The organism is Nocardiopsis sp. TSRI0078 (genome assembly GCF_001905145.1).
GTDB lineage: Bacteria > Actinomycetota > Actinomycetes > Streptosporangiales > Streptosporangiaceae > Nocardiopsis.
In genome coordinates, this window is the sequence record NZ_LWLB01000001.1 from 740,860 (window position 1) to 795,212 (window position 54,353).

Genomic DNA, 54,353 nt, shown 5'->3' on the forward strand with positions numbered 1-54,353 from the left:
TACTACAAGGACTCCTACCCCCGGCTGCGGCGGGTGAAGGAACGGTGGGACCCGCTCGACGTGTTCCGGCACCGGCAGTCCGTCGAACCGACCGCGGGCACGTCCGGGTTCGGGTCGGACCCCGGATCCTCCTGAACCGGTCCGGAGGGCGGCCGCCCGCTCCGGCGCGCGGCCGGGCACGCGGAAGGGGCCCGCCGCGCGCGGCGGGCCCCGTACCCGCGGTGCCGCCCCGTGCGCGCCACGGGGCGGCACCTGTCACGGATCAGCGCATCAGCTGATCAGCCGGTGTAGTTCGGGTCCGCCGGCATGGGCTCGGGGGCCCCGGCCTCCTCGCGTTCCCTCTGCCGCTCCTCCTCAGCGAGCGCCTCCTCCAGCGCGAGCGCTTCCTCCTCCGCGAGTGCCTCCTCCTCCGCGAGCGCCTCCTCGGACGGCACCTCGCACGGGTCGGTACCCGCACCGCTCTCCTCGGGCGCGGGGGCGGCGTCCGCCGAGCACTCGCTCGGGGCGGGGGCCGCGGAGGGGTCGTCCGACTGGCCGGCCCAGGCGGGAGAGCCGCCGAACAGGGCGGCGGCCGCGAAACCGGCGACGATCAGGTAGTTCTTCAGACGCATGTCAGTCCTCGTGTGTGGTTCGTGTGCGCGGGATACCGTCCCGCGCGGCGGTCCGGAGCCGGTCGCCTCACCCCGAGATCTCGACCGGGGTGCCGAGCGGCAGGTTCTGGGCCATCCAGGTGATGTCCTCGTTGGAGACCCGGACGCACCCGTGGCTGACCTGGCGGCCCAGGGCGTCCTCGTCGTTGGTGCCGTGCACGGCGAGCTGGCCGGGCCCGCCCGCGAACGTCTCCAACGTCTCGGAGAACCCGCTCAGACCGAAGGCGTAGACCCCGTAGGGACCCTCCGGGTCCGGCGGCTGGAGCAGCTCGGTGAAGTAGTAACGGCCCTCGGGGGTGGGGGTCTCCCCCTCCCCGGTGCCGATCACCCCGGTACGCACCTCCTCGTCCCCGTCGAGGACGGTGAACTCGAAGTCGCCGGTGTCGATCTCCACGCGGTACTCCGTGGAGGTCAGCGACACCTCGTCGCTCCTGACCCAGCCCGTGGTGCCGTTCGGCCGGACCGGCAGCAGCACCTGGAGCCACTCGCCCTCGTTCCGCTCGACCAGGAAGGTGCGGTCCACCCCGAAGTCGTTCGGACTCCCGAGGGTGTGCAGCACCTCCCCGCCACCGGGCTCGGCGCGGACGTCGATCCCGTCGCCGAGGACCGTGGCGATCTCCACGCCCTCGGCTCCACCGCCGTTGCCCGCGGTGTCGGCGGCCGCTTCCTCCGTTGCCGGTTCGTCGGCCGGAGCGGACGAGCAGGCCGTGAGCGCGGCCAGGGCCGCGGCGGCCGTGAGGGACGTCAGGGCCCGCGTGGAGCGTGCGGACATCGTTGGGCGCATGGGATTCCATCCGGCTTCGTTCGGGGAGGCGTCCGGTGTGCTCGCGATCCGGACAACAACGAAGACTGGCCCACGAATGTGAAGAACCCGTGTGCCCGTCGTGTGTGTCCCGTGTGGTGACCTGCGACGGCTCGGAGGGCGCGACCCGGCGCCCTCGCGCGCACGCGTACGATCGAGCCGCACCGAGGCCCGACCGGGCCGGAAGCCGATCGGAGGTCACCGTGTGCGCGCATGTGCTGGTCGCCGAGGACGACGTCAACCAGGCCGACCTGATCCGGCGCTACCTGGAGCACGAGGGGCACTTCGTCCGCGTCGTGCACGACGGGCGCGCGGCGGTCGCGGCGCACCACCGGGACCGGCCCGACCTGGTCGTGCTGGACGTGATGATGCCGGTCATGAGCGGCCTCGACGCGTGCCGGGCCCTGCGCGCGGAGTCCGACGTGGCGGTGCTGATGCTCACCGCACGCTCCACCGAGGAGGACCTGCTGACCGGACTCGACCTGGGCGCGGACGACTACGTCACCAAGCCCTACAGCCCGCGTGAGCTCATGGCGCGGGTGCGCACGCTGCTGCGGCGGTCGCGCAGGGACCCCGACGACGCGGGCCGGGTGCTGCACGCGGGTCCGGTCGCGGTGGACCCGTCGCGCCACGCCGTGCGGGTGGACGGAGCCCCGGTCAGGTGCACGCCCGCCGAGTTCCAGCTGCTCGCAGCGCTCGCCGCGCAGCCCGGCCGGGTCCTGACGCGCGCCCAGCTGCTGGAGCACATCCACGGCATGAGCCGGTTCATCACCGAGCGCACCATCGACGTGCACGTGAAGAACCTGCGCCGGAAGCTGGAGCCGGACCCGCGCAGGCCGGTGCGGCTGGTGACCGTGTACGGCGTCGGCTACAAGCTCGTCGGGAAGACCGATGGCCGACCGGCGTAGGGGCGCGCTGCGGCACAGCCTGCTGGCGCGCCTGCTGGCGAGTTCGGTGCTGGTGGCGGTCTGCTCGATCTTCGCGACGGCGTGGCTGGCGGTGCAGGGGACGTCGGAGTCGCTCACCGTGCAGCAGGGGGAGACCCTGGCCGTGGACACCCGCATCCACGACACGCTCGTCGCCTACGCCGCCGCCCACCCCGGGTGGGAGGGCGTGGGCGAGACGGTGCGGCACCTGTCCGAGGACACCGGGCGGCGGGTCGTCCTGACCACCGAGAACCGCGGGCTGATCGCGGACTCGGCCGAGCAGGCCGGGCCGCTCCCGCCTCGGACGACCTCGGTGGTCGACCCGCTGGCGGTGGACGTCACCCTCGCCCCCGGCCTCACCGGACGCATCGACCCCCGAGCCGTGGGACCGTTCGCGCTGTCGGGGGAGGACCGGTCCCGGCTGGCCGGCCTGGCGGAGAACAGCGCCGTCTGCCTGGGCGAGCTGTACGGGACGGCGGTGGAGGTGGAGGCCGGACCGAGCGGGCGTCCCGCCGTCACCGGGGCCCAGGTGGACCGGTACGCGCGGCTGGAGTGCGGGCTGGAGGCGCTGGGCGAGCCGACCGAAAGAGAACTGGAGGCGCTGGATGAGCTGAACGGCCTGGTCAGGGCCTGTCTGGGCGCGGAGGGGCCCGAGGAGGTGGCGGCGGAGTTCCGGATCGATGGGACCCTCGGGGTTCCCGTGGCGCTGGCCCCCGATCCGGCGCCGGCCCCTTGGGAGATCATGGACGAGGCCCGCGCTCCGCGCGACTCCCAGGTGCCCGGGGAGGAGGCGCCCTCCTTCGAGGAGGGACCGGACGATCCCGGCAGCGGTGCGGGCCCAGGGTTCGTGGAACCGTCCGTGGGCGGCCAGGATCCGGCCGGAGGCGTGGACGCGCCCTTCCCGGAGGCGGTGCCCGAGGAATCGGTCGCGATGGAACCCGGGGCGGCTCCCGAGCCGCCGCGGTTCGACGCGCGCACCTCCGCGTGCCTGGACTCCGCCCGACGCGAGCAACTGGACCCCTACGTGGCCCCGGCCGCGCTGCTGTTCATCGACGACCCCGAGGCGGAGGCTTCGGGCGTCGTGCCGCTGACCGGCGAGGGTCTGGTGCGGGTGTTCGGTGTGGTGCTGCTGGTGCTGGTGCTGACGGTGGTCGTGAGCGTGGTGCTGTCGGCGCGGCTCGTGCGCCCCGTACGCGCGCTCACTGACGCGGTGCGCCGGATGCGCGAGGGCCGTGCGGGTTCCCGGGTCAGGGTGCGCGACTCCGGTGAGATCGGCCAGTTGGCCGACGCGTTCAACGAGATGGCGGAGCACCTGGAGCGACTGGAGGAGCAGCGCAGGGCGATGGTCAGCGACGTCTCACACGAGCTGCGGACACCGCTGAGCAACCTGCGCGGCTGGCTGGAGGCGGCCCAGGACGGGATCGCCGACCTGGACCGGGACCGGATGAGGATGCTGGTCGGCGAGACGCTGCTGCTCCAGGACATCGTCGACGACCTCCAGGACCTGGCGCTGGCGGACGCGGGCAAGCTGCGGCTGTCACCGGAGCCGGTGGAGGCGGGCCTCCTCGTCGAGCAGGTGGTGGACAGTCAGAGGTTGAGGGCCGGTTCGGCCGGACTGCGGCTGGTCGCGGAGACGGAGGACGTCGTGCTCGTGGCCGACCGGACACGGCTGGTCCAGGCGGTCGGGAACCTGCTGGGCAACGCGCTGCGGCACACTCCGGCGCCCGGGACGGTCACCGTCGGGGTGCGGAGCTCGGGTGGGGAGGCGGTCATCGAGGTGGCGGACACCGGTGTGGGCATCCCGGCGGAGGACCTGCCACACGTGTTCGACCGGTTCTGGCGGGCGGAGAAGTCGCGCAACCGGCGCACCGGCGGCAGCGGGCTGGGGCTGGCCATCGTGCGCAACCTGGTGGAACTGCACGGCGGGTCGGTGACGGTGGCCAGCACGCCGGGCGAGGGGACCACGTTCACGGTCCGGATGCCGTTGGCGGGACCCGGGGAGCCGACGCGGGACTGACGGGCCCCGGGAGGGCGCCTCGCGTGGCGGAGGACGTCCCTGAGACGTGCGGGCCCTTGCGTCCGATGGCGGTCACACCGCGCCCGCCGTGTCCTGCCTCGCCTAGGATGCGGGTAGGCGCGGCACCGGCCCGATCGCGCCCTCCCCCGACACGGGCCCCGCGGAGGACCCGTGCACCAGCCCCCGTCCGTCCGCCTTCCGAGCTACCGGGAGCTGTACGGTCTCAGGCCCGCTGTGGTGCTCTCCTGCTGGTCCGCGTCCGGCACGCTGCTGTGCCTCACCACGGGGGCCAGGGCCGTCACCGCCGTGGTGGACACCTTCTGGGTCGGTACCGATCCGTCCTGGTCAGGGGCGGCCGCGACTCTCTCCGACGCTCTGGGGATCGTCTCGCTGGGTGCTCTTCCCGTCCTCACCGTCCTGGCTCTGACTCTCACCGCCCTCGTGGAGACCACGCCCCCGAAGGACCTGCCTCCGTGGACGACGCGGGAGCGGCTGCGTACCGCCAAGGTGCTCGCCGGCAACGCCGTCATGGGCAACGACCCCTGGACCAACCTGCTCGCCCGTGTCCACGCCGGAGTACACCTCAGATGGTCCGGTTGGCTGCTGTCCCGGTCTCTGGTGACGGGCTGTCTCATCCTCAGCGGATTGTGGAGCGGCAGCGGTGTGTACCTGCTCGTGCGGGGGCTCCGGAACGAGGACCCCGCCCTGATGGCGATCGGCCTGAACACGGTTCTCCTCTTCGCCGGCGCGTCCGCTCTCCTCCTGGCCGGCCTCCCGCGGCACCGCCGGATGCGTGAGTTCTGCGCCCTCTACGACGCGGCCCACCGGCAGGCGGTCCGGTGAACCGGCGGCGCCCTTCCCCGCTCCTTCGCCTCCAGACCTACGCCCAGCAGAACCCGAGACGGTACGGGATCGTCAACGGGCTCCTCACCGGTGTCCTCTCCGCAGGCCTCATCACGGTGTTCCGCCTGTTCGTGTACCCTTCCTCATCCGTCCTGACGACCCTGTGGACGGGAGTCCTCCACGGCGTGTTCCTCGGAGGTGTCATGGGAGTGTTCTCCGCGCGGTCGGCCCCCGGGGGGACCCCGGTCCCCGAACACCGACCGCTCCCGGATGCGTGAGGCCCGGCGGCTGGTACGCGCGGGTGCGCCCGGCCCGGACCCCGTGGTCAACCGGATCGCCCGCCACCGGGCCCGGACGCTGCTGGCGGCCCCGTACCGGCCGAAGGCCCAGGGCGCCCTCTACCTCCTGTTCCTCGTCCTGAACGCGGCGGTGCTGGTCCACGCCCACACCGGTCCGGGCATCAGCGGCCTGCGCTGGCTCAACCTGGCCGGGGTCGCTCTGTTCGTCTTCCTGCTGTTCGTGCTGCTCCCACTGACGGTCCACCGGCGCAGGAGGGCCCGGGCCCTCCTCGCCGCGGAGGAGGACCCAGCCCCGTAGCGCTCAGCCGCCCAGCGCGCGGAACCGCCGGACGCAGAGCGGGAAGAAGACCGCCGTGATCGCCAGCGGCCAGACCACGGCCATGAGCACGGCGTTCTGCGCGATCCAGCTCTCGCCTCCCCAGCCCGGGTTGCCGAACAGCTCCCGGGCCGCGGCGACGGTGGAGGAGAGCGGGTTCCAGTCCGCGACCGCGCCCAGCCAGAACGGCATGGAGGCCGTGGCCACGAACGCGTTGGACAGGAAGCCCAGCGGGAACTCCAGGGTGTGCACGGCCGTGACCGCCCCCTCGCCCCGGACGGCCAGGCCGACGTAGACGCCCACCCACACCAGGGAGAAGCGCAGCAGCAGGAGCAGCCCGAACCCGGCCGCGGCCCCGCCCGGGGCACCGTCGCACTGCCACCCCGCCAGCAGGCCGCAGACGGCCAGCAGGGCCAGGGTGATCACCGACCTGAGCATGTCCGCCGCGCACCGGCCCACCACGACCGCCGAGGGCGCCATGGGCATGGAGCGGAACCGGTCGGTGACCCCGCGCGCGGCGTCGTCGGAGACGGCGGTGACCGTCTCCCCCACCCCGAAGACCATCGCCATGGCGAACATGCCGGGCATCAGGAACTCCCTGTAGTCCCCGCCGCCGGGCACGGTCATCGCCCCGCCGAACAGGAACCCGAACATCAGCACCATGACGACGGGGAACAGCAGCCCGGCGACGAGCCGGCCGGGCCTGCGCAGCCAGTGGGCGATGTCGCGCCGGGTGATGGTCCACCCGTCCGCGAGCGCCCACAGGAGGCGGTCGGCGACCGCGGATCCTCCGGCCCGGCGCACGGTGTCGTTCATCGGTTCTCCTCCGTCCGGTCGCCGGTCAGGTGCAGGAACACCTCGTCCAGGGTGGGACGGCGCAGCGCGATGTCCTCCACCGCGATCCGCTCCGCCTCCAGGGCCCGTGCCACCTCGGTGAGAGCCGCGACCCGGTCCCTCACGCCCACGCTGATCCGTCGCGTGTCGGCCTCGGTCCCGGGCCGCTCGCCGACCACCCGCTCGACGAGGGCGGCCGCTCCGTCGAGGCCGGCGGCGTCGCGCAGCACCACGTCGAGCCGGTCCCCGCCCAGGCGGGACTTGAGCTCCTCCGGTGCGCCCTCGGCGACGACGCGGCCGGAGTCGACCACCGAGACCCGGTCGGCGAGCTGATCGGCCTCCTCCAGGTACTGGGTGGTGAGCAGTACCGTCGTGCCGTCCGCCACGAGTTCGCGGACCGCGCCCCACACCTCGCCCCGTCCCCGCGGATCGAGCCCGACGGTGGGCTCGTCCAGGAACAGCACGGGCGGGGACAGGATCATGCTCGCGGCCAGGTCCAGGCGGCGACGCATACCCCCGGAGTAGGCGCTGACCGGCTTGCCGCCGGTGTCGTCCAGGCCGAAGCGCTCCAGCAGCTCGTCCGCGCGCGCGGCGGCCCGCCGGGCGCCCAGGTGGTACAGGCGCCCGAACATCTCCAGGTTCTGCCGACCGCTGAGCACCTCGTCGACGGCCGCGTTCTGGCCCACCAGCCCGATACCGCGGCGCACCCCGTCCCCGTTCGCGGCCACGTCGTGCCCGGCCACGGTGGCCGTGCCCTCGTCCGCGTGCAGCAGTGTGGTCAGGATCCTCACCGCGGTGGTCTTGCCCGCGCCGTTGGGCCCGAGCAGCCCGCACACGCTGCCGACGGGCACGTCGAGGTCGAACCCCCTCAGTGCCCAGTCCCTCCCGTACCGCTTTCCCAGACCGCGAGCGGCGACCGCGCATCCGGTCGTGTCCACAGCGCCCCCTTCCCTGCCCTCGCCTGCTTCCGTACGGCGTACGGTAAAGCTTACGATCCAGGAACGCACGAGCCCCGGGAAAGATTCCGTACGGCGTACAGAATCTTTCCCGGGGCGTGGGGACGGGGGTGGCCCGGCGTCGTCTCCGCAAGGGCCGGGCCTGGTCACAGGCCGTCGGCGCCACCGATGACGTGCGGCCGCGGCCTGGGGAGGTCTCCGTCCAGGGGCAGCTCGACGACGGGCACGTACCGGCCGACCGCCTCCCCGCCGTACTCGTCGCTGTAGCTGAGGAAGCCGCCGCCCGCACGGACCCTGTAGGCGCTGTTGAGCAGCATCAGCTGGGCGCTCACCTCCGCTGAGGTGGGCGGGGCGCCCTCCAGGTCCATCTCGTTGGTCATCCGTACGGCGCTGGCCGCCACGGCGAACGCGTCGTGGTTGATCAGGGCGTACCCGTTGTTGAGGGCGTCGGCCTCGTCGTCTCCGACGTACTCGTGGAAGGCGTTCACGAACGGCAGGTAGTGGGGCGGCCTGTCGGCCGAGGGGTCGCCCGTGGTCCAGCGCGGATCGGTGGCCGAGGCGTAGACCAGGGTGATGTCCCCCTCGGCGAGGTACCCCATCACCTCCTCGTCGTCCATGGCGGTCAGGCCGATGGCGGCGAACAGCACCCGGAAGGGCTGGTCCGTGCAGGGCCGGTGGGCGAGGGAGGCGAGGAACTCCCCGAGGTCCGGCGCGCGCCCCGCGAAGAGCACCGTGTCGGTCTCCGACACGCACACGTTGCGGACCACCGTGTCGAACAGGCCGGCCTTGGGGGGATCGCCGACGGTCGTGCCCATGTACTCCTGGGGAGGCCCGGAGATGTAGACGCCGAGCTGGTCCTCGTAGGCCTCGCGCAGGGTCTCGACGAACAGGTCGGGCTCGTTGTCGTCGTAGACCAGGGACGCCCGCGCCGGTTCCTCCAGGCCGTCGAGGTAGGCACGCAGCGCCCGCACGTACTCGGTGTTGCTGGGGGCGGCGCGCATCAGGCCCGGCGTCTCCGGCTGGGCCAGGCCGTCGGCGGTGACCGCGGAGGACACCATGGGGATGCCGTGTGCGTCGAGGCGGGCGGCCACGTCCCGGGTGGAGTCGATGCTCACCCCCATGCCGATGACCGCCACGAGGGGGTTCGTCCCGTCCTCCGCCATGGCGACGAGGTCGGACACGACCGGCTCCCACTGCTCCTGCTGGCCGCCCATGTTGGCGAGGTACAGCTGGATTCCGGGGCTCTGGTCACCGAAGTGGGGGGAGTGGTTGGCACGCATCTGCGCGGTGTAGGCGCCTTCCAGGGACCGGACCATACGGACGGGATCCATGGGGCTGACATCGCCGAAGGTGAGCGTGCCCAGGAGGGCGATCCGGACGACGTGCCCGTCGGCCTCCTCCGCCACCCGGGCGTTCTCCCGGGCGATGTCGGCCTGCACGTCGGTGTACTCCTCGTGGTAGACGTACGAGCCGTCGGTGACGCCCACGCACTGTCCGTCGGCCAGGCGCACACCGCTGTTGGGGCCGCCGCAGGTGAACACGTCCCAGTAGAGGACGACCGGGATCACGAGCAGGAGCACCAGGACGGGCACGAGCAGTTTCCACCACCGCCTCAGCCACCTCAGGAAGAGGGAGCTCGGTCCTCCGTTCCCGGGGGCGAACGGGGACGCGTCGTTGGGGCCGTTCATGGCCGTCCCTTCTCTGATGGATGACCGCTCATGCCTTGGCACCGAACTTGGCGACCAGCCGCAGGTGCCAGGCCGCCTCCTCGAAGATGTGGGCCGCTCCGCGCGGGGCCCGTCCGGCGAGGTCGTTCAGCGCCATGTGGCAGACCGAGTGCAGGGCGCCGGAGTGGAAGAGGTCGGGGTCGTTGAGGATCTGCAGGGCCGCGACGAGCTTGAGGACGGTCTCGGTCTCCTCCGTGCTCTCCGTCCCCTCCGAGGCCGCGTGCCGCTGCCACGTGTTCGTCCACGCGTCCAGGAGGGGGAACGGCGGACGGGCCCGCAGGGGAGCCGCGGTGACCTCGCGCAGCAGCCTGACCCACTCCTCGCCGCCGATGTCGGGGGCCTGGAGCCAGCCCTGGAGGTGCCAGGCCACGCGGGTGAGCTGCCCGGCGCAGAGGCGGTGGTAGATCTCGCACTCGGCGGAGCGCTCGCTGTCGGCCTGTCCGCTCTGGTAGTAGTCGGCGAGCCTGCAGTGGACGGCGTCCCAGTTCCCGGGGGCACCCGTCGGGCGCCTGGCCAGGCCCCGGGACAGGAGGCGGCGCAGCACCGTGGTCTCCTCCGGGCGCGTCCGGTCCCACAGCGGGTAGGCGAGGAGGCGGTCCTCCTCGACGCGCTCGGTGAGCCCGCCCGAGCGGTTCAGCCACAGGCCCGCGTCGGGGTCCCGTGCCGCGGAGCAGGTGACGAGCGCCTCCCGGAGGCGGTGGTCGAGCTGGTCGGGGTCGGCGCCGATCGCCGTCCTGAGCATGTGCTCCTCGACGGTCACGGTGGACTCCAGCTTGGTGGACGGGTCCACGGGACGGTGGGAGAGCGCCTCGTGCAGGCTGTTGCCCCGGACCGCGACCCAGGCCTCGGCGAGCTGGGCGGTGGTCCCGGGGTGCCCTCCGGTGAAGTCCGCCAGGAGGTCGACGATCTCGTTCGAGACGTGGCCGCTGCCCTTGCTCCGGGAGCGGGCGCGGGAGAACAGCTCCCCGATGTCCCGTCGGCCCAGAGGGGTCAGGGAGAAGAAGCGCATGTACTGCCGGGTGTCCTCGTAGAACCGTTCGAGGGGCACCCCGTCGACCGTCTCGGCCGTGGTGGCGACGACGGTGAGCGGCTCGGGGAAGCCGACGCCGCCGAAGAGCGACGTCCTGCTGAACGGTGCCGGGACCTCGGCCAGGGACCTGAGGAGCACGGGACCCACGCCCTGGTCCGCGTTGTCCAGCAGGAGGACGGGGGTGGGCTGGTAGCCCACGCGCCTGGCCACGTGCTGGAGGTCGGTGAACAGGGCCTCGCTCAGGAAGCGGCTCACCTTCTCCCGGTTGGAGATGCGGGACACGGCGTCCACGGCGTCGGGGTCCCGCGCCTGCAGCCACAGGTGGTAGAGGGAGTCGGCCACCTGTTCCCTGGCCTGCCCGCCCTGCCCCTGGGTGCGCATCCAGTCGAAGACGCGCTCCAGGACGCGGGCACCCACCCCCGAGACCGCGGCGACCCACCTGGCGAGGTCGACGGGGAGGGGGTCGACGCCGATCAGCTCGGCGGGCGGGATGAGGTTGCCCGCCTCTCCCAGGAACCTGCTCAGCCGCCCCATGCCGTCGGGCCACACCTGGTCCACCAGCTTGGTGATCTCGGCGTGTGCCCGGTCGTTCCTGCCCTGGATGTCGCTCTCGTCCTCCGGTTCTCCTTCGAGGTCGATTTCCAGGCGAATGGTGATCAGGCCGATCCAGAGCCGGGGGAACTGGAGGCGCCCGTAGTACTTCAGGGCGCGGGCGAGTCCCTTTTCCTGGTGGGAGGAGATGGCGGCGAAGGCGTCGGGGACGCTGGAGTGGTACCTGACGGCGGAAAGATCCAGGTGGGCGTAGGGGATTCCGAGCCTTTCCAGTTCCTGCGCCTTGTGCCGCACGAAGTGGGACTTGCCGTAGCCCTGCGGACCGCGGACGACCATGATGGGGCGCCGGCGGCCCGGCGGGCCGGACCAGCCGGGGTCCACGAGGTCCTTGTAGTAGGCGGCCTGCGCCTCCTGTCCGACCAGTGTCTCATGACCGTCCGGCACCTCCGCGCCACTCGCCACGACCCGGTCGCCTCCCGTTCTCCGCACTCGTTCGGACCCGCTCCACCGACATATGATGCGCACTCTGCCCGGTTTTATGGCCGGAACCGTTTTTCGTGACGTACGTGTTATGAGGATTGTCCGTTTATCGGCACTCTGATTCCTCTTGGTGAAACTGTTACAGAGGGTGCCGACGGGGCCGACGATCCGTCATACGGCCCGGTGGGACGGGAAATTCCGGAACCGTCCACAGAAGTAATGGGGCGCCTTCCGCCGACGGAACGAACCTGGTTTCATGGGATGAATTCCGTGACCCGAACGGAGATCCCATGGCCGGAACCAGTGCGGACGGTCGTCCGGGACCGCCGGTCGGACGGGGTGGCACGCCTGCCCGGCCGACCCCCGAAGCGCCCCCTCGGGGACCGGCGCCCGTGTCAGTCCAGGGCTCCGCCTCCCGTGCGGGCACGGGCGAACACCAGCCGGAAGGAGAAGAAGGCGGCCGTGAACCAGCCCAGGCCCACCAGCGCCGTCAGCCCCAGGGAGGCGAGGACCTGGACCGCGCTGCCGCCGCCCTCCACCAGACGCACGGCCTCCAGGCCGTGGGTGGCGGGCAGCGCCTGGGCGACCCGGCGGATCGGCACGGGCCAGTACTCCAGCGGCACCATGGCCCCGGAGAACGCCGTGACGTAGAGGGTCGCGATGGTGCTGATGACGTTGCGCGCCTGCGAGAAGACCAGCGCGACCGAGCCCAGCAGCAGCGTCATGCAGTAACTGCTCAGGGCGGTCAGCGCCACGACGCCCACCAGGACCGGCACCTGCCACGGCGACCAGGTCACACCGAAGAAGGGCGGAACGGCCAGCAGGGCGACCGACGTGGTGACGGTGGTCGAGGCCGGCCATCCGAGGCTGCGGCCGAAGAAGAACAGGCCGGGCTCGACCGGGGAGGCGGCCAGCAGGCCGAGCGTGCCCTGGTGCTTGTCCCAGCAGGTGGATGCGGTGGCCAGCATCGTCTCGGCCACGCAGACGAGCACGGCGGCGCCGAGGACGACGTACACCGTGTACTCCGGGTCACCGACCAGGACCCCCACCATGCTGTAGAAGACCACCTGGGTCAGCAGGCGGACCAGCCACCCGAAGAGCCAGGTCCTCCACGTGTAGACGACGGACAGGTCGGTCCGGGCCAGGACGGCGGCCTGGCGGACCGTGGCGGCGGTACGTGCGGGTGAGATCACGGCTTCCCTCTCAGACCCGGGTCAGGGTGCCCTTGGCGCGGGCACGTCGGAGGAAGCGGACGAGGGTGGCCGACCCGAAGGCCAGGGCCAGGGCGCCCAGCAGCACCACCGCGGCCAGCCGGAGCGCGGCCGACTCCACCGGCTCCGGTGCCAGCGCGTCGCGCAGCAGGTCCGCGCCCCAGGACAGGTACAGCACGCGGCTCAGGCCCTCCAGCCAGCCGGGGAAGAGTGCCACCGGGACCATCACGCCGCTGAGCAGGAACACCGGCATGGACAGGGTGTTCTGCACGATCCGCGCCCCGGGCGCGGCGATGAACACCGCCGAGAGCGCCGTCGCCGTGGCCGCGGTGGACAGGGCGGTCGCCGCGATCGCGAGCACGAACACCACGGGGTGGTGGATGGTGACCCAGAAGCCGAAGAACAGACCGGCGACCCCGATGGCCAGGCCGAACGCGGGGACCGAGACCAGCATCGCGCCGCACAGGCGGCCGAATACCAGCATGGGAAAGGACACCGGTGAGGCCACGAGGGGCTCCAGGCGTCCGTTCTCCCGGTCCTCGCTGATCATCTCGCCGGAGAACATCAGCGCCGCGGTCCACAGCGTCATCAGGGTCGGGGCCACCACCGTGTAGGAGGCCAGGTCGGCGCGGTCGGAGTGGAGCACCATCGACAGGAAGACGATCGTGAAGAAGGGGGCGCCGACCAGGGCGAAGTAGCTGTCCACGCTCCTGGCCAGCCGACGGGTCTGGAAGGCGAAGCCCAGACCGAAGCCGGGTGCGGGGGGCCTCACGTGTCCACCGCCATCCCGCGCCCGCCGACCAGGTGCAGGTAGACCTCCTCCAGACTGGGGCGGCTCCGGGACACGTCACTGATCCCGGCGTCCACCAGGGCCCGCAGCACGGCGAGGGCGGCGTCGGGGTCGTCGGTCTCCACGCGGGTCCCCGCACCCTCCACCTCCTTGACCGACACCACCCCGGGCAGCGCGGCCAGCCGCTCCCGCAGGGGACCGGGCACGCCCCGGGCGTCCACCCGCTCGTAGGAGGAGACCAGGCGGCCCACGGTGTCGGGGCTCTCGGTGAGCACCAGCCGCCCCTGGTCGATGAGGGACACCCGGTCACTGAGCGCCGCCGCCTCGGCCATGTCGTGGGTGGTCATGAGAATGGTGCGCCCGCTGCTGCGCAGCTCGCCGACCAGGGCGCGGAAGTCGCGGGCGGCCACCGGGTCCATGCCGACGGTGGGCTCGTCCAGGATGAGCACGCCCGGGTCGGAGACCAGTCCGCGCGCCAGGTGGAGGCGCTGCTTCATGCCCCGGGAGAAGGAGCCGACGCGCTCCTTGGCCCGGTCGGCCAGGCCCACCCTCTCCAGGAGCTCGTCCACCCGTCTGCGCCGCCGGGCGCCCGTGAGCCCGTACACCCCGGCCCAGAAGGTGAGGTTCTGCCGGGCGGTGAGCCGGTCGTAGGCCCCCTTGTCGCCGCCGAACACGATGCCGAGGGAGTTCTTCACCCCCGCGGTGTCGGTGACCACGTCGCGCCCGAGCACCCGGACGGTGCCGGAGGTGGGCAGCAGCACGGTGGAGACGATCTTGCACAGCGTGGTCTTGCCCGCGCCGTTGGGTCCGAGCAGGCCGTGCACCTCGCCCTCAGGGACCTCCAGGCTGACGCCGCGCAGCGCCTCCAGCTCCTCACCTCCCCCGCGCTGGTAGACGCGTCCGAGGTTCTCGATCTGCAGGGCGCTCACGTGTGCCGACCTTTCTCGGGGAGGGGAGCGGATCGCGGGAACGCGCGGGGGCGGGGCGCCGCACGAAGGTATCTCGACATCGAGATACCTTCGTCATCCTATGTCACGGACCGATCCTCGCGCGTGTCCGGTTCCGGCCACAACGGCTTTTCGTCCCCTCCCCCGCCGGCGGCCGCGCCTCGGACTGTCACCGGTTCACGGCAGCATGGACGGGACCGCCGCCGTCACCCCGAGGAGCCGCCATGTCCGACCAGATCTGCGCCTGGGCACGGGGGTCGTCCGACCTGATGCGGGCCTACCACGACAAGGAGTGGGGCAGGCCCTCGCGCGACGACGCCCACCTGTTCGAGATGCTCGTCCTGGAGGGCGCGCAGGCGGGCCTGTCCTGGGCCACCGTGCTCAACAAGCGGGAGAACTACCGGCGGGTCCTGGACGGCTTCGACCACGACCGGATCGCGGAGTACGGACAACAGGACGCCGACCGGCTCCTCCAGGACGCCGGGATCATCCGCAACCGCCTCAAGGTGGCCTCGCTCCCCCGCAACGCGCGGGCCTTCCAGCGGGTGCGCGCGGAGTACGGCACCTTCGCCGACTACCTGTGGGGCTGGGTGGACGGCACACCCGTGGTCAACCGCTTCACGGAGCAGTCCGAGGTGCCGGTGAGCACCCCGCTGTCGGACCGGGTCGGCAGGGACCTCAGGAAACGCGGCTTCACCTTCGTCGGCACGACCATCGTCTACTCCTACCTCCAAGCCGTCGGCGTGGTCGACGACCACCTGGTCGGCTGCCCCGCCAAACCCGCCTGAGCACCACCGGAAGACGCCCGCGCGCTACGGCCGGCCGGCCCCCGCCACCTCCACCGGAGCGCGCCCGCGCGCGGTCTCCCACCAACGGGTCACCCCCGCCTCCCGCAGGAACGCGTGGTCGTGGCAGGCCGCGATCAGCGCGCCGCGGTAGTCCGCGAGGGCCTCGGCCAGCTGACGCTGGCTGTCCAGGTCGAGGTTGTTGGTGGGCTCGTCCAGCACCAGCAGGCGGGGCGGTGCGTCCGCCAGCAGCAGCCGGGCCAGTGCGACCCGGAACCGCTCTCCCCCGGACAGGTCGCCCGCCCGCTGCTCCACCCGTTCCCCCCGGATGAGGAAGCGGGCCAGACCGGCCCGCACCTGGTGCGGTGTGGCGGACGTCGCCGCCGCGCGCACGTTGTCGAGCACGCTCAGGTCGTCGTCCAGCACGTCCAACCGCTGCGGCAGGTAACCGATCGGGCCGGCCGCGTGCACGACCTCGGCCTGTGGATGCTCTCCCCGGCCGACCACCGCCCTGAGCAGGGTGGTCTTGCCCGACCCGTTGGGTCCGACCAGTGCCACCCGTTCGGGGCCGCGCACGTACAGCCGCGCGTCGTCGGGGGCCCGCAGCTCCAGCACGTCGTGTCCGGAGGGGACCTCGGTGCCGGGCAGGGCGATCCGGATGGTGTCGTCGTCGCGGACGGCCTCCCGCGCCCGGTCCAGCCCCTCCCTGGCCTCGGCCAGCTTGTCCTCCTGCATGATCCGGTGCTTGCCCGCCGCCACCTGGGCGTCGCGCTTGCGCTGCTTCATGACCACGCGCGGCTCGCGCTTGGTGTCGTACATCTTCCTGCCGTAGCGCACCCGCCGGGCCAGCTTGACCTGGGCGTCGGCGAGCTGGCGCTTCTCCCGGCGCACGTCGGCCCCGGCCACGCGCACCATGCGCCGGGCCGCCTCCTGCTCGGCGGCCAACTGCTCGGTGTAGGCGGAGTAGTTGCCGCCCCACACGCGTACGCGTCCGTCCCGGAGCTCGGCGATCTGATCGACCCGGTCCAGGAGTTCGCGGTCGTGGCTGACCACGATGAGCACCCCGCGCCAGGAGCCGACCGCCTCGTACAGCCGCTCCCTGGCGTGGTGGTCCAGGTTGTTGGTGGGCTCGTCCAGCAGGGTGACGGCGGGACGGCGCAGGGCCAGACCGGCGAGCGCGGCCAGCACGGCCTCCCCTCCGGAGAGGGTTCCGACGGGCCGGTCCAGCGGGGTGTCCCCCGCCAGGGTGAGGCCGAACCGTTCGAGCTGGGCGAGGGCGCGCTCCTCCACGTCCCAGTCCTCGCCGACGGCGGCGAAGGCGGCCTCGGTGGTCTCCCCCGCCTCGATGGCGTGCAGCGCGGCGCGGGCCCGGTCGATCCCCAGCAGTTCGGCGACGGTGCGTCCGGTGTCCAGGGTGAGCCCCTGGGTCAGGTAGCCGACGTCGCCGTCCACCGACACCGTGCCCGAGTCCGGGGTCAACCGCCCCGCGACCAGGCCGAGCAGGGTGGACTTGCCGCTGCCGTTGCGGCCGATGAGTCCGGTACGCCCGGTGCCGAACGCGGCGTCCAGACCGGTCAGGACGGGTGTGCCGTCGGGCCAGGCGAAGGCCAGCCGGGTGCAGACGACGGAGAGGGACATGCGGACCTCCGAAGGGTGGTGGAGAGCTTCCGGGAACGTGGGGTCACGCGGCCTCGGCCCATCGTGGTCTCCTCCTTCGGAGTACTTGATGCGACTACTGTCGCGATAGTGAGCATGGCAGACGAGGACGTTAAATGCAACTACAGTTGCGTTATGACCTCCGACACGGAAACACCCGGAACCGCCAGACCCGGCGGCCGCACCGCGCGCAACACCGCGGCCGTACTCCAGGCCACCCTCGACGAGCTAGGCGAACACGGCTACGCGGGACTCACCGTGGAACGCGTCGCCACGCGCTCCGGGGTGCACAAGGCCACCGTCTACCGGCGTTGGGGAGGGGTGGACGGGCTCCTGGCCGCCTCGCTGGAGTGGTCCGCCACCCGCGCGTGGGAGCCCGAGCGCACCGGCTCCCTGCGCACCGACCTGTTCGCCCTGGCCGAGACCGTGGTGCACGGCTTCACCGAGGCACCCGAGGGAGCCGTGTCCTCGGCCTCCGTCGCCGCCGCCTTCGACTCCCCCCGCGTGGCCGGGGCGCTGCGCGTGTTCATGACCGACCGGCACGAACGCGCCTCCGTGGTCGTGACCGAGGCCGTCACCCGGGGCGAGGTTCCCGAGGGCACCGACCCGGCACAGGTGGTGCGCTCGGCGGTCGCACCCGTCTACTACCGGCTCTTCGTCAGCCGCGAGCCCGTCGCCCGGGCCGACCTGTGTCTGGCCGCCCGGATCACCGCCGACGCCGCCGCCCGGGGCGCCTTCGTCCCCGACCCCTGAACGCCGGGCCCGACGCGGGCCGCCCTGCCCTAAACTGGCCCACACCGGACCGAGAGCAGGACGGCCGATGCCCACGCAGTACCCCAGAAGCGGCGACCCCGCGCGCAGTCTCGCCCTGCTGTGGCGGACCCGGGAGCCCGTCAGCCGCCGGAGCAAGCCGGACCTGAGCGTGGACCGGATCGTGGCCGTGGCCTCGGAGATGGCCGACGCCGACGGGCTCGCCGCGCTGTCCATGCGCAAGGTGGCCGAACGCCTGGGTGTGGGGACCATGTCGCTGTACACCTACGTCCCCGGCAAGGGCGAACTGGTCGACCTGATGCTCGACGCCGCGTACGCGGGCCTGTACGGGGACGGCGAGCGGTCCGGCCACTGGCGGGACCGGCTGGGCGAGGTCGCGTACGCCAACTGGCGGCTGTTCCTGCGCCATCCGTGGATGCTGCAGACCCCCCGGAGCCGTCTGCTCGGCCCCCACCTCATCGCCAAGTACGAGTACGAGCTGTCCGCCGTGGACGCACTGGGCCTGACCGACGTCGAGATGGACTCCACGGTCAGCCTGGTCAACAGCTACGCCGAGGGTGCCGCGAGCCAGGCCGTGGCGGCGGGTGAGACCGAGAGGTCCTCGGGGATGACCGACGGGCAGTGGTGGCGCACCCACGGCCCGCTGCTGGCGACGTTCGTGCGGGACGAGGACTACCCGCTCGCCTCGCGCGTGGGCAGCGCGGTGGGCGGCGCGCACCAGGCGGTGTACCCACCCGAGCACGAGTTCGCCTTCGGCCTGGAGCGCGTCCTGGACGGCGTCCAGGCCCTGGTGGACTCCCGGACCCCCCGGGGCGATGGTTCCTGACCCGCGGGGCGGCGTCCCCGCCGTCCACCGGCGCTCCCCTTCCTTGGGATGGTACGAGCGGAACTCCCTTTCCTCCCGCATGAACGCCGGAGGGAGGTCCGTCCTTCTCCGGCGGTCCTCACCCCGAGGAGCGAGCGGGTCGGCGGAAAGGCCTGACCACGTGGTCCCTGCCGGGGAGAGGGCACGGGCGAAGGAGATCGGCCCGCAGGTGGGAACTGTGTGATCCGACCCGCCGGGGGTACGGTAAAGCCCGCATTGACGTCGCGCATGACGACACCGGAGGGGAACAGTATGGGGGACATCGACCTGTCGTTGATCGGGGATCTGTACCGCAGGTATCGAGACCCGCTGGCCAAGGTCCGGGACGCACAACGCGACTTCCTCCGGCGGACGCGCGGGCGGATGACTCCGCAGCTCGACGACCTGGAGGCGGAGATCACCTACATGCTGCTGCGTGAAACGCGGCCGGACACGGTGATGGAGCTGGGCACCTTCCACGGCTGGTCCACCACATGGATCCTGCAGGCGCTGCGCGACAACGGCACGGGGACGCTGCACTCCTTCGACATCGTGGACAACGTGGTGGCGAACGTGCCCTCCGACCTGGCCCTGGGCCGGTGGGAGTTCCACAAGGGCGACATCCGCGAGAACATGTCGCAGGTCCCGGAGGGGATCGACTACCTGTTCGTGGACGCCGCGCACAACGGCCGGTTCGCGAAGTGGTATCTGTCCGAGCTGTTCCCCCGGATCGCGCCGGGGACCCCGGTCAGTGTCCACGACGTCTTCCACGGCAGGCGGGCCCTGCCCCTGACCGAGGGCGCCGTGGTGCTGTCGTGGCTGCGCCGCACCGGCACGGACTTCTTCACCCCGTCCCGCAAGCGTGCGCCCGCGCCCCACATCGCCCTCCTGGAGCTGCGGGAGGAGCTGGGGCTGGGTGAGCCGGTGCGTACCAGCACCGACAACCCGATGATCTATTTCCGGATGCCCGAACACCGGGTGGCCCGGAACGCGGGCTGAACCCTGGTCGGCCAGCGGAGGCGGGGCCCTTCCGGGGCGGCTCCCACCGGAAGGACCGCCCCGGCGGGCCCGGGTCGGATCCCCCCTGGGACGGCCGACCCCGTGGTCGGTCCGCGGGCACTGCCGGGACGCGGCCCCCGGGCCGGATGAGCGACACACGGGGACCGCGGCCGAGGGCCGAGAAGCAGCCCCCGGCGCGTGGCCGGGGAACCTGGGAAAGGCGGGTCAGAGGGCTGCGGCCTGCCGGGCCAGGTCGGTGATCCGGTCCCAGCCGCCCGCTGACACCAGGTCGGCCGGGGTCAGCCAGCTGCCGCCCACACACCCCACGTTCGGCAGGGCCAGGTAGTCGGGGGCGGAGGCGGCGGTGATCCCGCCGGTCGGGCAGAACCGCACCTGGGGCAGGGGAGACGCCAGCGACTTCAGGAACGCGACGCCCCCCGAGGCCTCGGCCGGGAAGAACTTCACCTCCGACACCCCGCGCTCCAGCAGCGCCATCGCCTCGGACACGGTGCCCACACCGGGCAGGAAGGGCAGACCGGTGTCGGCCATCGCCGAGGCCAGGCCGTCCGTGCAGCCGGGGCTGACCAGGAAGCGCGCACCGGCCGCGGCGGCGGCCGACGCCTGCTCGGGAGTGACCACGGTGCCCGCGCCCACCACGGCCTCGGGCACCTCGGCGGCGATCCTCTCGATGGCTCCCAGCGCGGCCGGGGTCCGCAGGGTCACCTCGATGCCGGGCAGCCCGCCCGCCACCAGCGCGCGTGCCAGCGGCACGGCGGTCTCGGCCTCGGAGACGACCACCACCGGCATCACCGGGGCCAGGTCGAGGATGTCCGCGCCCGAACGGGGGTTCGTCGTCATGTCGTGCTCTCTCCAGGGTGGGTCGAATCGGGGACGGGCGCGCCGCGGCCGTCGGAACCGGTCCGCGGCGCGCCCTGGGGCGTGCCCGGTGGGGCTCAGAACGCGAAGATCCCGGCGCCCGTCTCGGCGGGGCCGACCGCGCCGCGCAGGGCGGCGAAGAGTTCGCGGCCGGTACCGCTGGAGGAGTCCGTGCCGGGACGCGCGGGCTCGCGGCCGGACAGGTCCGCCAGCACCTCCAGCGTGCCCGTGGTGGCGTCCAGGCGGATGGGGTCGCCGTCGCGCACGTAGGCCAGCGCGCCGCCCGCCTCCGCCTCGGGGGACACGTGGATGGCGGCGGGCACCTTGCCCGAGGCCCCGGACATGCGCCCGTCGGTCACCAGGGCCACCCGCTGGCCGCGGTCCTGGAGCACCGCCAGCGGCGGGGTGAGCTTGTGCAGTTCGGGCATGCCGTTGGCGCGCGGCCCCTGGAAGCGGACCACCGCGACGAAGTCGCCGGTCAGCTCACCGGCGGTGAAGGCGTCCTGGAGTTCGGACTGGTCACCGAAGACGCGCGCGGGGGCCTCCACGACGTGGCGCTCGGGCGCGACCGCCGACACCTTGATGACGGCGCGGCCCAGGTTGCCCGAGAGCATGCGCAGGCCGCCGTCCTCGGCGAAGGGGTCCTCCACCCCGCGCAGCACCGTGGTGTCGCCGCTCTCCTTGGGGCCCTCGCCCCAGGTCAGCTCACCCCCGTCCAGGCGCGGGCTCTGCCGGTAGCGGCCCAGTCCCCCGCCCATCAGGGTGCTCACGTCCTCGTGCAGGAGCCCGGCGTCCAGCAGGGAGCCGATGAGGTAGGCCATGCCGCCCGCCTCGTGGAACTGGTTCACGTCGGCGGCGCCGTTGGGGTACATGCGGGTGAGCAGCGGCACCACCTCGGACAGGGCGGCGAAGTCGTCCCAGGTCAGCTCGATTCCGGCGGCGCGCGCGATGGCCACCAGGTGCAGCGTGTGGTTGCTGGACCCGCCGGTGGCCAGCAGGGCGACCACGGCGTTGACGACGGCGCGCTCGTCGATCTGGCGGCCGACGGGGTTGTAGTGCTCCCCCAGGGCGGTCCGGGCGAGCACGCTGCGTCCGGCCTCGGCGGTCAGGGCCTCGCGTAGCGGGGTGCCCGGCTGCTCGAAGCTCGCCCCGGCCAGGTGCAGGCCCATGACCTCCATGAGCATCTGGTTGGAGTTGGCCGTGCCGTAGAAGGTGCAGGTGCCGGGCGAGTGGTAGGCGGCCGACTCGGCCTGGAGCAGCTCGCGGCGGCCCACCTTGCCCTCGGCGAACTGCTGCCGCACACGGGCCTTGTCCTTGTTGGGCAGACCCGAGGGCATGGGTCCGGCGGGCACGAACGCCACCGGCAGGTGGCCGAAGGACAGGGCGCCGATGAGCAGGCCGGGCACGATCTTGTCGCACACGCCGAGCATCAGGGCGCCGTCGAACATGTCGTGGGACAGGGCCACGGCGGTGGCCATCGCGATGACGTCCCGGCTGAACAGGGACAGCTCCATGCCCGCGCGCCCCTGGGTGATGCCGTCGCACATGGCGGGCACGCCGCCCGCGAACTGGGCGACGCCGCCCGCCTCGGCCACGGCGGCCTTGAGCAGGGCCGGGTAGGACTCCAGCGGCTGGTGCGCGGAGAGCATGTCGTTGTAGGCGGAGACGATCGCCACGTTGGGCGTGACGTCACCGGACAGCTTGAGCTTGTCGGAGACACCGCAGGCCGCGAACCCGTGGGCGAGGTTGGCGCAGCCCAGGGAGGTGCGCGCGGGTCCCTGTGCCGCCGCCTCGTCGATCCGCGCCAGGTAGGCGGACCTGGTCTGGGCGCTGCGCTCGGCGATGCGCCTGGTGACGTCGGCGACGACGGGGTGGACGGCGGGTCCGTACCCGGTGTTGTCGGCGTTGTCGGGAGTGTGCGCGGTCATCGGGATCGCTCCTCTTCGTGCCACGTCCGGCCGGTACGGCCGATGAGCCGGTGCGCGCCCGCGGGGCCGGCGCTTCCGGCTGGATAGGTCTCGGGGGTCGTGCCCAGGTCGCTCCACGCCTCGATGACGGGGTCCACCCAGCGCCAGGCCGCCTCGACCTCGTCGCGGCGCATGAAGAGGGTGGAGTCCCCCGCCAGGACGTCCGTCAACAGCCGCTCGTAGGCTTCGGGCGAGCGGTCGGCGAAGGTGTCGGCGAAGCTGAGCTCCAGGGGTACCGGCCGTAGCCGCAGCGCTCCGGCGCCGGGCGTCTTGGCCAGCATGGTCAGGTGTATGCCCTCGTCCGGCTGGAGCCTGATGACGAGGCTGCCCGGCCCGGGCATGTCGGTGCCGGGGAAGATCGTGTGCGGCACCTCCCGGAAGCGGATCACGATCTCCGAGCGGGAGTGCGACATGCGCTTGCCGGTGCGCAGGTAGAAGGGCACACCCGCCCAGCGCCAGTTGGCGACCTCCGCGCGCAGGGCCACGAAGGTCTCGGTGTCGCTGGCGGCGGGTCCGCCGGGCTCGTCGAGGTAGCCGAGCACCTCGGTGCCCTGGACGGCGCCGCGCCCGTACTGGCCGCGCACGGTGTCCTCGGCGACGCGGTCGCCGGTCAGGGGGCTCAGGGACTGCAGGACCTTGAGCTTCTCGTCGCGGACGGCGTCGCGGTCGTAGCTGGCCGGGGGCTCCATGGCGGTCAGGCAGAGCAGTTGGAGCAGGTGGTTCTGGACCATGTCGCGCATGGCGCCGGAGGTGTCGTAGTAGCCGCGCCGCCCGCCCACCCCGACGGTCTCGGCCGCGGTGATCTGGACGTGGTCGATCCAGCGGGAGTTCCACAGGGGTTCGAGGAAGACGTTGGCGAACCGCAGTACGAGCAGGTTCTGCACGGTCTCCTTGCCCAGGTAGTGGTCGATCCGGTAGATCCGCGACTCGTCGAAGACCGCGCCCACCGCGTCGTTGACGGCCTGGGACGAGGCCAGGTCGCGGCCCAGGGGCTTTTCCATGACCACGCGGGAGCCGGAGGTGACCAGGCCGGCCCCGGCCAGGCCGCGGCAGATGGGGCCGGAGATCATCGGCGGGACGGCGAGGTAGAAGACGCGGTCGCGGACGGTCCCCAGGAGGGAGGCGAGGGCGTCCCAGCCGGAGGGGTCGCCGCCGACGTCCACGGTGACGTGGTGGAGGCGTCCCAGGAAGCGGTGGAGCACGTCGGGCTCGGCGATCTGGACGGCGTGGTGGCCGCGGACCGCGGCGGAGGCCTTGTCCCTGAAGTCGGCGTCGGTGAGGCCGTCGCGCGAGACGGCGACGACGCGGGTCCCCCCGTCCAGGTGCCCGTCGCGGTCCAGCAGGTACAGGGAGGGGAGGAGTTTGCGCATGGACAGGTCGCCGGTGCCCCCGAAGACCACCAGGTCGGTGGGGTGGGGCGCGGACTGCTGCGACATCTTCGGTCTGCTCCAGCGGAGAGGGAAGGGGATGGGGGCCGGGGGGCGGAGTGTGACGCGACGGGGGGTGCGGGAGAGCGGTGCGGACCGGCCGGTTCCGTTCTCCGCTTCTGACCCTAAGCCTGACTATGGTAAAAAACCAAGCACACTTGAGAACAATTATTTACATAACCTCTCAGCCTTCGCGGCGTAACCCCATGGTTGAATGACATATGGCCAGAACCCCGGGACGCCTGTCCTCCGCTGCCACCAGCGGCCACATCCTGGAGCTCATACGCTCGGGCATCGCGACCAGCCGCACCGAGATCGGCCGGGTCACGGGCCTGTCCCGCCCCTCGGTGTCCCTGCGGGTGACCGAGCTGATCAACAGCGGGCTCGTCACCGAGAGCTCGGGAGCGGCCTCCAGCGGCGGCCGGCCGCCCACCCTGCTGGAGTTCAACGCCGGCAGCGGCCTCATCCTCACCAGCGCCCTCGGCATGGTCCGCAGCCAGGCCGCGGTCTGCGACCTCAACGGCGACGTCCTGGCCCGCACTCCGGGCTCGCCCGACATGGAGCAGGGCCCCGACACCACCCTCCCCTGGTTGCTGGACACCTGGTCCGAGCAGATCGCCTCGCTGGGCCGCGACCCCGGCGACGTGCGCGGCGTGGGCATCGGCCTGCCCGGGACCGTCGAGTTCCACGCGGGCCGCGCCGACGACCGCCCGTTCCTGGGCAAGTGGGCGGGGGTGGCCCTGGCCCCGCTGGTCGCCGAGCGCTTCCCGGTGCCGGTGACAGTCGACAACGACGTGAACGTGATGGCGCTCGGCGAGCACATCGCGGGCGGGCACGGGCATCCCGACGACATGGTGTTCGTGAAGGTCTCCACCGGGATCGGCGCCGGGCTGCTGTCCGGCGGACGGCTGCTGCGCGGTGCCCTGGGCGCCGCCGGGGAGATCGGGCACGTCCCGGTACGCGACGGCGGCGGACTCCCCTGCCGCTGCGGCAACACCGACTGCCTGGAGGCGGTCGCGGGCGGGCGGCGGCTGCTGGACAGCGCCGCCGAGCAGGGACGCGAGGTGGACACCCTCAAGGACCTGGTGTCGCTGGCCGCCGGGGGCGACCCGGTCGCGGTGACCCTGGTCCGCTCCGCGGGGCGGCGGCTCGGCGAGGCGCTCGCCGGGGCGGTGAACCTGCTCAACCCCGAGGTGATCGTCCTGGGCGGCGACCTGTCGGAGGCCTACGACCACCTGGTCGCGGGCGTGCGCGAGGTGGTGTTCCAGCAGTGCACCGCCCTGGCCACCCGCCAGCTGCGCGTGGTGGCCAGCTCCCTGTGGGACGACGCGGGCGTACGCGGCTGCGCCGCCATGGTGACCGAGGAGATCCTGTCACCGGAGGCGGTGAACAAGCTCCTGGCGGGGTGAGGGACCGGCGGCGCCTTCGCCCACAGGCTGTGGACGAGGAGTACCTTCCGCCCGACCGGGCATCCTCACGTGGAGGAGTCCGGGCACCGGCGCCCGCCTCCCCGCCCCCGCACCGATCCGCTCCCTCCATCACCAGCGCTGACCTGCGATGACGCCGTCGGCGACGAACACATGCCCCGCGTCCACACTTGACAACCGCCCTCGATGTGGCGAATAGTCGCCCAGCACCGTTCCCGCCCCAGCCGCACACCTCCGTCACCCCACGTGACCGCGCCCGTGCGGGCCCCCGCCCGGAAAGGTCCCTGTCGTGCTTCCAGAGAATCCCCTCTTCCTGATCCTTTTGGGTGCCGGGATCAGCCTGGTCACCAGCGTCGTCGTGACCGGACTCCAGGCACGCCTCGTCAGGCGCGACGACACGCGCACCGCGTCCCGCGCCTCCGCACGGACTCTCACCAGCGCCTTCATCGCCGAGCGTGACATGGCCGACAGCAAGGAGAGCTTCCTCTCCGAGGCGGAGCTGACGGTCATGTCGATGACCGACCGCAAGACCCGCGACCGGCTGCGCGACGTCATCCGCCTGCTGCGCGAACGGACGCTGCCCGAGGTCGAGGAGCTCAGCGGGGTCGGCTCCGAGCGCGCCCGCCAACTGCTGTGCGACCACGCGCTGGAGGTGCTCGGCGCACACCTGCGTTCCGAGCGGCTGCCCGAGGTGCCCGCCCCGGTCCGCAAGATGCTGTCCGTGGAGGAGGAGGCGCTGAGCATCCACTCCGGTGAGACGCCGCGCCCCAGCGGGCCCATCGCCAAGAGCGCGGTCACGGCGCGCCCCCGGCACACCGACACCGCCAAGTCCGCCTCTCCCGCTCGCAAGAGCACCAAGGGCACCGCCAAGCCCGCCGCCAAACCCGCCGCGAAGCCCGCGGCCAAGGGCGGAGGCTCCACCGCCACCGCGGAGGAGGGCCCCAAGAAGGAGAGCGCCTTCTGGGACGACTGATCCGGGGGTGAACACCGGACCCTTGCGCGGGGAAGCGGGCCACAGGCTCCGGCACCGCGCTCGCGCACCTGCTCAGAAGGTTTTCGTGCGGTCTCCGAGGGGAAGGTCAGGCGAACAGGCTCCGCCGGACGACCACGGGGGTGGACGATTGTGCGGCGCGATTGTGGTCAAGTCTCTCGTACGAGGACGATCCGGGCGCGCGGCGGAGGAGAGTTTCACCTAGGATCTCTGCCACGCGCGGTTTTCCCGTGTCGTTGGCAGCGCCCGCTTCCCGGGGCTGCCGGTGCCCCGCGGGCCGCCCCCAGTCTCTCAGGAGGCCCCGAACACGGCGACCACCCGTCTCCGCCGCCCCGCGCGACCTCCGCCCTCCCCCGAACGCGGACGCGTGAGCCCCCGGACCGGTGTCCGACCGTTGGCACGTCCCGCCGTCCGAACTCACCGAGATTGCACGATGCCCGCTGACGAGAACTCCGCCGCCGGCTCAGGCGCGGACCACACACCAGACGAGATGCCCGAGAACGGCTCCGAGCCCGAAGGCACCGGTTCCGACCAGGCCGGGGCCACCGACCGGGACGACCGTGAGGGCCCCGGCGGGACGGTCGCCGGCCCCCCCGAGGACGAGAGCGGGGAAGGGAAGGAGGACGCAGACGGGGAGGGGGACGGCGCACAGGACGCCGAACCCTCCGCGGACTCCGGCGAGGGGAGCGGGAAGGGTGACGGGGACGGTGAGGCCGCGGCCGCCGCTCCCCCGGCCCGCACACGGCGGCGCCGTGTGCGGCGGGTCCTGGTGTGGACCGCCGCGAGCCTGGCCCTCGTCCTGGCCGCCGGGGTCGCCACCGCCTACGGCTACTACCACTCGCTGCGCTCGGGCATGGTCCAGCACGACATCGACTCGGCCCTGCAGGAGGGGGACCGCCCCGAGCGGATCAACGACGCGGTCAACATCCTCTTCATGGGCACCGACGGCTACGAGGAGGGGAGCACCGCCTACACGCAGGAGTTCGAGGGCGAGCGCTCGGACGCGATCATGCTGGCGCACGTCTCGCCCGAGAAGCGGGTCTCGGTGATCAGCTTCCCCCGGGACTCCCTGGTGAACCTGCCCCAGTGCGACCCCTACGGCGATGCCGAGGGCACGCAGGCCTACTTCGGCATGATCAACGCCGCGATGTACCACGGCGGGCCGCCCTGCGTGGTCCGTACCATCGAGTCGCTCACCGACATCCGGATCGACCACTTCGTGCACCTGAGCTTCATGAGCTTCCGCGACGTGGTGAACGCCATCGGCGGCGTGGACATCTGCATCCCCGAGCCGATGCACGACAGCCGTTCCAAACTCGACCTCGAAGCGGGACAGCAGACGCTCGACGGGGACGAGGCGCTCTCGTTCGTCCGGGCGCGCTACGAGATCGGCAACGGCAGCGACATCGGCCGCATCGACCGCCAGCAGATGTTCCTGGCCGCCCTCGCCGACCAGGTGACCAGTAGCGACGTACTGAGCAGCCCGACCAAGCTGAACGGCATCCTCCGGGCCGTGGCCCGCAACAGCGCCACCGACCGGGAGTTCACGCTCGACAGGATGCTCTCGCTCGCGATGACCCTCTCGGGCGCGGACCTGACCGACATCGAGTTCCACACCGTGCCCTGGTACCAGGCGCCCTTCGACCCCAACCGGGTCATGTGGTACGAGGAGGAGGCCGCCGCGCTGTTCACCGCCGTGCGCGAGGACCGGCCCCCGGGTGTGCTGGCGGCCGACGACGCGGCGGCACCGCAGGATCCCCCCGGCACCTCGCCCTCGCCGGTGGGCATAGCCTCGGCGCACGCGTCCCCGCCGCCGGAGGTCTCGGAGTCCGCCCGTCCGGGCCAGGGGCGCGACGCCACGTCCGACCCGTGCTCCGACGGCCTGGGCTTCGGTACGGGGGAAGAGGGCGAGTAGGAGCCGAACGGGCGCTCTCGGCGCCGCCGGTCCGCGGTCCTGTGGCGACCACGGGAGGCGGTACCGACGGACAGGGCCCCGGGACCGGTACGGACGCCGTTTCCGTGCCGGGTCCCGGGGCCCTCGCCGTGTCCGGAGCGTTCGGGCCCCGGCACGATGAGACCGCGGCCCCGGATCCCCCCAGGTCCGGAGCCGCGGTGTGCCTCGGGCGGCGGGAACTCGATCTCCCCGCCGGTACGCGCCTGGAACCCCCACAGTTCCGTTCGGCGCCCCAGTCAGCGGTGGGTGGTCCCGCTCACCGCCCGAGGCCGGTGCGCCCGCCGTGAACGGCGGACGCACGTTCCAGGAAGGTCAGACGAGGCCGCCGGACAGCGTGTCGTCCAGCGCGCCGGTGCCGACGTCGGGCTGGCCCAGCGCGGGCATGCCCTCCACGCCGACCAGGTCGTTGCCCAGCGAGTCGCCACCGGGCGCCAGCTGCGTCGTGCGCACGGTGTCGGCGACCAGTCCGGTGGCGGAGGCGACCTCGGTCCCGGCCACGGGCAGGGCGTCCTCGGGCTCCGGCAGCAGTCCGTCCACAGCGTCGCCGACGGGCTGGGGCAGGGGGTTGCTCCCCGCGGACATGGGCATCACGTCGTCGGACAGCACCAGCTCGGAGACGAGGTCACCGGCGCCGCCGGTCAGGTCGGTGTTCGTGCCGTTGACGGGGGCGACGGGGCCGTCCATGGCCGCGGCCAGGGGCAGCGGCTCGCCCGGGGTGGGCAGGGTGGCGTCGAGGCCGTTCAGTTCGCCGCCCACCTCGTGGGTGCCCCGCTCGACCGACGAGCCCAGCTGGTCGAGGGCGGTGTCGGCCTTCTCCGTGGTGCCGGACAGGGGCACGGGCGTCTCGGCGTGGCTCAGCGGCAGCGTGCCGCCCAGGCCGCCCAGCGGGCCCGCACCGCCCAGCAGACCCGACACCGGGTCCGAGGAGACCGGGCCCGCGAGCGGAGTCGTGGAGGCGTGCGACAGCGGCAGCGTGCCGCCCAGGCCGCCCAGCGGGCCCGCACCGCCCAGCAGACCCGACACCGGGCTCGACGGAGCCTGACCGGCGCCCTGGCCCAGCGGCAGGCCCTCGGTCACGGTGTTCAGGTCCAGCGGACCGACGTTGGCGGCGTTGTCCTCGCCGGTGCTGATCGGGGTGTCGGTGGAGACGGTGTCCCCGACGGCTCCGCCGAGGGGCTGCACGGGCGCGGACTGGCGGCGCACGTCCGGCTGGGCGGAGAGCTGGCCGGGCTCAACCTTGACCAGGTCGCCCAGGGGCGTGGAGACGCCCTCCGTCAGCGACGCCGGGACCTGGCTGCCCAGGTCGTTCAGGGGCAGCCCGTCCGTGACGCCGCCGAGGGTGTCCGCCCCGGATACCCCTGCACCCAGAGCGACGAAACCCGCGGTGCCGGCGGCCACCAGCATGGTCCTTGCGGAGGTGCGGGCGGTGTTGAACATGTGTGGTCCTTCCGGAGTGTCGTATGTGGCTGTCGCGGGCGGGGCGGATGTCCTTCCCCGCCGCCCGGCGGATCCGCTCCCCTGGCCGGGAGGAGGGTCCGTCCGGTTCGAGCTTTCCGGTGGGGGAGCCTGTCGCGCCTGGAGGGAGCGGCATGGCTCGGCCGGTCATCAGTCGTGGGTCTGGCTGGCCACTGACTGACGTGAACCCCGCGATCGGGGTGCGCGGCTCACGTCAATCCCCAGAGGCGTCCGGGTTCGTTGCTCACCGTGGTCGTCCGTGAGCGTCCCGGGGCTGGGAGGGGCGTGCCGGAGACAGGTCGCGTGGCGACCCGTCGGGGAAGAGCCCGCTAGTCGGGCGAGAAGGTCGGCTCGTCGGCGGACTCGGCGGGAACCGAGCGCAGGACGTGCCAGGCGGCCTGGACCAGGCCGTGGGCCGGGGCGAGAGCACCGGTGGCGGGCAGATAGCCCGCGACGCCGCCTCCGGTGGCGCCACCCGGCGCGGAGCCGGTGGCGGTGTTCGGTGCCGAGGAGGTGATGGCCTCGCCGCCGAAGGGCGCGGGAGCGTCCTCGGCGGACCGTTCGGCGGGGTGCTGCGCCGTGGTGTCCGGGCTCGGGCCGGAGGCGGTGACGGCCGCGTCGACGGCGTGGCCCGAACCGGTCAGGACGGCGCCGTCCTCCCGGGTCCGTGCGTCCTCGTCCCGGTCGGTGCCCTCGTCGGACGGCTCCACGGCCGCGGGTGCCGTGCCGGGCACGCCGTTCGCGGCGAGGCGCTCCTCCACGAAGTCGGGCATCCCGTGGACGTTGTCGCGGACCTGCTGCGCGACGCCGTTGCCCCCGGCCCCGAGGCCCGGGGCGACGGCGTCCGAGGCGTCGAACAGTATGCGGCTGGTCTTTCGCCCCACGTCGGCGACCGCGCCGGTCACGGGCTTGTCGAGCCTGCCGGGAGCCGCGTGGGCCGCCGGGGCCCGGCCTTTCCCATCCGTGTGCGCGGAGGTGTTCGTGTGCACCGGAGCGTTCGTGGCCGCGGAGCCGGTCCGGACCTCAGGAGTCCGGGCGGCGCTCGCCGCGGTGGTCCGGGCCGCGTCCGGCCGCCCCGTGCCCGCGTGGGCCGCGCTCCCCTGGTCCGTGTCCGGGCGGGCCGTGGCGTCGGCCTGTCCCGTGAGCACCCGTCCCGTGGAAGCCCCCCGTCCTTCGGCGGCGGGGCCGGCCTGCTGCGCCGGGGCCTGGGCCCCCTGCGCCGAGGCGTTGGGCGTCGGCTTCTCCTGCGCCAGCACGGGGGCGGAGGTCGTCAGCCAGGCGCTGACCAGGGCCCCGAAGGCCAGGGCGGTGAGCAGCAGCGCTCTGCGGACCGGCGTCGTGAGCACGGCGGAACGAACGCCGGAGGCGTTCGTGAGACCGTGGACTCCAGACACCGGGGGTTCCTTCCGCCATGGGACGCGGGCTGACACGGGGGCCGGCCACGGTGCCGTGGGCAGCGTGCGCCGGGCCGCGGAACGCGGGGCCGGGTGGACCTTCGTGCGTTCGCTGGACGCGACGTTAGCATGAATTAGACGACCGGAACCCCCAATCCCCAGGAATTCCTGCCCCTCCGGAACCACCCTCTGAACAGCAGATGTGGCAAACCGGAGAAAAACCAACGACAATTCGACCATTACGTCCCAGGAAAAGCGCGCATTGCCAGACCGTCCGACCGGCTCTGCGGAGGTTGACCAGCACATGACCGAGATTCCCCAGAGCCATTCGCTGTCCCCCAAGGGCCTGGACGACCTGCTGACCGAGGTGCACTCGTTGGACTCGCGCCTGTCCGCGCACGGCCGGGTCCACTCCCTGCTCCAGGCGGTCCTGACCATCGGCGGCGACCTGGACCTGGCGACCGTGCTGCGCAGGCTGACCGAGGTGGCCGCGCAGCTGACCGGCGCGCGGTACGCGGGCCTGGGCGTGGTGGACGAGGACGGCGGTTTCAGCGAGTTCATCCCCGTGGGGATCAGCGAGGAACAGGCCGCGAAGATCCACCGGTTCCCGCACGGCAGGGGCGTCCTGGGGGTGCCGCTGAACGAGCGGGCCCCGCTGCGCCTGAACGACCTGCGCGAACACCCCGACTTCGAGGGGTTCCCCGAGGGGCACCCGCACATGGGCGGTTTCCTCGGCGTTCCCATCCAGGTGCGGGACGAGGTGTTCGGCAACCTCTACCTCACCGAGAAGGCCAGCGGCGAGGAATTCGACGAGGAGGACGAGGCGATGGTCACCGCGCTGGCCACCGCGGCCGGCGTGGCGATCGAGAACGCGCGCCTGTACGAGGAGGCGCGGCTGCGCGAGCGGTGGCTGGCGGCCTCCACCGAGATCACCACGCGCCTGCTGTCGGGCGCCGACACCACCGAGGTGCTCGCCCACATGGCGGCCCAGGCCCGGGAGATCGGCGACGCGGACACGGCCGTGGTCATGCTGCCCGACCCCCGCGCCCGGGGCCACCTGTTCGCGGAGATCGCGGACGGTCCCATAGCCCAGGAGCTCCTGGGGACGGCGGTCGAGATCCACGACTCCGTCTGCGGGTGGGTGTACGAGACGGGTGAGGCCAAGGGGATCACCGACCTGGAACGGGCGGACTGCCCGATGCTCACCCACCGCGGCTACGGCCCCGGCCTGGTGGTGCCGCTGGGCACACCGGGGAACACGCGCGGTGTACTGCTGCTGGGCAAGCTGGCCGACCGGGCACCGTTCACCCCGACGATACGCCGCATGCTGCACGGGTTCTCGGTGCAGGCCGCGGTCGCCCTCGAACTGGCCGAGGCCCGGCGCGACACCGAGCGCCTGGTGGTGCTGGAGGAGCGCGACCGGATCGCCAAGGACCTGCACGACGTGGTGATCCAGCGGCTGTTCGCCTCGGCGATGACGCTGATGAGCACGATGCGGCTGATCACCACGCCCGAGGCCGAGGAGCGGGTGCAGCGGACCATCGACGAGCTGGACGGCACCATCCGGGAGATCCGCTCGACGATCTTCGACCTCCAGAACCCGCCGAGCCGCATGGACACGTCGCTGCGCGAGCGCATCCTGAGGCTGGCCGAGAACACCGCGCACAGCCTGGGCTGCCATCCGGGAGTGAGTCTGGACGGGCCGATCGACGCCTCCGTGCCCGACGACATCGGCGAGCAGCTGCTCGCGGTGCTCGGCGAGGGGCTGACCAACGTGGCCCGGCACGCGCGCGCCACGGAGGTGCACGTGTCGGTGGTGGTGGAGGAGGCCGCGTCCTCGGGCCGTCCCACGGTCCTCACGCTGACGGTGACCGACAACGGCGTGGGGCTGCCCGAGGAGGGACGGCGCAGCGGACTGCGCAACCTGGAGCAGCGCGCCCTGGCACTGGGCGGCGGGTTCACCGCGAGCAGGGGCGAGGGCGGGGGCACCGTGCTGGTCTGGCGGGTGCCCGTCCCCGACGACGCCGCGCCGCCTCCGGGCGGTTTCTGAGCCGCCTCGGGGCCCGGGAGGCGGGCACCTGGCGCGCCGGGGCCCGGACGGGGGCGGCGGGTCCCGGAGGGGCGGGGGTCGGCGGAGCCGCCTCCGCCGATTCCCGTCAGGCGCGCACCGGGGTCAGTAGCGGCGGCCGCGCAGCTCGGCGACCAGCACGGCGGCCTGTGTGCGGCGCTTGAGGTCCAGCTTGGACAGCAGGGCGGACACGTAGTTCTTCACGGTCTTCTCCGCCAGGTACAGGCGCTCGCCGATCTGCCGGTTGGTCATCCCCTCGCCGATGAGGTCGAGGATCTGCCGTTCCTGCGGGGTCAGCTCGGCCAGCGGGTCCGGCTCGGCCTGGGCGCCGCGCAGCCGCTCCAGCATCGCCCCGGTGCTGCCCGAGTCCAGCAGCGATCCGCCGGAGGCCACGGTGCGCACCGCGCCCACGAGGTCGGCGCCGTGGATCTGCTTGAGCACGTACCCGGCCGCGCCGGCCATGACGGCGTCGTACAGGGCGTCGTCGTCGGCGAAGGACGTCAGCATCAGACAGGCGATCTCGGGGTGGTCCGACCGGATCTCCCGGCACACCTGCACCCCCGATCCGCCGGGCAGCCGCACGTCGAGGACCGCGACGTCGGGCAGCACCACCGGGATCCGCGACAGCGCCTGCTCGGCCGTCCCGGCCTCGCCGACGACGGTCATGTCCTCCTCGGTCTCCAGCAGGGCCGCCACACCACGGCGGACCACCTCGTGGTCGTCCACCAGGAACACCCTGATCTGCTTGCGAGCGCCCTTGGCTCCACCGCCCGTCATCGGCTCATCCTCATCCCTGCGTCACCGCGATCCAGACACCGCTCCGAGGAAGACGGTAATACGTGCGAAGGGCGGCGCGTGGGTCGTTAGGCACCGAACTGCCCGGACGAAGGTCCCGTAAAGGGATAATTCTCCTTCGTCCGGGAGGCAAAGAGCCTGATCACCCCAGGTACGAACATCATCGTCCGTATCTGGCGCCACAGTGCGAGTCCGGTGTCACGGCCTCCGGTCGGCCCAGGGACGGGCGAGCTCGAACGCGCGGCAGGCCGCCAGCACCCGGGCGTCGGCGTGCCGGGGCCCGACCACCTGGAGCCCGACCGGCAGGCCCGCCGGGGTGAACCCGCACGGCACGCTCGCGGCGGGCTGCTGGGTCATGTTGAACGGGTAGCTGAACCCCGCCCACGCGGTCCACCGCTCACCCGCCATCTCCGGCGGCGACTCCAGTCCCGCCTCGAACGCCGTGACCGGCACCGTCGGGGTCAGCAGCAGGTCGTACTCTGTGTGGAAGCGGCCCATCCGGGCGCCCATCTCCATCCGCAGGGCCATCGCGGTCAGGTAGTCCTGCGCCGAGTAGGTCAGCCCCTCCTCGGCGATCTCCCGCAGCCCCGGGTCGAGCAGGTCCCGCTGCCGTTCGGTGAGCTTGTCCGTGGCCTTGGCCACCCCGGAGTACCACAGCACGTGGAAGGCCTCCCGGCAGCCGGGCAGGCCGGGGTCGGCCTCCTCCACCCGGGCGCCCAGCGCCTCGAACACGGCGACCGCGTCGGCCACCGCCCGGGCCACCTCGGGGTCCACGTCCAGCCCGCCCAGGGTGGGGCTGTAGGCGATCCGCATGCCGCGCACCAGCTCCTCGGCGTCGATGCGCAGCCGTACGTCGCCGATACCGGGTGCGGGCGGCGCCAGGGCGGCCCAGTCGCGCGGGTCCGGCCGGGCGATGACCTCCAGCATCAGCGCCATGTCGCCCACGGTGCGGGCCATCGGCCCGGTGTGCGCCAGGGAGCCGAACGGGCTGGCCGGGTAGTGCGGCACCAGGCCCCACGTGGGCTTGATGCCGCAGGTGCCGGTGAAGCCGGCCGGGATGCGGATCGATCCGCCGCCGTCGGTACCGGTGGCCAGCGGGCCCATGCCGGACGCCACCGCCGCCGCGGACCCGCCGCTGGAGCCGCCCGGGGTGGTGGACAGGTCCCACGGGTTGCGGGTGACTCCGGTGAGCGGCCCGTCGGTGACCCCCTTCCACGCCAGCTCGGGCGTGGTCGTCTTGCCGACGAGCACCGCGCCGCTCTCCCGCAGCCGGGCCGTCACCGGGGAGTCCTCCTCCCAGGGCCCCTCCTGGGGGCTGGTGACCGATCCCTTCAGGGTGGGCCACCCCTTGGTGAGGTGGATGTCCTTGACCGAGGCCGGCACCCCGTCCAGGGTGCCGACGGGCTCCCCGCGGCGCCACCGCTCGGCGGACGCGCGGGCGGCCTCGCGTGCCTCCTCCGGACGCACCAGGCAGAACGCGTTGAGCGCCGGGTTGTCCCGGTCGATGCGCTCCAGGACGGCGTCGACGGCCTCCACCGGGGACAGGTCCCCGGAGGAGTAGGCCGCGAGCAGCTGCTCCGCGGACAGGTCGGCCGGTGTCGCGGGCTCGGCGGGCCGCGCGTGCGGAACCGCCGCGGTTCCCAGCGCCGCCTCGGCCGTGCCGACGGCCGCTCCCGCGTCCTCGGTCCCGGCCCGGTCGGAACGGATCGTCACTTCAGCCTCCCATGTCACGCCATCAGGGTCAGCCGGGCACGTAGCCGCGGCTCTTGTCGACCACGTTGAGCAGTTCCCGCCCGTCCAGGTAGCGGGCGAGGTTGTCGAGGAACAGGTCCATGAGGTCGTCGCGCCAGCCGACGACGTCGCCGGACATGTGCGGGGAGACCACCGAGCCGGGCAGCCACCACAGGGGGGAGGTCGCCTTGAGCGGTTCGTCCTCGAAGACGTCCAGCGCGGCGCCGGAGATGACACCGCCCTCCAGCGCGGCGACCAGGTCGGCCTGGACCACGATGGGTCCGCGCGCCACGTTGACGAGCCGCGCGGTGGGTTTCATCAGCCCCAGGAAACGGCGGTCGACCAGGCCCCGGGTGGAGTCGGTGAGCGGCGCCGCGACCACCACGTAGTCGGCCCTGGGCAGTTCGCCGAGCAGGGTCGGACCGCCGTCGGCGCCGCGGTCGGCGAGGCTGGACTCGACCACGGAGCCGAAGTCGGGGTCCCCCTCGCGCGCGTGGCTGCCCGAAGCGCACACGTCCATGCCCGCGGCCGTGAGCTTGCGGGCGATGTGGCGGCCGATCGGCCCGGTCCCCACCACGAGGGCCCGCCTGCCCGAGACCCGCTCGGTCTCCCGGTGCTCCCACCGGCGTTCGCGCTGGTGGTCCCAGCTCTGGTGGAAGCCCTTGGCGAAGGCGACGACCTGGCCGAGCACGTACTCGGCGATGGGCTCGTCGAAGACCCCGCGCGAGTTGGTGACCACGGCGTCGCTGCCGACCAGGCCGGGGAACATGAGGTTGTCCACCCCGGCGGTGGCGGCGTGCACCCAGGCCAGGGAGTCGGCCTCGGGCCAGGCGGAGGCGAGTGCCTCCGTGAACAGGTCCCAGACCAGGAGCACGTGCGTGCCGGGCAGCTTGGCCGGCAGTTCGTCGGCGGTGGTGTAGACGACCTCGCCGAGGCGGGGGTCGTCGTCCATCCTCTCGTGTCCGGGCGGCAGGTCCCCGCCGTGGAGGACGAGGACTCTGGGGCTGTTCGGCGAGGTGAAACGGTTCACGGGCGTGTGCACTCTCCGGTTGGCTGCGGCGGTTCAGAGAGGTCGTCGGGAATGCGGGGATCGCCCTGCATGAGAAACGCTAGGGAGCCGACATAGGATTGTCAACAATCAACAAATCGGTCGTTTCTCCCGAACCGGCACCTCTCCCACCACCTCTGACGCGCCCGGGATACCCACTCGCATCGGGGTTATTGCCGCATCCCGCCTGTGGAACATAGGATTGTCAACAATCAACAGCCCTGCTGTGGGGCTGTTCTCCGCAGGTCCCGCGCTGCCCGACGTCGAAGGGACGCCCCAGTTGCCCAGGTACATGACCATCACTCTGGCCAGGCGGGGTGTCTCCTGCGTGGCCGAACTCCTGGACAAGGACGCACCCCGCACCTGTGAGGCGGTGTGGAACGCACTGCCGCAGGGCGACGCCGTCCAACACGCCAAGTACGCGCGCAACGAGGTCTACACGATGGTGCCGAGGTTCGCCGGGACCGAGCCCGGCCAGGAGAACCCCACCGTCACGCCGATCCCCGGGGACGTCGTCTACTTCTCCTTCGACGGCGGCATGCTCGACCGCTCGTTCAAGGAGGACAAGGGCATCGACCACCTGCCCGGCGTCATCGACCTCGCCCTGTTCTACGGACGCAACAACCTGCTTCTCAACGGCGACGTCGGCTGGGTGCCCGGCAACGTGTTCGCCACCGTCGTCGAGAACCTGCCCGCCATGGCCGAGGCCTGCAACGACGTCTGGCGCTCCGGGAGCGTCGGCGAACGGCTGCTGTACGAGCGCCTGGAGCGCTGACCCGGCTCCCGGGACCACACGGTGTCCGCACGTCCGCGCGACAGCGCCCGGGCGGCGCCCCGTCACCGGCCGCGACACGAGAGCACGGGTGGAGCCCGGGCCCCGAGCGCGGAAGGTCACACCCGCACCGACGACGACAACGCATACCCGGGAGGTGAGTGACCGATGCGGACCGATGGAGACAACATGAACGGCACCGAGGCGGAGCACCAGATCGTCGAGCTGGCCGCGTCCACGCGGACGCCGTGGCAGGCGGGAGTCGGTGTCATCGCGCCCTACGACTTCGCGCTCGACCGCGAGCTGTGGCGCTGGACGCCCGACGACGTCTCGTTGCACGTCACGCGGTTGCCGTACGTACACGTACCTGTGACGGTCGACCAGGCGGCCGCCCTGTGCCGGGAGGAGCACGTGGACCCGGCGGTCCGCGCGCTGCTCGCCCCCGAACCGCTGGCCATCGGCTACGCGTGCGCCTCGGGCAGCTTCGTGTACGGCCGGGAGGGGGAGCAGCGCCTGTACCAGGCCATGGTGGACGCCGGGGCGCCCGCCGCCGTCACCACCTCCAGGGCGCTCGTCCGGGCCCTGGACGCGCTCGGCGTCAACCGGATCGCGGTCGTCACGCCCTACGTGGACAGCGTGACCGACCGGCTCCTGGCCTACCTCGCCGAGCACCGCGTGGCCGTGACCTCCAGTGTGGGGCTGGGCCTGCTCAGCCACATCTGGCGGGTCACCTACGCCGAGGTGTCCGCGGCGGTGCACTCGGTGGACCGGCCCGACGCCCAGGCGGTGTTCATCAGCTGCACCAACGTACTCACCTACGACATCATCGCGCCGCTGGAGCGGGAGCTGGGCAAACCGGTGATCGCCGCCAACCAGGTCACCATGTGGGCGGTGATGAGCGCCGCGAAGCGCCAGGCCGTGGCCCACGGACAGAGTCTGATCAACGTCGCCGCACCGAGCGCCGCGTGACACCGCGGGCCGTGACGAGAAGGAGCCGCACATGACCCGCGTCGGATTCCTCTACCCCGGCTTCAGCGCCGAGGACGACTACAAGGCCTTCGCCGAACTGCTCGGCGGGGACGTCGAGCTCCCCGTGGTGCACACCCTCATGCGCGAGGACGCTCACCGGGTGGACGCCCTGCTCGACGTCGGCAGCGAGGGGGTGCTCTCCAAGGGCTCCCGGGAACTGGCCGCGATGGAGGTGGACGCGGCGGTGTGGGCGTGCACCAGCGGAAGCTTCGTGTTCGGCTGGGAGGGGGCCCGCAGGCAGGTCGAGGGGGTGCGCCGGGTGACCGGGGCCCCGTCGTCGAGCACCTCGTTCGCCTTCGTGCACGCGCTGTGCCGGTTGGGCGTGTCGCGGGTGGCGATCGCCGCCACCTACCCCGACGACGTCGCCCAGCGGTTCGTGGAGTTCCTGACCGAGGCCGGGGTGACCGTGCTGTCGATGGCCAGCCACGGCATCGCCACCGCCGCCGAGGTCGGCGTACTGGACCCGGACGACGTCCTGGACTTCGTGGTCTCCAACGACCACCCGCGGGCCGAGGCCGTCCTGGTGCCGGACACCGCCCTGCACAGCGCCCGCCTGATCGATCCCCTGGAGGCGCTGCTCGGCAAGACCGTGCTCACCGCCAACCAGGTCAGCGTGTGGGAGGGGCTGCGCCTGGCGGGGGTGACCGGGGGCCGGGGCAGCGGGCCGGGATCGCTGCTGCGCTCCGGCTCGGCCGCCGTCAACAGTGCCCTGGCCTCCCGTTAGCCTCGACGGCGTGCCCGCTGTTTCGTCCCGTTGTGCCCCGAACCGAAAGGAGGGCAGCACATGCCCGCCCCAGGCAAGCTCAGACCCGTGCCCCGGCGCTCCACCGCCGAGCTGATCGCCGACCAGCTGCGGTCGGCGATCATGTACGGCTCCCTCGCCCCCGGGGACCAGCTCGGCGAGTCGGAACTCGCCGGGCAGCTCGGGGTGAGCCGCGGACCGCTGCGCGAGGCGATGCAGCGCCTCGTCCAGGAGGGGCTGCTGCGCAGCGAACGGCACAGGGGCCTGTTCGTGCGCGAGCTCGCCCCGGCCGACGTGCGGGACATCTATGTGGCCCGGCTCGCCGTCGAGCGGACCGCGTGCGAGCTGATCATGCGCGGCAACCGGGGGGAGGCGGTCGCACGGCTCACCCCGGCCGTGGACCGGCTCGCCGAGGCGGCGGACGGCGGTGACCGGAACGCGATGAGCGACGCCGACCAGGCCTTCCACCAGACCCTGGTGAGCTGCGCGGGCAACGGCCGCCTGGAGCGCATGGCCCAGACGCTCCTGGTCGAGACGCGGATGTGCCTGACGGTGATGCAGGACGTGTACCCGGAGCCGGAGGAGCTCCTGGACGAGCACCGGCGCATCCTGGACGCGATCGTGTACGGGGCGGAGGACGAGCTGATGCGGCTGATCGAGGCGCACATGATGGACACGGTCGACCGCATCAACGGCGGCGCCCGGGACCCGGAGGCCGGCTCCGGCGCCTGACCCCGGCGGCGGGCGGGCCAGGGGGCGGCGGGAACCGTGGCGGCGAAGGAGCCGCCGTCCACGGCCGCGGATCCGCCGCCGTGCCCGTCGGACCTTCGACCGCTCCGCCGTCTCCGGCCCGTGCCGGAGGCGGCGGCGTCCCCGCAGGAGTCCACGCGGCGCGAGGGGGCGCGGGGCCTCGCGTCCGCTCCCGCGCGAACCCGGACCCCGGCCGCCGGCGGGGTCAGATACCGCCGATCCCCACGTACTTGGTCTCCAGGAACTCCTCGATGCCGACGTTGCCGCCCTCGCGGCCCAGGCCGGAGTGCTTCACCCCGCCGAAGGGGGCGGCCGGGTTGGAGACCACGCCCTGGTTGAGGCCGACCATGCCGGTCTCCAGGCTCTCGCTGACCCGCAGCGCCCGGTTGAGGTCGCGGGTGTAGAGGTAGCTGACCAGGCCGTACTCGGTGTCGTTGGCGACCCGCAGCGCCTCCTCCTCGGTCTCGAAGGGCAGCACCGGTGCCACCGGGCCGAAGATCTCGGTGGTGGACAGCTCGGCCTCGAAGGGCACGTCGGCGAGCACGGTGGGCCGGTAGAAGTGACCCGCGCCCTCACCGGGGCCGCCGCCGACCAGCACGCGCGCGCCCCGGTTGACCGCGTCGTCCACCAGGTGCTGCACCTTGTCGCGCGCCTTGTCGTCGATGAGCGGCCCCACGTTCACGCCCTCGTCCAGGCCGCGGCCCATGCGCAGCGCGCCCATGCGCCGGCTGAGGCGATCGGCGAACTCCTCGGCGACCCCCGCCTGGACGTAGATGCGGTTGGCGGCCGTGCAGGCCTCGCCGATGTTGCGCATCTTGGCGAGCATCGCCCCGTCCACGGCGGCGTCCATGTCGGCGTCGTCGAAGACCAGGAAGGGCGCGTTGCCGCCCAGCTCCATGGAGGTGCGCAGGACCTGCCCGGCGCTCTGCTCCAGCAGCTTCTTGCCGACCGCGGTGGACCCGGTGAAGGACAGCTTGCGGATCCGGCCGTCGCTGAGCAGCGGCTCCGTGACCGAGCCGGGGTCGGTGGTGGGGATGACGCTGAGAACGCCCTCGGGAAGGCCCGCCTCGGTCATGATGCCCGCGAGCGCGAGGGCGGACAGGGGGGTCTGGTGGGCGGGCTTGAGCACCATGGTGCACCCGGCGGCGATGGCGGGGCCGATCTTGCGGGTGCCCATCGCCATGGGGAAGTTCCAGGGGGTGATGAGCATGGAGGGGCCGACCGGCTGGCGCATGACGAGGAAGCGCGACTTGCCGTCGGGGGACATGGAGAACGTTCCCTCGATGCGGACGGCCTCCTCGGCGAACCACCGCAGGAACTCCGCGGCGTAGGCGATCTCCCCCTTGGCCTCGGCCAGGGGCTTGCCCATCTCCAGGGTCATCAGGACCGCCAGGTCCTCCTGGCGCTCCATGAGCAGCTCGTAGCTGCGGTGCAGGATCTCGCTGCGCCTCCTCGGCGGCGTCCTCATCCACTCGGGCTGGACCCGGTGCGCGGCCTCCAACGCGTCGAGGGCGTCCTCCTTCCCCGCGTCCGCGACCTCACAGAGCACCTCGCGGGTGGAGGGGTCCTCCACCGCGAAGGTGTTCCCCGAGGAGGCGTCGCGCCACGTCCCACCGATGAACAGCCTCTTGTCCACCTGCGCGACGACCCGTGCTTCCTGATCCGACATGTTCACTACTCCCCGGTCGAGAATCGGCCTGTGGTCAGAACTGCCCAACGTGCGTCCACTGGACACCGTCGCTGCCCGGATGTTTCCATAGCAGCGTCGATTGTCAACAATCCTACGGAACCAGTGACACGGAATCGAGGCATCGCATGGCGGAGCTCTCCCCGATCCTCAAACAGGCGACCCCGGTCGTCGCCGCACGAGGCGAGGGTGCCTACATCTACGACGAGGACGACCGCCGCTATCTCGACTTCACCGCCGGCATCGGCGTCACCAGCACCGGACACTGCCACCCCCGGGTCGTGGCCGCCGCGCAGGAGCAGGTGGCCACCCTGGTCCACGGCCAGTACACCACCGTGATGCACCGCCCCCTGCTGCGGCTCACCGAGCGGCTCGGCGACGTGCTGCCCGCGGGGCTCGACCGGCTGTTCTACGTGAACTCGGGCAGCGAGGCCGTGGAGGCGGCCCTGCGGCTGGCCAGGCAGGCCACCGGCCGGCAGAACGTGATCGTGTTCCAGGGATCGTTCCACGGCCGCACCATGGGCGCCGCGTCGCTGACCACGTCCGGGGTCAAGATCCGCGCGGGCATCGGCCCGCTGGTGCCCGGCGTGGTCGTGTCGCCCTTCCCCCACGCCTACCGGCTGGGCATGTCCGAGGCCGACGCGGTCGCGTACGCGCTGCGCGAGCTGGACTACCAGTTCGCCACGGTGACCTCCCCGAAGGACACCGCCGCCGTGTTCGTCGAGCCGGTACTGGGCGAGGGCGGCTACGTGCCCGTGCCGGACGCCTTCCTCCAGGGGCTGCGCGAGCGCGCCGACCAGCACGGGTTCCTGCTGGTCGCCGACGAGGTGCAGACCGGCTTCGGCCGTACGGGCACGTTCTGGGGGCACGAGCCCTCGGGCGTCCGCCCGGACGTGGTCGTCACCGCCAAGGGTCTGGCCAGCGGCTTCCCGCTGTCGGCGATCGCCGCGCCCGCCGCGGTCATGGAGAGGGCGTGGCCGGGTTCCCAGGGCGGGACCTACGGCGGCAACGCGGTCTCCTGCGCCGCCGCGCTCGCCACCCTGGACGTGATCCAGGAGGAGGGCCTGGTGGAGAACGCCGCGCGCATGGGCGAGCGGCTGCGCCTGGGTCTGGAGAAGGTGGCGGAGGCCAACCCGGTGATCGGCGACGTGCGCGGCCGGGGGCTGATGCTCGGCAACGAGTTCACCGCCGCCGACGGCACGCCCGACGGCGCCACCGCCGCGCGCGCCCAGCAGGCCGCCGCCAGGAACGGGCTCCTGCTGCTCACCTGCGCCCCGGAGGGGAACGTGGTGCGCATGATCCCGCCGCTGATCGTCAACGGCGAGCAGGTCGACAACGCGGTGTCGCTGTGGGCGGCCTCCGTGGAGGAGGCCGTCGCGGGCTGACCCCGGCCCGTCCCTTCCGCGACGCACCGCCCCGGCACGGGTTCCGTGCCGGGGCGGTCACGTGTCCCGACGCACTCCCCCGAGGCAACCCCGCGTCGGGACCGTGCGTCGGACACGGGAAGGACCCGAGACGGAAAGGGGCCGCACCGGTGGCGGATCGTGGGAGGAAGGTCATGAGCACCATGGGCGGCGGCCCGCGCCCCGTCCTCGATCCCGCGTTGCCGCCCCGTATCGCCCGAACGCTCGGGAAGCGACCGTCCGCCCTGCTGCCGAGAAGGGCCTGGGCGGAGCAGTCCCGGTTCCCCGACCGAACCCGCGTGATGGTGGCCGGGGCGGCGGTGGCCGCGCTGAACACGGCCTGGATGCTGGGGAGCGGCCCGCTCCTGTGGTGGTCGGCTCCCCTGTACTTCCTCGGGCTCCTGGCCCAGGCCGCGGTCGTGGGGGTGGCGGGGTTCGCCGCCACCCGCGTACGGTTTCGCCCCCTGCTTCCGCCGTGGTCGTCCACCGGGGCCGGACGCCGGCTGTGGAGGGCGCTGTCCCTGGGCTTCGCGCCCGCCACCCTGGTGACGTGGTTCCTCTTCCCCGCGCCGGACTGGGTCTTCACCGTCGGGTGGTACGCACCGGGCGCCCTGTACGCGGCCGTCGCGCTGTGGACCGGGTGGTGGGGTCCCCGGGGCGACCGGCTGGCGGCGGCCCACGCGGACCGCTACCTGGTGGCCGCCGACCTCGGCCGCTACGGCTCCGAGCTGATCCTCCGCGTGCAGAGGACGGTCGACGCCGTCGAGGAGGCGGAGCGGCGACTGGGCGACTCCTTCGACTCGGCGCGTTCGCTGGCGGTACTGCGTGACGAGGAGTGGCGGATCGCCTCGGTGCTGTACCACCACGACCGGATCCGCGAGGAGCACCGCGCCGACTCCCGCGCCGCCGTCTCCGACCGGGTGCGCGCCCTGCTGAACCGGCAGCACGAGCGGCAGGAGGCCGCCTACCGTGGGCTGGCGGCGCAGGTCGACGCGATCCGTGGGTACGGCGTCGCCGTCGAGGAGGCGCTGCGTGCCCACACGGAGTGGGAGCAGCTCGAACGGGCGGAGGCGCGCGGCGCCCGGCTCGCCGAGCTCCTGGCCCGCTCGACGTCCGACGGAGGCAACGGCGAGCTGCTCCGGGACGAGGTCCTCGGCGCCCGCGCCGCCAAGGAGGCGCGGGACGAGCTGATCGGCCGGGCGCTGGAGGCCGGACGCTTCCTGGGGGCGCCGGGGCCCTGACCTGCGTGCGGCTCCACGGCCGGTCCCGCACCGGATCTCCCGGCTCGGGTCGGCGAGCACGCGCGCGGTACAGGCGCCCTTCCCCGCCGGGCGGGTCTCAGCCGAGGTCCGGGCCGACCGGGATCCTTCCGGGGCCCGCTTCCCCTGCATCGGTCTGGGGCGTCCTCGGGCCTCGGCGGTGTTCCGTGGTCCCTCCGCCTTCCCCGCCGGAAAAGCAGAAAAGCCCCGAAGGGGACACCTTCGTCGCGGAGTGGAACCCAGCGGACCCCATAGTCCACCCCCTCCGGAGGTAGACCTCCATGGACGCGCGTTCGCCGAAAACGTTCACACGCCATACCGAAAACGATTCGGTGAGGCTATGACATAGGGCACATTACAACTTTGTTACCAGTAGGAACACGGAAGCGTCTCGAACGGATCGCGGATCCGGGTTGACGCCATGGTCGCGCGGTCGACAGATTGGGCCCGTCTTTCCAGCCCCTCGTGTGAGGCGATCCCGATGATCGATCGAAGACCGCTCCTCGGCGGAGCATCCCCCGCCGCCGGCGGCGGCACCCTGCTCGCCGCGACCGGTCGACCCCGCTGAACACCGCCGAGCGCCCGCCCACCGGTCCCGCGGCGCTCCACGACCACGGGACCACCGAGGACGGCGGGGCCTCCGGCTCCGCCCTCGACGACGTCCCGGGCCTCGCGTCCTACGCCCGGGACCACGCACCGGCGTCCCTCGACGTGGCGCCGACCCCGTTCCAGCCCTTCCCCGGCCGGGATGCCTGCCCGCCCCGGCCCCTTCCCACCCCCGAATCCGAGGTGCTTCCCATGCCCACCCGCGTCCGCGCCGGCAGCGCCGTCCTGGCCTGCGCCATCACGCTCCCCCTGACGTCCTGCGCGACGGGATCCCCCGTCGAGGTGGAGACGGTCGCCGACCGAGCGTCCGCCTCGTGCGGCCTGTTCTTCGACGACTTCGACTACGGCGGCCCCACCGACCCCGCCCTGCGCGACCAGGGCTGGAACGTCCGCAGCTGGGCCGGCGGCCCCGGCGTGCCGGGCGCGTCCTGGGACGCCGACAACATCTCCTTCACCGAAGAGGACGGCGACTCCCTGTTGCGCCTGACCTCGACCACGGACGGCACCCCGGCGGGCACCAGCCAGGCCGAGCTGACCTTCGGTGAGGAGAAGTTCCACGAGGGAACCTACGCCGCCAAGGTCAGGTTCGCCGACGCCCCGGTCTCCGGCGAGGACGGCGACACCGTGCTCCAGACCTTCTACACGATCACGCCCCTGGCCTACGACAACGACCCCGCCTACAGCGAGCTCGACTTCGAGTACCTGCCCAACTCGGGTTGGGGCGCCCCCGCGGAGGCCATGTACCTGACCTCGTACCACACCTACCAGCGCGACCCCTGGGAGGCGGACAACACCAGCGACGTGGTGAACCGCTCCTTCGCGGGGTGGCGCGACCTGGTGGTCCAGGTGGAGGACGGCGTGGTCCGCTACTACGTGGACACGCACCTGGTGGCCGAGCACGACGGGAGGTACTACCCGTCGTCGCCGATGTCGATCAACTTCAACCAGTGGTTCATCGACATGAGCGGCCACACCGGCGGCCCGAGCACCTACGTGCAGGACGTCGACTGGGTGTACCACCAGCAGGGCGAGTCCGTGGCGCCCGAGGAGGTCAACCGGCGCGTGGGCGGGCAGCGCAACGCCGGCGTCTCCCGCGTCGACGGGGTCGTCCCCGGCGGGACGTGCTGACCCGCCGACACCCGCGCCCACCCGCTTCCGGGTCGGCGGCACCGGCGCACCGCCCGCGTCGGTGCCGCCTCCGCGTCGGACCGACCGTGGGGCACGGACCGGCATGACCGGCCCCACACTCACAAAACGGTTCGAGGCCCTCTGACACCGTGATAGAGTCAAAGACGTCGCCAGGGAGACCGGGCGACACACAACTGAACAACCTGCACTCGTAGCTCAATGGATAGAGCATCTGACTACGGATCAGAAGGTTGGGGGTTCGAGTCCTCCCGAGTGCGCCACCTTGAGACAGTGGCAGAACGGCCCTGAACGGCGAAAACGCGGTTCGGGGCCGTTCTGTGTACAGCCCGGCCTCACGCCCGGCCCCGTGTGGGGGCCAAGTAACCCCCAGACCGCCCCTGCCCTGACCTGCGGTTCTTCCCGCAGGTCCGCGTGGGAGCCAACGCGTCAGAAGATGGGCCATGCGACATCCCCTCCTCCGTCAGTTGGAACACTCAGCGAGCGCAGAACTGGGTGGCCGGTCCGATCGCTGTGTCGGCTTCACCGACGTCGCCGTACCCACCGCGGTCGGCTACCGGCGGGCACTGACTCCTCCCCAGCTCGTCCAGGCCCTGCGCATGCTGGACGCGCCTGGCTATGCGGCGCGTCTGCTGGCCCCTCAGTTCCACGGCCGGCTCGTCGCCTCTCCCCTCCCTCCCGACCGCTGGTGGGAACCTTGGCCGCATGAGACGCAGGAATGGCTGCACCAGGCCACGTCAGGCACACACTCGCCTCCCGGTCAGGACGCTCCCGGCGGTTTCAGCGACGACGACCCCGACCAGGCCCGCGTGACGGCCTCGGGCGTCTTCGAGTTACTGGCGGAACGTAAAGAAGACCTGTACCTGCTCCTCCAAGGGCTCCTCCAGCAGGGGCGGGTGGCGTGGACCGACGAGGAGTCCTGCTCCACCATCGTGGTGGAGGACAAGGCAGGCCGCGACATCCTGATCAGGATCTTCCGCCGTGACCACAGTCGGCCGGAGAAACCACCGCCCGGCTTCCCGGACGCGATCCCATCGCTTCGGCGACCTTCGCTTGGGGCTCCTGGACCTGCTGGGCGAGGAGATGGCGGAGCTGGACGAGGTGTTCGAGGGCGCCCTGATCCGACCAGGTCTCACGGTGACCGGAGGCTCGGTCCTGGTCCTGCCCGACGCCTCCGGTTTCGACCTGCTGTCGAGCGTGGGGATCCGGAAGCGCGCGCCTGAGCGGTCGACGGCGGTCGACACGGCCCGTGCCTCCTGCTTGGGGCACCGGCGAGGACCCGAGGAAGAGAGCGCAGCCTGGGAGGCAGAGGACGACCAGGACTGAGAGCGGTTCCTCCCCGGCGCCAGGAGGATGGACGTGCCGGGTCGGCCGACGGGGTCCCACCCTGGGCCCACCAGCACGGCGCCTCCTCCGCAGCGAGGCCATGCACCCTAGCCGAACGGGGTTTTTGTGGCGCACCCGGTAGGAGGCAAACCTGCGTCCATCGGATGAGCGGTCCGTGTGAATCGCCATGGACAGGGGCAAGCCGGTCCGGTCGGTGCTCAGGTGGGTCTTCGCGCCCTTCCTGCCCCGTTCGACAGGACTCGGACCTGTCAGGCCCCCTGCGGGCGCGCATGTTGACCGAGTCGATCGCGCACCGCGACCAGTCCAGCTCACCGCGGGTGCCGAGTCCGTCCCACACCAGCCGTTCGGCCTTCAGCGGTGGTTCTCCACGGTCTCGCTCTCGCTGGTCGCGACCGGGCTTCCGTACCCCCGCTGAGCGGTGGCCCTTCTTCTCGGACCCGGCGGCTATAGCCGTCTCATGTGCGGGCCCTGCCCAGGCCGAGATCTCCGGGTGCGGCTGGAGTGTCAGCGGGATATCGCCCCGAGTTCGATCGCCTTGTTGATGGAGTCGACTCGCGAGGTGGCGCCGATCTTGACGAATATGTTCCTCATGTGGCGCTTCACCGTTCCCTCGGTTATATTGAGTTCCCGCGCGATCTGCCGATTGCTCCTGGCGTTGGCCACAAGGCTGATGATCTCCGTCTCGCGTTTGGACAGAGCATGGCTGGCTTGAGGTTTGATTGCGACAGTACTGCGGATCGGCAAATGGATCGACCTGGACGTCGTTCGCTGCCGGGTCGTGCGAATGACCTCGATCAGGATGTCCAGCGCCACGTCCTTGTGGAGGTACCCGGAAGCACCGGTGTTGAGCCAGCTTCCGATCGTGTTCAAGTTGTCGGCGCTCCCCAGCAGGAGCACCCGCAGATGCGCCATCCGGTGAATGGCGCTCCTAAGCTGTGCGAGGTGGGAGGCATCGGAGGAGCTGACGTCGACCAGAACTAAGTCCGCGTCGACCAGCTTCGCTAAGTCATAAATCGAATCCACGGTTTCGGCGACTTTGAAATCGAATTCCCGCCGGAACGCAAGGGGCTTGAATACCTCCGCACACCCAAATGCAACTACTCTAACCTTCTGCTGTACCGCGTATTCTACAGTGCTAGTCACAGCGGCCCCTTCCATCATTTTCGATGATGCAGATCGGACTGGTGCACTAAATGGGCATCGGAAGGATTGCTTCAGTTTTCCTATATTATTTATTCTATGTACGTGAAGTCACCGGGACAATGTGTCTTGCATCACATCCGGGGACTTTGGAACGAGAAGTCGCCGATGCCTTGTCTATCTGCGGTTATGGATTCCATGAAGATCACGGAACCGTTTTTGATCTTCCTTTTTGAGTTCTGGTGCCAAAGCAGGACGGGGCTCGGCCGTCAGAAGTGCCGGGGCTGACGGCCGAACCCTGCCCTTGGCTCTCAGAGCAGCTGGGCCAGCGCCACGTTGATGGGAAGGGGGCCGCTGGCGACCTCGAACGTTCGATTGATCGTCGCCGGCTCCTGGAGCGATGCGGTGACGACCCCCGCGAGGTCCGCCCGGCTGAGGGAGCCCGCACCGGCGTCGTTCAGGACGACGCGGCCTCCGGCCGGCGCGTCCGTCAACCACGGGGGCCGGATGACCGTCCACTCCATCCCCGTGGTCGCCAGTCGCTCGTCCGCCTCCCGTTTGGCCTCCGCGGCCGATAGCAGGAATCCGGGCAGGACCTCGGGCCGGTCGACCCCGGCCATCGAGATCTGGATCCACCGGGTGACGCCGGCCCGCTGAGCGGTCGACATCGCGGTGATGACCCCGTCACGGTCCACACGCGCGGCCTGTGAGATGTCGCGGGCAGCGGCGGCGTTGACGACGGTGTCCACCCCGGAGAACGCCTTCTCCATCTCCTCGGCCTCCCACGTGAGGTCGAAGAGGCGGTGTTCGCTTCCCCGGTCCGAGGACGCGTTCACCTGCCTCGGATGGTGGACACCGGCGGCGACGGACGAACCCGCTGCCGCGAGCGCCTCGACGACCAAACGTCCTGTGGCACCCAGAGCTCCGATGACGAGCGTGGTCACGAGATCGTCTCCTTCATGTGCGGTCCGGTCTCCTCCTGCTTCTTGGAGCCCGGTTCCCGTCCGCCCCTGACGAACAGCGCGCAGACAGCGCTGGCGAGAACCACCACGACCCCGACCCAGAGCGCCGGCTGCATCCCGGCGATGTAGGCGCCGTCGAAGTCGCTGGTGTCGGACGCCGCCAGGAAGGCCGAGGAGAAGACGGTGGTGAGGACGGCGATACCGAGTGCACCGCCGAACTCCCGCACCGTGTTGTTGATACCCGAGGCCTTGCCCTGCTCGTGCGGCTTGACGGAGCCCATGACGGCGACGGGGTTCGCCGCGAACATCAGGCCCATACCGACCCCCGCCGCCAGCAGCGCCGGAACCAGAACGAGGTAGCTCAGCCCCGGTTCGGCGACGTAGGCGATCCACCCGAGCCCGGCGGCCTGGAGCCCCGAGCCTGCGGCCATGAGCGGCCCCGTGCCGATACGGCTGATCAGCTGGCTGGCCAGTGGCACCACGATCATGGGGGCCATGGTCCAGGGCAGGGTGGCCAGACCCGCATGGAAGGGCGAGAGGCCGACCGGGCCCTGCATGAACTGGGCGAAGTAGAAGATCGAGCCGAACACGCCGAAGTACATGGCGAACGCGGCCACGTTGCTCAGCACGAAGTCACGGCTGCGGAACATGCTGAGCGGGATAAGCGGAGAGGTGGTGCGCGACTCCCAGAAGAGGAAGGCGGCGAGCAGTACGGCCGACAGCCCCAGAGCCAGGACGACCGTCTGCGTCCATCCCTCATGGGCCTGCACGATGCCCCAGACCGCGATGACGACGGTGACCGTCACCAGCAGAGTGCCGAGGACGTCGATGGTGTCGTCCTCACCTGTGCTCTCACGGAGCACCCACAGGGCCAGGGGGACCGCCAGCAGGCCGATGGGCAGGTTGATCCAGAACATCCAGTGCCAGCTCAGGGCTTCGGTGAGGACGCCGCCGACCAGGGGGCCCATCGCGATCCCGAGTCCGTTCAGCCCGCCCCACAGGCCGATGGCGAGGTTGCGCCGGCTCTCGGGGACGGCGCTGACCACGAGGGTCAGGGACAGGGGCAGGATCGCCGCGGCTCCCAGTCCCTGCACCGCGCGGGCAGCGATGAGCGTCCCGATGGACTCGGACATGGCGCAGGCGATGGAGGCCAGGGTGAACAGCACGATGCCCCCGGCGAAGACCCTGAGCCGGCCGAACCGGTCTCCCAGGCCCGCTCCGGCGAGGAGGAACCCCGCGAAGGACAGTGCGTACGCGTTGACCACCCACTGGAGCAGGTCCTGGCCCACGCCCAGGTCCTCACGGATCGACGCCAGTCCGATCGTGACGATGAGGTTGTCCAGGGAGACCATGACCATCGGGATTCCCGTAGCCAGGGTGACCCAGAGAAGGCTTTGTGATCGTTGCATGGTGAATCCGCCAATCGATCGTGCGGCTCAGACTCGCCGCAGTACGAAGATGTCCGAGGTCCCGCCGCCCATCAGCACGCCCACGTCGCCGCTGAGGACGTAGTCGCCGAAGGGGGTGATGGCTATGTTGGTGGGCCCCTCCACCGGCCAGGGTTCGTAGCGCCGCTCGATCCGCGCGCTGTCCCAGCCGTCTTCGGAGCGGAGCACGGTCACGGCGTCGGTGCCGCTGGGGATGCCCGCGTTCTCTCCGATGGAGTTGGTCACGACGTAGAGGGATCCGTCGGGGCGGAGCCGGACTCCGTCGGTGCCGAGCATCGGCTCGGGCAGTTCCACCTCGGTGACCCGGCTCTCCAAGGGCTCGTCGAGGTCGATGCGGAAAAGCTCCCCGTTGTCGTAGCGAACAGCGAGAAGGTAGTTGTCCTCGTGCCACACGATGCCGTTGAGCCCGACCATGTCCGCGGCGAAACGCTCGTCGTCGGCCACCACCTCGGGCTCGCCCTCGGTGGAGATCCCGTAGAGGGTCTGGCTGACGGAGTCGGTCACGTAGACGGTCCCGTCGGCGTCGTAGGTGAGGTCGTTGCCGAAGGTCCGGTCCAGGCCCCCGGAGATGTCGGCGTCGAAGATCAGCTCCAAGGAGTGGAGGTCGAACGCGGCCACCCCTGAGGTCGGGGGCATACCGGTGTCGGCCTCCTGACGGGTCCAGAAGTCGCTGTAGGCGACCAGAATGCGGTCACGTTCGGTGTCGACGCGGACCCCGAGTGTGGAGACGGGTCCGATGCTGGGAACGAGTTCCTCCGTCCTGCCTCCGGGGTGGACCAGGGCCAGGTTCCCGTGCAGGGCCGAACCGACGATGAAGGCGTTCCTGGTGGGATCCCAGGCGATCCCCTCCGGGTACAGCTCGGAGAAGTGGCCGACGATCTGTCTGGCGTGGGGGTAGGGCGGTCTGGGGACGGGTTCGGCCGAGGCCGTGGAGACGGGGGCGAGGCAGGCCGCGAGCACGGCTCCGGCGATGGAGGTCGCGGCCGTGGTCCGGGCACGACCTCTGGTCTCAGGAGTGGGACTGCGCACAGGGGGTTCCTCTCGTGTTGTGCTGGGACGGACCCTTCGGGGTCCCTGCGGGGGTCAGCGGGACTTGAGGGCACCGCCGTCCACGACGAAGTCGGCTCCGTTGACCGACGCCGCGTGCGGTGAGGCGAGGTAGACGACCAGTGAGGCGATCTCTTCGGGACGCACGAGCGAGCCGGTGGTGACGCCCATGCTCTCGGGCAGCCTTCGCAGCAGCTCGTCGTGCGTGATGCCCTGCTGCTTGGCGAGCCGTGCCCCGTAGCCGTCCGGTCCGGCCCAGAGGTCGGTGAGCACCGGACCGGGGGAGACGGTGTTGACCCTGACACCCCGCGGGCCGAACTCCTCGGACAGCGCCTTGCCGAACGAGGTCAGCGCGCTCTTGGCCGCGGTGTAGTGGACGGGTCCGGCCGAGGGCATGTGGGCGGCGTTCGAGGAGATGTTGACAACCGATCCGCCCCGTTCGAGCAGGCTCGGCATCGCGGCGCGGGTGGTCCGGACGGCGCTGAGGAGGTTGAGGTTCAGCGCGGTCTCCCACCTCGCGTCGTCCAGGGACAGGAAGTCGTTCGCGCCGCTTCCCGCTCCTCCGCCGACGTTGTTGACCAGGAGGTCGACCCCGCCGAACCTCTGAAGCGCCAGATCCACCAGCGCCTTGGGGCCCTCAGGTGAACCGAGGTCGACGGAGGCGTGGGGAGCGTCCTGGAGCGGAGCCTGCGCGGTGCGGGCACCGGTGACCACGTGGGCTCCCGCTTCGATGAGGGCCTCGGCGATCGCCCGTCCGATGCCCCTGCTGGAGCCCGTAACGACGGCCACCTTGCCGTTAAGTCGCAACTGCATACTTCAGATAACCACCAAACTGGATCGGCAGTGCCTCCATACAAGTACCAAGTAAGACAGTACTGTAGCAAGTACTTGTTTATGTGGGTCTTGGATGAGCTACTATGTGGCGTGGCAGGTGCGGTAGGCATGAGGCGGAGAGAATGAGGGGAGCACATGGCTGAGCAGCGGCTACGTGCGGACGCGGAGCGCACGGTGCAAACGATCCTGGAGGCCGCGGAGGGGGTCCTGAGCCAGAACCCCACCGTCTCGATGGAGCAGATCGCCGAGGCCGCCGGTGTGGCGCGCAGCACCGTGCACCGGCGCTTCGCCACGAGGGAGGTCCTGCTGGAAGCCCTGACCGAATGGGCGTGCCGCCAGTTCGCCGACGCGGTCGAGTCATCCAACTCGGAGAACACTCCGCCGATGGTCGCTCTGTACGTCGTGACCGCGAACGTGCTGCGGGTCAAGGCCAGCTGGGGGTTCGCGATGAGTCGTCCGGTCGCCGAGGGCTCCGTGGCCGCCGAGATCCACGCTGACGTGTCCCAGCGCTGCATCAACCTCTTCGAGCGCTGCAAGGCGGCGGGGGTCATGCGCGAGGACGTCGACACCGAGTGGGCCCAGAAGGTCTACTACTCGCTGATCGACGAGTCCACCCGTACGGACCCGGAGCGCCTCAACCCGGAGGAGCAGGCGACACTCGTCGTGGACACGCTCCTGCGCGGTGTGGGCACCCACAAGGAACACTTCTGACCCCGGCCCCGCCTCATTTCCACTTTGGTGGCATTGACCCCTCCATGCCGTTGAGAAATTCTGCGAAGCGACTCCCGGAAGCATCTTGAATGAAAGGCTGCGAGCCGTGGCATGTTACTTTCGAGTTCTCGGGTCACTTGAGGTGATGGGTGATCGCGGTGTTGCGTTGAACGGCAGAAAGGTTCGTCAACTTTTCGGGTTGCTTCTCACACACGCGGGCAGGACGGTCACGGTCGACTCCGTCATCGAGGAACTGTGGGGGGACGCCGCCCCGGCGACCGCGGTGGAGACGGTGCGCACGCATGTCTTCCATCTCAGGAGGCAGCTGAGCGCCGCCCTGGGCCGGAAGGCCGGAAAAGAACTGCTCCGCACCCGGAGCCAGGGATACCAGGTCACACTGGTGGAGGACCAGTGCGACCTGTTCCTCTTCGACCGGTTGAGGCGCCAGGGCCAGACGCTCCTGCGGGCCGGCCGGTTCGAGGAGGCGGTTGACCGGTTCGACCAGGCGATCGAGCTGTGGCGGGGTCCTCTGCTCGACGACGTGCCCAAGGGAAGCATTCTGGAGGCGGAACGCGTTCGCCTCGAGAACACGCGCAACCGCCTCTGCGAACTCCGTATCGAGGCGATGATGAAGATGGGAGGACATCGCGATGTCGTCGATGAACTCCGCGACCACGTGAACTCCGATCCGTTGAACGAATGGTGGCATCTCCAGTTGATTGACGCGCTTCACCATTGCGGGCGGCGGGGTGAGGCTCTGGGCGCCATCCGTGCTCTACGCGACCTTCTCAGGAACGAACTCGGGTTGGAGCCGTCGGCGGAGGTCCAGCGGCTCCAACAGAGAATCCTCAACCCGGTGTGATGACGGGGTCGTCAGAGGCCCTTGATCTCGCAGACCACGG

At 71.6% G+C, this 54,353-nt stretch carries 47 protein-coding genes, 1 tRNA gene and 1 pseudogene (1 of these 49 running past the window's edge); 24 read left to right on the forward strand and 25 right to left on the reverse strand.

The window, feature by feature from the left end:
- A protein-coding gene (locus tag A6A08_RS03360; RefSeq protein ID WP_242422081.1) for a BBE domain-containing protein crosses the window boundary here: on the forward strand, positions 1-135 show its end. The gene continues 357 nt to the left of window position 1, outside the view; only the last 135 of its 492 coding nucleotides appear in the window; its start codon lies beyond the left edge, outside the window; its stop codon occupies positions 133-135.
- A gap of 143 nt (positions 136-278) precedes the next feature.
- Here the strand turns inward: A6A08_RS03360 and A6A08_RS03365 are convergent, their stop codons facing one another.
- Positions 279-611 (reverse strand): hypothetical protein, encoded by a 333-nt coding sequence (locus A6A08_RS03365; RefSeq protein ID WP_073700975.1) that lies wholly within the window; start codon positions 609-611, stop codon positions 279-281.
- Between the two features lie 67 nt (positions 612-678).
- Positions 679-1,434 (reverse strand): L,D-transpeptidase family protein, encoded by a 756-nt coding sequence (locus A6A08_RS03370; RefSeq protein ID WP_143181651.1) that lies wholly within the window; start codon positions 1,432-1,434, stop codon positions 679-681.
- A 221-nt stretch (positions 1,435-1,655) separates the two neighbouring features.
- Here A6A08_RS03370 and A6A08_RS03375 point away from each other — a divergent pair, with 221 nt between their 5' ends.
- The 4 genes from A6A08_RS03375 (at position 1,656) to A6A08_RS03395 (ending at position 5,835) form a co-directional block, all read left to right on the forward strand.
- Positions 1,656-2,360 (forward strand): response regulator transcription factor, encoded by a 705-nt coding sequence (locus A6A08_RS03375; protein WP_073700977.1) that lies wholly within the window; start codon positions 1,656-1,658, stop codon positions 2,358-2,360.
- Positions 2,344-4,395 carry a cell wall metabolism sensor histidine kinase WalK gene (locus A6A08_RS03380; RefSeq protein WP_073700978.1) on the forward strand — a complete coding sequence of 684 codons (2,052 nt, stop codon included), beginning with the start codon at positions 2,344-2,346 and terminating at the stop codon, positions 4,393-4,395. Before A6A08_RS03375 ends, A6A08_RS03380 begins: the two co-directional genes overlap by 17 nt.
- Before the next feature lie 171 nt (positions 4,396-4,566).
- Positions 4,567-5,238, forward strand: a complete 672-nt coding sequence (locus tag A6A08_RS03385) for a hypothetical protein (protein WP_073700979.1) — start codon at positions 4,567-4,569, stop codon at positions 5,236-5,238.
- 270 nt (positions 5,239-5,508) lie between these two features.
- The gene (locus tag A6A08_RS03395; protein WP_073700981.1) at positions 5,509-5,835 is read left to right on the forward strand and encodes a hypothetical protein; all 327 of its coding nucleotides are present in this window, start codon (positions 5,509-5,511) and stop codon (positions 5,833-5,835) included.
- 3 nt (positions 5,836-5,838) lie between these two features.
- Here A6A08_RS03395 and A6A08_RS03400 read toward each other — a convergent pair whose 3' ends face one another.
- From A6A08_RS03400 to A6A08_RS03430, 7 genes are all read right to left on the reverse strand, one after another.
- Positions 5,839-6,669: an ABC transporter permease gene (locus A6A08_RS03400; RefSeq protein ID WP_073700982.1), complete on the reverse strand. Its 831-nt coding sequence runs from the start codon at positions 6,667-6,669 to the stop codon at positions 5,839-5,841.
- On the reverse strand, positions 6,666-7,625 hold the full coding sequence (locus tag A6A08_RS03405) for an ATP-binding cassette domain-containing protein (RefSeq protein WP_073700983.1): 960 nt from the start codon (positions 7,623-7,625) through the stop codon (positions 6,666-6,668). The genes A6A08_RS03400 and A6A08_RS03405 overlap by 4 nt, the downstream gene beginning before the upstream one ends.
- A 164-nt stretch (positions 7,626-7,789) precedes the next feature.
- On the reverse strand, positions 7,790-9,331 hold the full coding sequence (locus A6A08_RS03410; RefSeq protein WP_083608770.1) for a hypothetical protein: 1,542 nt from the start codon (positions 9,329-9,331) through the stop codon (positions 7,790-7,792).
- A 28-nt stretch (positions 9,332-9,359) separates the two neighbouring features.
- Positions 9,360-11,414: a hypothetical protein gene (locus tag A6A08_RS03415; protein ID WP_073700984.1), complete on the reverse strand. Its 2,055-nt coding sequence runs from the start codon at positions 11,412-11,414 to the stop codon at positions 9,360-9,362.
- 413 nt (positions 11,415-11,827) lie between these two features.
- Entirely contained in the window at positions 11,828-12,625 is a 798-nt protein-coding gene (locus A6A08_RS03420; RefSeq protein WP_073700985.1) for an ABC transporter permease, read from the reverse strand.
- Positions 12,626-12,635: 10 nt separating this feature from the next.
- Entirely contained in the window at positions 12,636-13,415 is a 780-nt protein-coding gene (locus tag A6A08_RS03425; protein WP_083608771.1) for an ABC transporter permease, read from the reverse strand.
- Positions 13,412-14,362 carry an ABC transporter ATP-binding protein gene (locus A6A08_RS03430; RefSeq protein ID WP_073700986.1) on the reverse strand — a complete coding sequence of 317 codons (951 nt, stop codon included), beginning with the start codon at positions 14,360-14,362 and terminating at the stop codon, positions 13,412-13,414. Before A6A08_RS03430 ends, A6A08_RS03425 begins: the two co-directional genes overlap by 4 nt.
- 242 nt (positions 14,363-14,604) lie before the next feature.
- Here A6A08_RS03430 and A6A08_RS03435 point away from each other — a divergent pair, with 242 nt between their 5' ends.
- Positions 14,605-15,168: a DNA-3-methyladenine glycosylase I gene (locus A6A08_RS03435; RefSeq protein WP_073700987.1), complete on the forward strand. Its 564-nt coding sequence runs from the start codon at positions 14,605-14,607 to the stop codon at positions 15,166-15,168.
- Positions 15,169-15,192: 24 nt separating this feature from the next.
- Here A6A08_RS03435 and A6A08_RS03440 read toward each other — a convergent pair whose 3' ends face one another.
- Positions 15,193-16,803, reverse strand: coding sequence for an ABC-F family ATP-binding cassette domain-containing protein (locus tag A6A08_RS03440; protein WP_073700988.1), 1,611 nt, complete (start codon positions 16,801-16,803; stop codon positions 15,193-15,195).
- Positions 16,804-16,956: 153 nt separating this feature from the next.
- Between A6A08_RS03440 and A6A08_RS03445 the strand changes: the two genes are divergently transcribed.
- From A6A08_RS03445 to A6A08_RS03455, 3 genes are all read left to right on the forward strand, one after another.
- Complete coding sequence (locus A6A08_RS03445; RefSeq protein ID WP_073700989.1) at positions 16,957-17,574, forward strand: TetR/AcrR family transcriptional regulator; 618 nt, start codon at positions 16,957-16,959, stop codon at positions 17,572-17,574.
- Between the two features lie 67 nt (positions 17,575-17,641).
- Positions 17,642-18,418 (forward strand): TetR/AcrR family transcriptional regulator, encoded by a 777-nt coding sequence (locus A6A08_RS03450; protein ID WP_073700990.1) that lies wholly within the window; start codon positions 17,642-17,644, stop codon positions 18,416-18,418.
- A 291-nt stretch (positions 18,419-18,709) separates the two neighbouring features.
- Positions 18,710-19,435 (forward strand): class I SAM-dependent methyltransferase, encoded by a 726-nt coding sequence (locus tag A6A08_RS03455; RefSeq protein ID WP_073700991.1) that lies wholly within the window; start codon positions 18,710-18,712, stop codon positions 19,433-19,435.
- Between the two features lie 225 nt (positions 19,436-19,660).
- Here A6A08_RS03455 and eda read toward each other — a convergent pair whose 3' ends face one another.
- From eda to zwf, 3 genes are all read right to left on the reverse strand, one after another.
- Positions 19,661-20,293 (reverse strand): bifunctional 4-hydroxy-2-oxoglutarate aldolase/2-dehydro-3-deoxy-phosphogluconate aldolase, encoded by a 633-nt coding sequence (eda, locus tag A6A08_RS03460; RefSeq protein ID WP_073700992.1) that lies wholly within the window; start codon positions 20,291-20,293, stop codon positions 19,661-19,663.
- A 95-nt stretch (positions 20,294-20,388) separates the two neighbouring features.
- Positions 20,389-22,239: a phosphogluconate dehydratase gene (gene edd / locus A6A08_RS03465; RefSeq protein ID WP_073700993.1), complete on the reverse strand. Its 1,851-nt coding sequence runs from the start codon at positions 22,237-22,239 to the stop codon at positions 20,389-20,391.
- Positions 22,236-23,714, reverse strand: coding sequence for a glucose-6-phosphate dehydrogenase (gene zwf / locus A6A08_RS03470; RefSeq protein WP_073700994.1), 1,479 nt, complete (start codon positions 23,712-23,714; stop codon positions 22,236-22,238). Before zwf ends, edd begins: the two co-directional genes overlap by 4 nt.
- Positions 23,715-23,926: 212 nt before the next feature.
- Here zwf and A6A08_RS03475 point away from each other — a divergent pair, with 212 nt between their 5' ends.
- From A6A08_RS03475 to A6A08_RS03485, 3 genes are all read left to right on the forward strand, one after another.
- Positions 23,927-25,114 (forward strand): ROK family transcriptional regulator, encoded by a 1,188-nt coding sequence (locus A6A08_RS03475; RefSeq protein WP_073700995.1) that lies wholly within the window; start codon positions 23,927-23,929, stop codon positions 25,112-25,114.
- A 307-nt stretch (positions 25,115-25,421) separates the two neighbouring features.
- Complete coding sequence (locus A6A08_RS03480) at positions 25,422-26,105, forward strand: hypothetical protein (protein WP_073700996.1); 684 nt, start codon at positions 25,422-25,424, stop codon at positions 26,103-26,105.
- A gap of 451 nt (positions 26,106-26,556) precedes the next feature.
- Complete coding sequence (locus A6A08_RS03485; protein ID WP_073700997.1) at positions 26,557-28,038, forward strand: LCP family protein; 1,482 nt, start codon at positions 26,557-26,559, stop codon at positions 28,036-28,038.
- Positions 28,039-28,389: 351 nt separating this feature from the next.
- Here A6A08_RS03485 and A6A08_RS03490 read toward each other — a convergent pair whose 3' ends face one another.
- Positions 28,390-29,514, reverse strand: coding sequence for a hypothetical protein (locus tag A6A08_RS03490; RefSeq protein ID WP_073700998.1), 1,125 nt, complete (start codon positions 29,512-29,514; stop codon positions 28,390-28,392).
- Between the two features lie 347 nt (positions 29,515-29,861).
- Positions 29,862-30,926: a hypothetical protein gene (locus A6A08_RS03495; RefSeq protein ID WP_206780067.1), complete on the reverse strand. Its 1,065-nt coding sequence runs from the start codon at positions 30,924-30,926 to the stop codon at positions 29,862-29,864.
- Between the two features lie 304 nt (positions 30,927-31,230).
- Here A6A08_RS03495 and A6A08_RS03500 point away from each other — a divergent pair, with 304 nt between their 5' ends.
- Entirely contained in the window at positions 31,231-32,976 is a 1,746-nt protein-coding gene (locus A6A08_RS03500) for a GAF domain-containing protein (RefSeq protein ID WP_073701000.1), read from the forward strand.
- Between the two features lie 123 nt (positions 32,977-33,099).
- Here A6A08_RS03500 and A6A08_RS03505 read toward each other — a convergent pair whose 3' ends face one another.
- From A6A08_RS03505 to A6A08_RS03515, 3 genes are all read right to left on the reverse strand, one after another.
- Positions 33,100-33,771 (reverse strand): response regulator transcription factor, encoded by a 672-nt coding sequence (locus A6A08_RS03505; protein WP_073701001.1) that lies wholly within the window; start codon positions 33,769-33,771, stop codon positions 33,100-33,102.
- Between the two features lie 216 nt (positions 33,772-33,987).
- A complete protein-coding gene (locus tag A6A08_RS03510) occupies positions 33,988-35,502 on the reverse strand; it encodes an amidase (RefSeq protein WP_073701002.1) in 1,515 nt (504 codons plus the stop codon).
- Between the two features lie 28 nt (positions 35,503-35,530).
- Positions 35,531-36,550: a D-2-hydroxyacid dehydrogenase gene (locus A6A08_RS03515; RefSeq protein WP_073701003.1), complete on the reverse strand. Its 1,020-nt coding sequence runs from the start codon at positions 36,548-36,550 to the stop codon at positions 35,531-35,533.
- Between the two features lie 310 nt (positions 36,551-36,860).
- Between A6A08_RS03515 and A6A08_RS03520 the strand changes: the two genes are divergently transcribed.
- The 4 genes from A6A08_RS03520 (at position 36,861) to A6A08_RS03535 (ending at position 39,843) form a co-directional block, all read left to right on the forward strand.
- Positions 36,861-37,343: a DUF3830 family protein gene (locus A6A08_RS03520; protein WP_073701087.1), complete on the forward strand. Its 483-nt coding sequence runs from the start codon at positions 36,861-36,863 to the stop codon at positions 37,341-37,343.
- Between the two features lie 165 nt (positions 37,344-37,508).
- Positions 37,509-38,309, forward strand: coding sequence for an Asp/Glu racemase (locus A6A08_RS03525; RefSeq protein ID WP_073701004.1), 801 nt, complete (start codon positions 37,509-37,511; stop codon positions 38,307-38,309).
- A 31-nt stretch (positions 38,310-38,340) separates the two neighbouring features.
- The gene (locus tag A6A08_RS03530; protein WP_073701005.1) at positions 38,341-39,093 is read left to right on the forward strand and encodes a maleate cis-trans isomerase; all 753 of its coding nucleotides are present in this window, start codon (positions 38,341-38,343) and stop codon (positions 39,091-39,093) included.
- A gap of 60 nt (positions 39,094-39,153) precedes the next feature.
- On the forward strand, positions 39,154-39,843 hold the full coding sequence (locus tag A6A08_RS03535; RefSeq protein WP_073701006.1) for a GntR family transcriptional regulator: 690 nt from the start codon (positions 39,154-39,156) through the stop codon (positions 39,841-39,843).
- A 223-nt stretch (positions 39,844-40,066) separates the two neighbouring features.
- On the opposite strand, the gene A6A08_RS03540 is transcribed toward A6A08_RS03535, so the two are convergent.
- A complete protein-coding gene (locus tag A6A08_RS03540; protein WP_073701007.1) occupies positions 40,067-41,530 on the reverse strand; it encodes an NAD-dependent succinate-semialdehyde dehydrogenase in 1,464 nt (487 codons plus the stop codon).
- Positions 41,531-41,676: 146 nt separating this feature from the next.
- Between A6A08_RS03540 and A6A08_RS03545 the strand changes: the two genes are divergently transcribed.
- The 5 genes from A6A08_RS03545 (at position 41,677) to A6A08_RS27340 (ending at position 47,288) form a co-directional block, all read left to right on the forward strand.
- The gene (locus A6A08_RS03545; protein WP_073701008.1) at positions 41,677-42,933 is read left to right on the forward strand and encodes an aspartate aminotransferase family protein; all 1,257 of its coding nucleotides are present in this window, start codon (positions 41,677-41,679) and stop codon (positions 42,931-42,933) included.
- A gap of 173 nt (positions 42,934-43,106) precedes the next feature.
- Positions 43,107-44,192 (forward strand): hypothetical protein, encoded by a 1,086-nt coding sequence (locus A6A08_RS03550; protein WP_242422082.1) that lies wholly within the window; start codon positions 43,107-43,109, stop codon positions 44,190-44,192.
- 816 nt (positions 44,193-45,008) lie between these two features.
- Positions 45,009-45,944 (forward strand): glycoside hydrolase family 16 protein, encoded by a 936-nt coding sequence (locus A6A08_RS03555; protein WP_073701010.1) that lies wholly within the window; start codon positions 45,009-45,011, stop codon positions 45,942-45,944.
- A gap of 205 nt (positions 45,945-46,149) precedes the next feature.
- Positions 46,150-46,225 (forward strand) — tRNA-Arg (locus tag A6A08_RS03560).
- A gap of 790 nt (positions 46,226-47,015) precedes the next feature.
- Positions 47,016-47,288, forward strand: a complete 273-nt coding sequence (locus A6A08_RS27340) for a hypothetical protein (protein WP_143181652.1) — start codon at positions 47,016-47,018, stop codon at positions 47,286-47,288.
- Between the two features lie 179 nt (positions 47,289-47,467).
- Here the strand turns inward: A6A08_RS27340 and A6A08_RS28110 are convergent.
- The 6 genes and pseudogenes from A6A08_RS28110 to A6A08_RS03590 form a co-directional block, all read right to left on the reverse strand.
- Positions 47,468-47,661, reverse strand: a pseudogene (locus A6A08_RS28110) (IS5/IS1182 family transposase); the annotation flags it as partial.
- A 152-nt stretch (positions 47,662-47,813) separates the two neighbouring features.
- Positions 47,814-48,452 (reverse strand): response regulator transcription factor, encoded by a 639-nt coding sequence (locus A6A08_RS28540; RefSeq protein ID WP_242422083.1) that lies wholly within the window; start codon positions 48,450-48,452, stop codon positions 47,814-47,816.
- A 308-nt stretch (positions 48,453-48,760) separates the two neighbouring features.
- Positions 48,761-49,393 carry an NAD(P)H-binding protein gene (locus A6A08_RS27875; protein ID WP_073701012.1) on the reverse strand — a complete coding sequence of 211 codons (633 nt, stop codon included), beginning with the start codon at positions 49,391-49,393 and terminating at the stop codon, positions 48,761-48,763.
- The gene (locus A6A08_RS03580; RefSeq protein ID WP_073701013.1) at positions 49,390-50,820 is read right to left on the reverse strand and encodes an MFS transporter; all 1,431 of its coding nucleotides are present in this window, start codon (positions 50,818-50,820) and stop codon (positions 49,390-49,392) included. Before A6A08_RS03580 ends, A6A08_RS27875 begins: the two co-directional genes overlap by 4 nt.
- A gap of 27 nt (positions 50,821-50,847) precedes the next feature.
- Entirely contained in the window at positions 50,848-51,888 is a 1,041-nt protein-coding gene (locus tag A6A08_RS03585) for an SMP-30/gluconolactonase/LRE family protein (protein ID WP_073701014.1), read from the reverse strand.
- Between the two features lie 54 nt (positions 51,889-51,942).
- Positions 51,943-52,719, reverse strand: coding sequence for an oxidoreductase (locus A6A08_RS03590; RefSeq protein ID WP_073701015.1), 777 nt, complete (start codon positions 52,717-52,719; stop codon positions 51,943-51,945).
- Positions 52,720-52,875: 156 nt separating this feature from the next.
- On the opposite strand from A6A08_RS03590, the gene A6A08_RS03595 reads away from it, so the two are divergent.
- Complete coding sequence (locus A6A08_RS03595) at positions 52,876-53,451, forward strand: TetR/AcrR family transcriptional regulator (RefSeq protein ID WP_073701016.1); 576 nt, start codon at positions 52,876-52,878, stop codon at positions 53,449-53,451.
- Positions 53,452-53,596: 145 nt separating this feature from the next.
- Positions 53,597-54,313 carry an AfsR/SARP family transcriptional regulator gene (locus A6A08_RS03600; protein WP_073701017.1) on the forward strand — a complete coding sequence of 239 codons (717 nt, stop codon included), beginning with the start codon at positions 53,597-53,599 and terminating at the stop codon, positions 54,311-54,313.
- Positions 54,314-54,353 lie beyond the last annotated feature (40 nt).

Excerpts from the sequence above, each read along its gene's own strand:
- A6A08_RS03580 (WP_073701013.1), bottom strand. The coding sequence starts at position 50,820 with ATGCAACGATCACAAAGCCTTCTCTGGGTCACCCTGGCTACGGGAATC.
- A6A08_RS03410 (WP_083608770.1), bottom strand. The coding sequence starts at position 9,331 with ATGAACGGCCCCAACGACGCGTCCCCGTTCGCCCCCGGGAACGGAGGA.
- A6A08_RS03455 (WP_073700991.1), top strand. The coding sequence starts at position 18,710 with ATGGGGGACATCGACCTGTCGTTGATCGGGGATCTGTACCGCAGGTAT.
- A6A08_RS03380 (WP_073700978.1), top strand. The coding sequence starts at position 2,344 with ATGGCCGACCGGCGTAGGGGCGCGCTGCGGCACAGCCTGCTGGCGCGC.
- A6A08_RS03400 (WP_073700982.1), bottom strand. The coding sequence starts at position 6,669 with ATGAACGACACCGTGCGCCGGGCCGGAGGATCCGCGGTCGCCGACCGC.
- eda (WP_073700992.1), bottom strand. The coding sequence starts at position 20,293 with ATGACGACGAACCCCCGTTCGGGCGCGGACATCCTCGACCTGGCCCCG.
- A6A08_RS03435 (WP_073700987.1), top strand. The coding sequence starts at position 14,605 with ATGTCCGACCAGATCTGCGCCTGGGCACGGGGGTCGTCCGACCTGATG.
- A6A08_RS03440 (WP_073700988.1), bottom strand. The coding sequence starts at position 16,803 with ATGTCCCTCTCCGTCGTCTGCACCCGGCTGGCCTTCGCCTGGCCCGAC.
- A6A08_RS03530 (WP_073701005.1), top strand. The coding sequence starts at position 38,341 with ATGACCCGCGTCGGATTCCTCTACCCCGGCTTCAGCGCCGAGGACGAC.
- A6A08_RS03540 (WP_073701007.1), bottom strand. The coding sequence starts at position 41,530 with ATGTCGGATCAGGAAGCACGGGTCGTCGCGCAGGTGGACAAGAGGCTG.
- A6A08_RS03365 (WP_073700975.1), bottom strand. The coding sequence starts at position 611 with ATGCGTCTGAAGAACTACCTGATCGTCGCCGGTTTCGCGGCCGCCGCC.
- A6A08_RS03500 (WP_073701000.1), top strand. The coding sequence starts at position 31,231 with ATGACCGAGATTCCCCAGAGCCATTCGCTGTCCCCCAAGGGCCTGGAC.
- A6A08_RS03545 (WP_073701008.1), top strand. The coding sequence starts at position 41,677 with ATGGCGGAGCTCTCCCCGATCCTCAAACAGGCGACCCCGGTCGTCGCC.
- A6A08_RS03535 (WP_073701006.1), top strand. The coding sequence starts at position 39,154 with ATGCCCGCCCCAGGCAAGCTCAGACCCGTGCCCCGGCGCTCCACCGCC.
- A6A08_RS03395 (WP_073700981.1), top strand. The coding sequence starts at position 5,509 with ATGCGTGAGGCCCGGCGGCTGGTACGCGCGGGTGCGCCCGGCCCGGAC.
- A6A08_RS03445 (WP_073700989.1), top strand. The coding sequence starts at position 16,957 with ATGACCTCCGACACGGAAACACCCGGAACCGCCAGACCCGGCGGCCGC.
- A6A08_RS03485 (WP_073700997.1), top strand. The coding sequence starts at position 26,557 with ATGCCCGCTGACGAGAACTCCGCCGCCGGCTCAGGCGCGGACCACACA.
- A6A08_RS03600 (WP_073701017.1), top strand. The coding sequence starts at position 53,597 with ATGGGTGATCGCGGTGTTGCGTTGAACGGCAGAAAGGTTCGTCAACTT.
- A6A08_RS03550 (WP_242422082.1), top strand. The coding sequence starts at position 43,107 with ATGAGCACCATGGGCGGCGGCCCGCGCCCCGTCCTCGATCCCGCGTTG.
- A6A08_RS03505 (WP_073701001.1), bottom strand. The coding sequence starts at position 33,771 with ATGACGGGCGGTGGAGCCAAGGGCGCTCGCAAGCAGATCAGGGTGTTC.
- edd (WP_073700993.1), bottom strand. The coding sequence starts at position 22,239 with ATGACCGCGCACACTCCCGACAACGCCGACAACACCGGGTACGGACCC.
- A6A08_RS03370 (WP_143181651.1), bottom strand. The coding sequence starts at position 1,434 with ATGCGCCCAACGATGTCCGCACGCTCCACGCGGGCCCTGACGTCCCTC.
- A6A08_RS03475 (WP_073700995.1), top strand. The coding sequence starts at position 23,927 with ATGGCCAGAACCCCGGGACGCCTGTCCTCCGCTGCCACCAGCGGCCAC.
- A6A08_RS03555 (WP_073701010.1), top strand. The coding sequence starts at position 45,009 with ATGCCCACCCGCGTCCGCGCCGGCAGCGCCGTCCTGGCCTGCGCCATC.
- A6A08_RS03590 (WP_073701015.1), bottom strand. The coding sequence starts at position 52,719 with ATGCAGTTGCGACTTAACGGCAAGGTGGCCGTCGTTACGGGCTCCAGC.
- A6A08_RS03520 (WP_073701087.1), top strand. The coding sequence starts at position 36,861 with ATGACCATCACTCTGGCCAGGCGGGGTGTCTCCTGCGTGGCCGAACTC.
- A6A08_RS03450 (WP_073700990.1), top strand. The coding sequence starts at position 17,642 with ATGCCCACGCAGTACCCCAGAAGCGGCGACCCCGCGCGCAGTCTCGCC.
- A6A08_RS03490 (WP_073700998.1), bottom strand. The coding sequence starts at position 29,514 with ATGTTCAACACCGCCCGCACCTCCGCAAGGACCATGCTGGTGGCCGCC.
- zwf (WP_073700994.1), bottom strand. The coding sequence starts at position 23,714 with ATGTCGCAGCAGTCCGCGCCCCACCCCACCGACCTGGTGGTCTTCGGG.
- A6A08_RS03525 (WP_073701004.1), top strand. The coding sequence starts at position 37,509 with ATGCGGACCGATGGAGACAACATGAACGGCACCGAGGCGGAGCACCAG.
- A6A08_RS03595 (WP_073701016.1), top strand. The coding sequence starts at position 52,876 with ATGGCTGAGCAGCGGCTACGTGCGGACGCGGAGCGCACGGTGCAAACG.